The 56,912-nt window shown below is 57.0% G+C and carries 37 protein-coding genes, 1 tRNA gene and 1 pseudogene; 16 read left to right on the forward strand and 23 right to left on the reverse strand.

Going from position 1 to position 56,912, the window contains the following annotated elements; translation table 11 throughout:
• Together GSQ82_RS24700 and GSQ82_RS07240 are read left to right on the forward strand one after the other, a co-directional pair.
• Positions 1 to 243 (forward strand): annotated as a pseudogene (locus GSQ82_RS24700) (hypothetical protein); the annotation flags it as partial.
• 86 nt (positions 244 to 329) lie between these two features.
• Complete coding sequence (locus tag GSQ82_RS07240; protein WP_158791632.1) at positions 330 to 1,952, forward strand: ParB/RepB/Spo0J family partition protein; 1,623 nt, start codon at positions 330 to 332, stop codon at positions 1,950 to 1,952.
• 355 nt (positions 1,953 to 2,307) lie between these two features.
• Here the strand turns inward: GSQ82_RS07240 and GSQ82_RS07245 are convergent, their stop codons facing one another.
• From GSQ82_RS07245 to GSQ82_RS07260, 4 genes are all read right to left on the reverse strand, one after another.
• Positions 2,308 to 3,213 (reverse strand): glycerophosphodiester phosphodiesterase family protein, encoded by a 906-nt coding sequence (locus GSQ82_RS07245; RefSeq protein WP_158791633.1) that lies wholly within the window; start codon positions 3,211 to 3,213, stop codon positions 2,308 to 2,310.
• 112 nt (positions 3,214 to 3,325) lie between these two features.
• Positions 3,326 to 6,805, reverse strand: a complete 3,480-nt coding sequence (locus tag GSQ82_RS07250) for a carboxypeptidase regulatory-like domain-containing protein (protein ID WP_371417178.1) — start codon at positions 6,803 to 6,805, stop codon at positions 3,326 to 3,328.
• A gap of 91 nt (positions 6,806 to 6,896) precedes the next feature.
• Positions 6,897 to 7,796 carry a hypothetical protein gene (locus GSQ82_RS07255; protein WP_158791635.1) on the reverse strand — a complete coding sequence of 300 codons (900 nt, stop codon included), beginning with the start codon at positions 7,794 to 7,796 and terminating at the stop codon, positions 6,897 to 6,899.
• Between the two features lie 854 nt (positions 7,797 to 8,650).
• The gene (locus tag GSQ82_RS07260; protein ID WP_158791636.1) at positions 8,651 to 10,849 is read right to left on the reverse strand and encodes an LpqB family beta-propeller domain-containing protein; all 2,199 of its coding nucleotides are present in this window, start codon (positions 10,847 to 10,849) and stop codon (positions 8,651 to 8,653) included.
• A gap of 851 nt (positions 10,850 to 11,700) precedes the next feature.
• Here GSQ82_RS07260 and GSQ82_RS07265 point away from each other — a divergent pair.
• The 3 genes from GSQ82_RS07265 (at position 11,701) to GSQ82_RS07275 (ending at position 18,330) form a co-directional block, all read left to right on the forward strand.
• Positions 11,701 to 15,072, forward strand: a complete 3,372-nt coding sequence (locus tag GSQ82_RS07265; protein WP_256370072.1) for a TonB-dependent receptor — start codon at positions 11,701 to 11,703, stop codon at positions 15,070 to 15,072.
• 126 nt (positions 15,073 to 15,198) lie between these two features.
• Complete coding sequence (locus GSQ82_RS07270; protein ID WP_158791638.1) at positions 15,199 to 16,443, forward strand: MBL fold metallo-hydrolase; 1,245 nt, start codon at positions 15,199 to 15,201, stop codon at positions 16,441 to 16,443.
• Between the two features lie 171 nt (positions 16,444 to 16,614).
• The gene (locus GSQ82_RS07275) at positions 16,615 to 18,330 is read left to right on the forward strand and encodes a trehalase family glycosidase (RefSeq protein WP_158791639.1); all 1,716 of its coding nucleotides are present in this window, start codon (positions 16,615 to 16,617) and stop codon (positions 18,328 to 18,330) included.
• 270 nt (positions 18,331 to 18,600) lie between these two features.
• Here the strand turns inward: GSQ82_RS07275 and GSQ82_RS07280 are convergent, their stop codons facing one another.
• On the reverse strand, positions 18,601 to 19,539 hold the full coding sequence (locus GSQ82_RS07280) for a LysR family transcriptional regulator (RefSeq protein ID WP_158791640.1): 939 nt from the start codon (positions 19,537 to 19,539) through the stop codon (positions 18,601 to 18,603).
• 280 nt (positions 19,540 to 19,819) lie between these two features.
• Here GSQ82_RS07280 and GSQ82_RS25630 point away from each other — a divergent pair, with 280 nt between their 5' ends.
• Together GSQ82_RS25630 and GSQ82_RS07290 are read left to right on the forward strand one after the other, a co-directional pair.
• Positions 19,820 to 20,077 (forward strand): helix-turn-helix domain-containing protein, encoded by a 258-nt coding sequence (locus GSQ82_RS25630; RefSeq protein ID WP_158791641.1) that lies wholly within the window; start codon positions 19,820 to 19,822, stop codon positions 20,075 to 20,077.
• Positions 20,074 to 21,333, forward strand: coding sequence for a site-specific integrase (locus GSQ82_RS07290; RefSeq protein WP_158791642.1), 1,260 nt, complete (start codon positions 20,074 to 20,076; stop codon positions 21,331 to 21,333). The genes GSQ82_RS25630 and GSQ82_RS07290 overlap by 4 nt, the downstream gene beginning before the upstream one ends.
• 22 nt (positions 21,334 to 21,355) lie before the next feature.
• Here GSQ82_RS07290 and GSQ82_RS07295 read toward each other — a convergent pair.
• Positions 21,356 to 21,432: transfer RNA gene (locus tag GSQ82_RS07295), tRNA-Asp, on the reverse strand.
• Between the two features lie 292 nt (positions 21,433 to 21,724).
• Here GSQ82_RS07295 and GSQ82_RS07300 point away from each other — a divergent pair.
• Positions 21,725 to 23,065: an enolase C-terminal domain-like protein gene (locus GSQ82_RS07300; RefSeq protein WP_158791643.1), complete on the forward strand. Its 1,341-nt coding sequence runs from the start codon at positions 21,725 to 21,727 to the stop codon at positions 23,063 to 23,065.
• A gap of 36 nt (positions 23,066 to 23,101) precedes the next feature.
• On the opposite strand, the gene GSQ82_RS07305 is transcribed toward GSQ82_RS07300, so the two are convergent.
• Positions 23,102 to 24,835 (reverse strand): multicopper oxidase family protein, encoded by a 1,734-nt coding sequence (locus GSQ82_RS07305; protein WP_158791644.1) that lies wholly within the window; start codon positions 24,833 to 24,835, stop codon positions 23,102 to 23,104.
• 303 nt (positions 24,836 to 25,138) lie between these two features.
• On the opposite strand from GSQ82_RS07305, the gene GSQ82_RS07310 reads away from it, so the two are divergent.
• Positions 25,139 to 26,659, forward strand: a complete 1,521-nt coding sequence (locus GSQ82_RS07310; protein WP_158791645.1) for an alkaline phosphatase family protein — start codon at positions 25,139 to 25,141, stop codon at positions 26,657 to 26,659.
• An 87-nt stretch (positions 26,660 to 26,746) separates the two neighbouring features.
• Here the strand turns inward: GSQ82_RS07310 and GSQ82_RS07315 are convergent, their stop codons facing one another.
• The 5 genes from GSQ82_RS07315 to GSQ82_RS07335 form a co-directional block, all read right to left on the reverse strand.
• Positions 26,747 to 28,264, reverse strand: a complete 1,518-nt coding sequence (locus GSQ82_RS07315) for a hybrid sensor histidine kinase/response regulator (RefSeq protein ID WP_158791646.1) — start codon at positions 28,262 to 28,264, stop codon at positions 26,747 to 26,749.
• Entirely contained in the window at positions 28,246 to 28,671 is a 426-nt protein-coding gene (locus GSQ82_RS07320) for a response regulator (protein ID WP_158791647.1), read from the reverse strand. The genes GSQ82_RS07315 and GSQ82_RS07320 overlap by 19 nt, the downstream gene beginning before the upstream one ends.
• A gap of 5 nt (positions 28,672 to 28,676) precedes the next feature.
• Positions 28,677 to 30,107 (reverse strand): CHASE3 domain-containing protein, encoded by a 1,431-nt coding sequence (locus GSQ82_RS07325; protein WP_158791648.1) that lies wholly within the window; start codon positions 30,105 to 30,107, stop codon positions 28,677 to 28,679.
• A gap of 92 nt (positions 30,108 to 30,199) precedes the next feature.
• On the reverse strand, positions 30,200 to 31,315 hold the full coding sequence (locus GSQ82_RS07330; protein ID WP_158791649.1) for a PP2C family protein-serine/threonine phosphatase: 1,116 nt from the start codon (positions 31,313 to 31,315) through the stop codon (positions 30,200 to 30,202).
• 87 nt (positions 31,316 to 31,402) lie between these two features.
• Complete coding sequence (locus tag GSQ82_RS07335) at positions 31,403 to 32,332, reverse strand: VOC family protein (RefSeq protein WP_158791650.1); 930 nt, start codon at positions 32,330 to 32,332, stop codon at positions 31,403 to 31,405.
• A 190-nt stretch (positions 32,333 to 32,522) separates the two neighbouring features.
• Here GSQ82_RS07335 and GSQ82_RS07340 point away from each other — a divergent pair, with 190 nt between their 5' ends.
• Positions 32,523 to 33,773: a nucleoside permease gene (locus tag GSQ82_RS07340; protein WP_158791651.1), complete on the forward strand. Its 1,251-nt coding sequence runs from the start codon at positions 32,523 to 32,525 to the stop codon at positions 33,771 to 33,773.
• 372 nt (positions 33,774 to 34,145) lie between these two features.
• A complete protein-coding gene (locus tag GSQ82_RS07345; protein WP_158791652.1) occupies positions 34,146 to 35,018 on the forward strand; it encodes an NmrA family NAD(P)-binding protein in 873 nt (290 codons plus the stop codon).
• A gap of 111 nt (positions 35,019 to 35,129) precedes the next feature.
• Here the strand turns inward: GSQ82_RS07345 and GSQ82_RS07350 are convergent, their stop codons facing one another.
• The 3 genes from GSQ82_RS07350 to GSQ82_RS07360 form a co-directional block, all read right to left on the reverse strand.
• A complete protein-coding gene (locus GSQ82_RS07350; RefSeq protein ID WP_158791653.1) occupies positions 35,130 to 35,498 on the reverse strand; it encodes a hypothetical protein in 369 nt (122 codons plus the stop codon).
• Between the two features lie 87 nt (positions 35,499 to 35,585).
• Entirely contained in the window at positions 35,586 to 37,313 is a 1,728-nt protein-coding gene (locus tag GSQ82_RS07355) for a carboxypeptidase-like regulatory domain-containing protein (protein ID WP_158791654.1), read from the reverse strand.
• Positions 37,314 to 37,453: 140 nt separating this feature from the next.
• Positions 37,454 to 39,193 carry a GWxTD domain-containing protein gene (locus GSQ82_RS07360; protein WP_158791655.1) on the reverse strand — a complete coding sequence of 580 codons (1,740 nt, stop codon included), beginning with the start codon at positions 39,191 to 39,193 and terminating at the stop codon, positions 37,454 to 37,456.
• A gap of 289 nt (positions 39,194 to 39,482) precedes the next feature.
• On the opposite strand from GSQ82_RS07360, the gene GSQ82_RS07365 reads away from it, so the two are divergent.
• From GSQ82_RS07365 to GSQ82_RS25440, 3 genes are all read left to right on the forward strand, one after another.
• Positions 39,483 to 40,892: an efflux RND transporter periplasmic adaptor subunit gene (locus tag GSQ82_RS07365; RefSeq protein WP_158791656.1), complete on the forward strand. Its 1,410-nt coding sequence runs from the start codon at positions 39,483 to 39,485 to the stop codon at positions 40,890 to 40,892.
• A 124-nt stretch (positions 40,893 to 41,016) separates the two neighbouring features.
• Positions 41,017 to 41,781: an ABC transporter ATP-binding protein gene (locus tag GSQ82_RS07370; RefSeq protein ID WP_158791657.1), complete on the forward strand. Its 765-nt coding sequence runs from the start codon at positions 41,017 to 41,019 to the stop codon at positions 41,779 to 41,781.
• A gap of 70 nt (positions 41,782 to 41,851) precedes the next feature.
• On the forward strand, positions 41,852 to 44,455 hold the full coding sequence (locus GSQ82_RS25440; RefSeq protein ID WP_305794663.1) for a hypothetical protein: 2,604 nt from the start codon (positions 41,852 to 41,854) through the stop codon (positions 44,453 to 44,455).
• Between the two features lie 106 nt (positions 44,456 to 44,561).
• Here GSQ82_RS25440 and GSQ82_RS07380 read toward each other — a convergent pair whose 3' ends face one another.
• The 8 genes from GSQ82_RS07380 to GSQ82_RS07415 all read right to left on the reverse strand — a co-directional run bounded on the left by GSQ82_RS07380 (position 44,562) and on the right by GSQ82_RS07415 (position 52,963).
• Positions 44,562 to 45,347, reverse strand: coding sequence for a uroporphyrinogen-III synthase (locus GSQ82_RS07380; protein ID WP_254061487.1), 786 nt, complete (start codon positions 45,345 to 45,347; stop codon positions 44,562 to 44,564).
• A gap of 40 nt (positions 45,348 to 45,387) precedes the next feature.
• On the reverse strand, positions 45,388 to 46,110 hold the full coding sequence (locus GSQ82_RS07385; protein ID WP_158791659.1) for a Crp/Fnr family transcriptional regulator: 723 nt from the start codon (positions 46,108 to 46,110) through the stop codon (positions 45,388 to 45,390).
• A 1,270-nt stretch (positions 46,111 to 47,380) separates the two neighbouring features.
• A complete protein-coding gene (hemC, locus tag GSQ82_RS07390; protein ID WP_158791660.1) occupies positions 47,381 to 48,376 on the reverse strand; it encodes a hydroxymethylbilane synthase in 996 nt (331 codons plus the stop codon).
• 63 nt (positions 48,377 to 48,439) lie between these two features.
• Positions 48,440 to 49,456, reverse strand: coding sequence for a serine hydrolase (locus tag GSQ82_RS07395; protein WP_158791661.1), 1,017 nt, complete (start codon positions 49,454 to 49,456; stop codon positions 48,440 to 48,442).
• 99 nt (positions 49,457 to 49,555) lie between these two features.
• Positions 49,556 to 50,821: a glutamyl-tRNA reductase gene (gene hemA, locus GSQ82_RS07400; protein ID WP_158791662.1), complete on the reverse strand. Its 1,266-nt coding sequence runs from the start codon at positions 50,819 to 50,821 to the stop codon at positions 49,556 to 49,558.
• Positions 50,822 to 50,829: 8 nt separating this feature from the next.
• Entirely contained in the window at positions 50,830 to 51,639 is an 810-nt protein-coding gene (gene ccsA / locus GSQ82_RS07405; RefSeq protein ID WP_158792175.1) for a cytochrome c biogenesis protein CcsA, read from the reverse strand.
• 170 nt (positions 51,640 to 51,809) lie between these two features.
• A complete protein-coding gene (locus GSQ82_RS07410; protein ID WP_254061488.1) occupies positions 51,810 to 52,709 on the reverse strand; it encodes an SPFH domain-containing protein in 900 nt (299 codons plus the stop codon).
• A gap of 71 nt (positions 52,710 to 52,780) precedes the next feature.
• Positions 52,781 to 52,963 (reverse strand): hypothetical protein, encoded by a 183-nt coding sequence (locus GSQ82_RS07415; protein ID WP_158791664.1) that lies wholly within the window; start codon positions 52,961 to 52,963, stop codon positions 52,781 to 52,783.
• A gap of 281 nt (positions 52,964 to 53,244) precedes the next feature.
• Here GSQ82_RS07415 and mutS point away from each other — a divergent pair, with 281 nt between their 5' ends.
• Positions 53,245 to 55,926: a DNA mismatch repair protein MutS gene (mutS, locus tag GSQ82_RS07420; protein WP_158791665.1), complete on the forward strand. Its 2,682-nt coding sequence runs from the start codon at positions 53,245 to 53,247 to the stop codon at positions 55,924 to 55,926.
• Positions 55,927 to 55,990: 64 nt separating this feature from the next.
• The coding region (locus tag GSQ82_RS07425; protein WP_254061489.1) for an anhydro-N-acetylmuramic acid kinase at positions 55,991 to 56,912 on the forward strand (922 nt) is incomplete at its 3' end.

Genomic DNA, 56,912 nt, shown 5'->3' on the forward strand with positions numbered 1-56,912 from the left:
CGACGATCTCCCGCGCCCCGACTGCATTCCTCCATCTCACTTCACATAATCCGGCGCTTCACACAGTACTGGCGCAACGATTACTTCGGCATCGAGCAGTGGAGCCGCAACGTCATCCGCGACCACTACGTGCATCTGGTTTCGTTTCACAAGGAGCACGAGCGTTTCGCCCAGACGTGGGACAACAACCTCAGATTGCAAGGCTTTGTAGAAGCCTTCACGGACAAGTGCATTTGTGGCTAGTCCGCTCCCCTTGCGGAGCGGAACCGGCCAACGTGTTTCGCTCCGCGTGTCTTCATCCTTCAACCGCTCGAAAGGAGCACATCACCATGAACACCACCATCGTCAATGCCAACGAGTACCGCGACCTTCCGCTGTCCCTGCTTTCGGAATCTACTACCAACCCCCGCCGTCAGTTCGACGAGGCCAGCTTGAAAGAGCTTTCCGAAACTATCCGTACCCAGGGCGTTCTCTCTCCGTTGCTCGTCCGCCCCAAGGATGAAGTCAGCTTCGAGATCGTCTTTGGCGCACGGCGTTATCGTGCCGCGCAGATGGTCGAAGCTGCGACCGTGCCTGTCCGCATCAAGTACATGACCGATGCTGAGGTGCTGGAGGCGCAGTTGATCGAAAACCTCCAGCGCCGCGACGTTCATCCGATGGAAGAGGCCGAAGGGTACAAGCGGCTTCTCACGCTGGACGAGCCGAAGTACAGTATCGAGCAGATCGCCGCGAAGGTAGGTAAAACACCCGTCTACATCGCGCAGCGGTTGAAGCTGACCGAACTATGCGAGGCGGTGGTGGATGCGTTCTACCGCAGTGACATCGGCGTGGGTCACGCGCTCATGCTGGCGAAGCTGCCCGCCGACCTCCAGCAGCAGGGACTCACCGCTTGCTTCAAAGAGGTCTACGCCAACCACGGCGATAAGCCCGCACGGATTCTCCTGCCTGTCCGCAACCTCCGTTTCTGGATTGAGTCGAATGTGCTCTTGCTTCTCAAAGACGCTCCGTTCGACAAGCGCAATGCCCATCTCGTCGCCATCGCCGGAAGCTGCGTGGACTGCCCGAACCGTACCGGGCATAACAAGCTCCTGTTTGCCGACCTTGGCAAGCAGGACGCCTGCACTAATCCAAGCTGCTATCAGGCGAAGGTCGAGGCGCACGTTGCCGCCACCGTCGTCGCCAAACCCAAGCTCGTGCAGATCAGTACCTTGCAGGGGCAGCAGCGCGAGGGCAGCCCCGTTCTCCCGCGTAACAAGTACGTGGTGATTCGGGATGACAAGCCCGAGGACAAGGCGCGGGCGCAGTGGCCGGAGTACAAGACGTGCAAGTTCGTCACCGAGGCCATCGTGACCGAAGGCCACGGACAGGGCACCATCCAGAAGGTATGCACCAACGCCGACTGCCCGGTGCATCACCCCAAACCGAAGAAGCAGACGCCGCAGAACGTCGCGGATAACGCCAAGTGGAAGGCCGAACAGGAGAAGCGGCGCAGGGAGGAGGCGATTTCCAATACAACGGGCATCCGCGTTCTCTCGGCCATCGGTGCAGCCGTCCCGGTACGGCTGATGAAACGCGACCTGCTGTTTGTGGTTGAGCGGTTGGCCGCGATGCTGGACGAGAACCGTCTCGCCATCGTCGCCAAGCAGCACGGCATCAAGAAGGCCAAAGACAGCGACTCCATCGAGAAGCTGTTTGCCGCCTTCCTCCGTCGTGCCGAAGAGAGCGTGTTGGGGCGACTGACGGTCGAACTGACCATCGTGCTGGCCGCAGCCCGCAGCAACGCTCCGTCCGTGCTCAAGGAAGCGGCGACCGTGTACAAGGTAGACACCGACGCCATCACCGCCAAGGTCAGAAAGGAGTTCGTGGACAAGGAGAAGGCTAAGGCCGTCAAGAAGCCGACCATCAAGGCCCCCACCAACAAACTCAAGAAGACCGCAAAGAAAGCAGCCTAGCAAGTTCATTCACAGAAGGGCGGCGCGCCACGCCGCTCTTTCTGTCTATGCCCGAAAATCGCGCAGGGAGAAACCGCTTTGGTTTCTCCCTGCACCCACATCCCGCTCCTCCGGCCCCCGGTCGCCGGCTGCGCGGCAGGAGTCAAGTTCTGAGGCTGTTACGAAACCGAAGTTTGCGTCTTTCAAGGGATGGGACCGCTCAATTTGCAGGATTCGCTCCCAATCCACTTCGTCTGCAATGGTGGTGTGGCGGCTTGCAATATCTCAGAGCTACAGAGGATGATCGCCATTGCGACAGCGGAACGCCGACGTGCATAGAGTGTGTAGGTTTGTAGCGCCGTTACGAATTGCTCTTTCATCGTCGATCCTTCTGTTGAAGGTATTCGAGGAGCTCTCGGGGACGATCTGTTTGGATCACGTTCGCTCCTCGTGAGATGAGCCAACCCCAGGCCTGATCAGGCGGACCAGGGTCAAGAGCGGTATCGTCATCGTGCCCACCGTTTTGATCGGGCCACAAGCCATTAGTCCAGATCGGAGTTGTCTTCCGATACTCGGGCATCTTCTGAACCGACGAGACCGTTGCGTCTTTGAAGTCGCATTGGATGATCGTTCGACGATGGCCCGCGTAACTGTTGATCACACTTTCGGCATCGGGTCGCTCCATATTCACGACCTCCATGATTGTTACGTCGTCCGGAATCTTTCCGACGCGCCTCTCGACCTCGCTGAGTGAAGTGTTATGGAAGACATTGATAATGACTTGATCCGTCTCACGCGTAGCGCGGACTTGGGCTAACACGTCCTTGTAATAGTCCCACCCCGTATCAATGTCGAGGATGACATGGTTCTGACGCGCTGCTTCGAGTTCTTCAGCGAACGTCGGGATGGTGTACTTCGTCGGGTGCCCCGTTCCGGCTCGGAGGTTGAGTTTTTTCAGATCCTCCAGAGTGAGATCAGACACTAGTCCGTGACCGGTTGTGGTGCGATCGACATCGAAGTCGTGCATAACGACAAGTCCGCCATCCTTTGTACGTTTCAAGTCGAACTCAACGATGTCGACGCCGAGCTTTGCAGCCCACTGCAGACTCTGGATAGAATTCTCTGGCGCATCCCGCCAATCGCCACGATGAGCAGCGACGTAGACAGTCTTGGGTTCATTCTGCAAGAGTTTGTTGAGCCGTGCGCTTGGATCTTCCTGAGCACCAAGAGGAAGGACTAGAGACACTAATGCGGCTAATACGATGAATGGATGAGTTCGCACGACGATAACGCTCCAATATTCAATGGTCGAAAGTGAATGGTCGGGAGGCGAGTCTTGCCGCTCTCCCGACCTTGGTTTTGGAATTGTGATCAGATGCTCTCTTCTGGAAAGGCTAGAAGGATAGCTTTCCCGAGAACTGGGTCACACGACTACCAGTTGCGCCCTGCGTTGCCGTGACTTGGCCGAACGTCGCATCACTGATAAGGCCATCCGGGTTTGCGAACTGAGGCGTATTGGTAAGACCAAACGCTTCAGCCCGAAGCTCCAAGCTGAACCGATCACGGATTGCGAACCGTCTGAAAACCGCAGCGTCGAGATTGAAGAAGCCCGGACCAGCAAACATTGTTTGCCTACCCGTTCCAAGGACAGCCGTAGTGGGTTGCGAGAAGGCCGATTTGTTGAACCATTGTGCTCCAGTTCCTATCCCCTTCGGGGTCTGGAAAGGACCAACTACATTCACAAACTGTGTATTGCCAGGAGCATTCAACGAGGTGCTGCTTGCAGTTAGAACGAGTGGCAATCCGCTCATCTCGGTCACGATGCCAGTGATCTGCCAGCCACCGGCAACATGCGCTAATACGCCGTCGCTCAACCACGGCTTCCCATGGCCAAACGGGAGCTCGTATATGGCGCTTTGTACGAGCGTGTGAGCGCGGTCATAGGTCACTCTACCGTAGTTTTGACGCATGTTAATGTATTGCGGCAAAGCGCTAAGCGAGGTCGTATCGCTTTTATATCCGAGGGCCTTGCCCCATGTATATGAACTAGTGATTCCGAGCCCATTGCGAAAATGTCGATCCAGGCGAACCTGCAATGAGTCGTAGTGAGTTGTAGTGTATCCGTCGACAAGGGTGGTTGTGCCAGTACGCTTGAAAGCTGTTGTATATTCGGGCTGACCGGCGACTCCCGTACCTGGGACCGTGGCTGCATTCAGGTTGTAACCAGCTAGTGCGTGTACGCCAATGTTTCCAACATAACCGATGCTCAAGTTGAAATCACCAGGAAGGCGCCTTTCCACGGTCGCATTCCAAAACTCCACATAGGGAATCTTTTGGTTTGTATTGACGACATAGGTGGCTGTGCCGGTTTGCGATTGATTGAGCGTGATGATTCCGTTCGCAGGGACTGGGTTGACCACCAAGGCAGGGAGCCCTGTGCCCATCGAGATCAGACTGCCGTTAGACTGCACGGCGGGCAGCAAGCTTGATGTCCCAACGAAGCTGGTGTCCTGCGTATACGGATAGTTGTAATAGGCATAGCTGTCTCCTATGACTGGATAGTAGCTCTGACCGAATCCTGCACGGACGACTGTCGAATCGTCAGGACGATACGCGATGCCAATTCTTGGGGCAAAGTTCGCGTACTTCGTCGCTACATTGAGATTGTTGCCAAGACCAGCGGCGATACCGCCAACCGACAGTGTGTAATTCGAGGGGTTGTATTGCGAGTAGCCTCCGTTGCGGTGAGGAGTCGGCGGAGGATAAAGGTCGTATCGTACACCGTACGTAGCTGTGAGCTTTGGGCTGATGTTGAAAGTGTCCTGAACAAAGCCGATGTAGTAGCTCTGCCGCCAAGTCGCCTCCGTCACTGCGATGGTGCGCCCCACTTGACTTGGAGCGTCGAGAAGGAAGCTGGCGAAGTCGTTTGCTTGGCTCGTCGCCGCACCGGAGATGGAAGTCTGACCGTCTCGGAAAGAAAAAATTCCTCGTGCGGGATAGCTACCACTTGCAGCGAGGTCGTCGCGAACACGCTGGAATTCGAAACCAAACTTGATGGAATGCTTGCCCAGAATCCAAGTCCAGTCATTCACGATGTCGATGTGTGTTTCGCCGCGGACCGTTGGGAAGTTTTTGTTGTATCCCAATAAATTCGCGTTGTATCCTGTGATGTCGATGGTCGAAAGACCGCTGGTTGCTGGGCTTAGGTTCACGCCGTTGATACCCACTTGACTTGAAAGAGGTGTGCCTCCATCAGACAAGCTCACCGCGTTGCGATAATGCGTGACGCCGGCTCGTGCTTCTGTTAGTAGCTTTCCGGAAAACGGGTGAATATAGTTTGCGGCAGTGGTGTAAAGCGTGGCAATGCCATTGCCCTCAGACCCACTTGATGCGGGTCCTCCAGCGATACCGAATGTTGGCTGAACGTACGTCGCGATATGGGCGTCACTGAACCGGTAAGAGAGCCGGTCTGCGGCGAAGAGGTTTTGATCCAACTTGATGTCGTAGTTGTAATAGTCTTTATTGTTTGCAGTCGTACTTTGGTAGTTGTTCGTCAGGGCGCCTGGAACTCCCGTGTTTGGCGGAGGGAGCAAGTTGAGTATGTTCTTCGCGACTGAGCTGATCCGAGCCGGATCGATAACATTCTTCTGCCCGTTGTAGCTGAACTGAGTCCTCCCGGCCCCGGTCGCAGTGTTGCCCGTGGCCGGATCATAAATTGCCGTAGAAGACGCGCTTAGGTTACCGGCTCGATAAGCGGCGGTGGGAACGGTGTACACACCAAAAAGACCCTCATGGTCGTCTGTCCGGACGAAGTCAGCGAAGAAGTAGGTCTTGTTCTTCCAGACCGGCCCGCTGACCGTGCCGCCATAGTAATTGTAGACAATCGGCGTCTTCGGAGAAGTGGTGTTGAAGTAATTGAGTGCCGTCAAAGGCGTGATTCGGTTGAATTCAAATAGCGAACCGTGGAATTTGTCCGTACCGGACTTGATGATGACGTTCGTCACATATCCGGAGGATGTGCCGAACTCTGGAGCATAGTTGCTCGTGTTCACATCGACTGTCTGAATAGCCTCAGCAGGAGGGATGTACAACTGTAGTTCGCCCGTTCTGGCGTTGTCGGCGATACCTTCGATTTGGAGGTTATTCGCCAGTTTCGTTTGGCCGTTTACGTAGTTGGACAGAGTGCTTTGTGCGTTTGTGAACACTTGATTCAGGAACACGGCACGGGTCACGCCCGGGACGAGGTTTTGTGCTGTTTGGAAGTTCATGTTGCCCGAGAGAGGAAGATCTTCAACCTGACGGGCGTTGAAGTTCGCCGTGATGTCCGCACGATCGGTCTGTAGCGCCGGAGCAGTCGCGCTGACCTCCACCGTCTCCGAAGCCTGTCCAATACCCAACGCGACGTCGCGACGGGTGGTGCTGTTTACCTCAACGAGGAGCCCATTTACTACTTGCGTCTTCATTCCAGAAGATTCAACAGTGAGTGTGTAGGAACCGGGAACCACAAGTGGAATCTGGTATTCACCATCCGATGAAGTAACTACAGAACGGTGTACTCCGGTTGTTTTGTCGTTTAGCGAGACTTTAGCCCCGACGACTGCCCCTTGAGAGGTGTCCGTCACACGGCCTACCACCGTGGCGCTTACAGCCTGTCCATGCGCGAGCAATGAGCTTGAGAGAACAAGCAGAAGCAATACGATGTTGACGAAGATGGGTATTTTTAGTGGAAATCGCAAGAACTGGGATGATCTTTGATGTGACTGCACGCCTAGCCTCCTGCGGACGATTTTTCGCATCCGCATAGCCAAGCTAGTCGCCGTGAGGGAGGAGAAAGAACGTGAATTCTCCGTGGTTTCCCGGAGACAAGTCCTCATACTTTGTGCTATTTACACGCCAGTAACACATCACGCCTATTCCATTCACATTCGCCGCCGCGCTTCCAAAATCCGGAGGGACTAAGCCGCTTTACGGGTGGAATCGAGCCGCCGCAACCCGCGTATTGATAGTTCCGGTTCCGACCACATTTGATTGGAGCAGGATTTCGAAGTTGCCAAGGCTTCCATCACTTCTAAGCGCCTTCTTAAGTAGTGGATTCATCTTCTCTGGGTTGAAAATGAAGTTGCTGCCAGCCTCCGAGCCGAACATATTCGTCCCCGCGATGATGAGCACGGAACCATTACCGCTCAGGTTGTGAACGAGAGCGATATGAGAATAGCTCGTGCGGGTTGAATCATTGCTCCACGTCCATTCCGTCGGTTCGGTTCCTTCAGGATGGTCATTAAGGATGCGCCAACGATTCTCCTCAGGCACCCAATCGAGATGGAAGTTCACCTGGCTTCGGAAAAGCTGCACCCAGGGATTGTTCTGAGCTGCGCCAATAAGGATCGCGTTCGATTGATTCAAATCGCCTGTTTGCATGTCCCGGGCGAAACGTACCGAGGTGCGATCTGGGGAGACCTTCGGTATCCGGCCGAACTCCTCTGCCATCTGTACCGAAGTCACGGCTGTATATCGGCTTGAATAGCGTTGCGCCGGTTCAGCCAGCCCCGAATGATTAAGGTCCGTAGGAAGGAAGAAGTTTCCACCGACGTATTCGTTGAGCGGCACCAACCGGCGAGTCTTTATCTCATACTGAAGCAAGGTTGTGTCAGCTGGCACGATATACGTTGAACGGTCAGCAGTAAAAACTGAGGCCCACAGCTTGTCAGAAGGAGTCCGCAGCCAGGGAAGGTAACGCTTAGGCGCAATGAGCAACATTGCGCTCGCTGCGCCGATCGCAGCGGCAACCAAGAGTAACGCAACGAGTGAAACGATCTTCGCCCAAGGTCTGGGAGTTTCGGAATTCGCGATCTCTGGTGTCGTCACCGCGGGCCCATCTGCTAACGGGCTTGGGTTTGAGACGACTCGCGCGGACTCGACCCCAACCTGGACGAATGTCGGCACATACGTACCTTTCGGGATGTCGATCCGAACACTATCGGCGTAACCCTCAGTCTCGTAGTAGGACTTCAACCGCTGACGGAGTGATCTCGCAGTGGTCCGAACGATAGTGTCGTCGGAGGCGTTATAGTTCTCCCTTCGGTCAAATACGTTGATACCTATATTAACTTCGTTGATCTCGTCTTCGCGGCCTTGCAGAGTGAGCCGGCATACGTATTCCAAAAAGGTCGAGAGTCGATTAGCCTTCGCAAGGGCGGAGCTTGAAAGAACCCGTCGAACTGCAGCCTCTCTCCAATCGACATCCAACTCGGCGCGGTCTGCTTCCGGACGCAGAACATCGTTTCCAGATATTTCTGCGTCGGGTGCGTCAGGCCAGGCTGTCGGTCGAACTCCCATTTGACATTTTCTCGATGGGACAGTGTAACCCGGATCGCGTAAACCGGTTGTTAATGGAATGTCGGCGATCTCACCTGGATTTCACGGACAATTCCCGGTGAAACCTTCGATCCATCAGTCGCTGAACCGGAATTCGGCAATTTTTTGCACCAACAACAGTCTCAATTGTATGGCTTGCACAGATGTCTGTATGACTCTTCGCCTATGTGCCTATCAATGAGTCTTTAGTCGGTGCGTCGTAGGTAACTAGCAGCTGATATCTAAAGCTTGATCACGACAAGTCGGCATCTCGTCAGCAATCCCATGCTGCCGAGATGCCGACTTTCTCGGATGCAAGGCTGACATAGCACGACACAAGCGCCCGATACCCCAGGCTGGTTGTATTAGTGAAGTAGAGCCCCGCGGCGCAGCTTAATCTCGCTCTGTCTGTTGTCGACGGCAGCGTATAGAAGAGTCTTCCCATCTGGACTTACGACAAAGCTAGGCGTTCCAGGGGCCATATCCTGATTGATTTGTCCAAGCTTTCTTAGTTTCCGAGTGTCTAGGTCAAAAACGAAGACATCGGTTTTTCCCGCTGAGATCGAGGACGCAAAGCAAATCCCGTGATTCACGGGAGTCCAAGCTAGGTCTGGTGTCGGGTGTACCTCCGTAAGCCGTTTCGGGCTGCTACCGTCCGTGTCAGATACCCAAACGTAGCGCTGTTCCAAGTCCTGATAGAAGAGCTGTTTCCCATCGAGTGACTCGATACCGATATAGAAGCCAGCAGGGGCTACTACGTGGTCTTCGTTTGTCTGCAGGTCTCGTTTCCAGATCTCCGGTGCTGCACGGCGCGATGAGTCAAAATAAATGTACCGTCCGTCGCGTGACCAGGATGGCCTCCGCAATTCGAAAGGTTGATCTTCAACAAGGATGGGATCACCACCCCCAATCGACAGCCTGTAAATGGCTGAGTGGCCTTTGGGACGTGCATCGAACACGATGAACTTACCGTCGGGTGACCAGCGTATCGTTCCAAGCCAAGGGCCTCCGAAATGAGTCAACTGGCGTAGATGTTGACCACGGCTATCAACCGCCCAAATCTCGGGAGAGCCCGAGCGATCAGAAACAAACGTAATCGTGTGGCCATCTGGTGAAAAGCTCGGAGAGTGATTCTGTCCGGTCGATGCGATGAGCCGTTCAGGCACACCAATCCTGTCTCCATCGAGTCGGACTTGCCACAGGTTCCAATTGTCGTGACTTTCAACAAAGGCAACAAACGCGCCATCAGGCGAGACGGATGGGTCAGCGGCAGACTCAGTAGCCGACGGTAAGAGGGATGATTCTCCCCCGTTGGCCGAGATCATCCTCAGTTGATAGGCACCATTCTCTTTAGAAGCAAAGATCAGGTGTTTTCCATCTGGAGTCCAGTCGACACCACGAAGTTCTCGAACCTCTTGAGTTAATCGTCGCAGATGGTCGCCTGTGATTTCTACAGTGTAAACATACCCCGATGCGTGGCTGAGAAAGCGCACAAAGGCGAATGTTCTGCCATCTGGAGAGGGCCGCGCATAGCAATCCTGATCCGCGCCGGTTGGTTTCGAGACGGCCTTTTGATCGCCGGTTTGAGTCGAGATGGACACAAGGCCATGTCCCGCGTCCGAAGGATCAGTTAAATAGATCTGATCCCCTTGTTTACTCCATGACAGTGTTTGGCAACTCGCTAGTCCGTTACTTATGCCCCACATATCGGGCCGCGAATCCTGCATGCGCCGAATCAATCTTTCGCGATGGGTACTTAGGTCGAGCACCATGAGTTGCGCTTCGTCTCCGGCTTGCCGAAGGAAAGCGATTTGCTTGCCGTCGGGTGACCAAGCCGGATGTATGCTCGGCCAGATATCGTGAGTGAGCCGTTGCGAATCGGGGGAGCCCATCTGTTTGAGATAAATATCGTATTGATTGGTGCCGCCATTCCAGACAAAGGCTATCGCTTTGCTGTCCGGTGAGATCGCCGGGCTGAATTGTAATCCGACTTCTGAGGAGAAGGGCGCAACTTCATATTGATCGTCGCGCGCGCGAGCACCAGATCGATAATGAAGAACGGCGACTAGGACAGCAAGAAGGCTAACCACGGAGACGAGCAACACCCAAGGCCGCTTTGCAAACGCGGGCTTTCTGTGATCGGGCGGGAGATTCAAGGTACTAGCAGGAACTTCGACGACCTCAGTAGTATCCTGCGTGAGTGAATCAGCAGGTCGTTCTGTCGGTGCCGTTGGAACGGATAGCTCTTCAAATTGCACGCCGTAGCCACCCGTGGGCATAGTGATCCGGACCGTCTCATCTGGGTCATCACTCGCGGCATATGCTTCCAACTTGCTGCGCAAACGACGCGCTTCGCTGCGAACGACATTGTCCAATTTCGGGTCCCAGTCGGAAGGGCGCTCGAAAACGGCTACTCCAATTTGTCGTTCTCGTAAGGCGGCGGTGTCACCGTCGAGCGTCTTCTCGACGACATAGCGCAAGAACTGGACCATACGGTCCGCCCGCGCGAATTCAGCGCTGGCAGCAAGCCTTTCGACCTGGGCGCGCAATTTTGTCTGATCCAAGACTGTCACGGAACACCAAAAATAAGGATACTCCGACAGCGTGAATATTTGACGCTTTCAAAGGTCCCTGCCGTTATCGGATATCACAATTTTATCGCCGATAAGCTCCTTTGAACCTTCAACTCCAAGCACTTCATTTTGAATGTCCGTACGGCGAGCGCAACACTACTCACTTCTCCAGCTTTCTGTTCCCGCGTTCGTTCTTCTGGGGTATCCACTCGAGTGAACCCCGTGCTTAGTCCCAAGATCGGTGCTCAAGCGAGGTTGCCAGATCGAGGGGAGGTTTCACACAGATGATGGCTGGGACGGTATGCGGAGACCAAGAATGCGGTTGATTGCGGGTCTTAGAGACCTGAAGGCTGGATTTCCGGCTGCGGGAATCGTCCCCGCAATCGGATGATAGTTGCCATTCACGCACTTTTCATCTGGGTATTTCCGCTGTTGTGTGATCTTGCAAGTATTTGATATCAAACAACAACTGAGAGGTGGGAAGAGTTACCCACCCCCAAGACTTCGGGGCATTCCCACCCAGCTTCCCACTTGGAAGTGGGCCCTACGTTCAGCGATGGTTATCCGGCCCAGACATCTGAAGAAAATTCATGCTGTCATTCTTCATGAGGCCGGGCGCAGATTGCACTACTTAAGGGGTCAGTATGCTCAACCGCTTCAAACGAATAATCAGCCTTGGCCACTCATCGGCAGCGGTTCAGCCGTCCGGATGTGGCGCGTATAGCGATATCTCAAAACTTTTCAACTCGAGGGCGATCCGCGCAAGCGGGTTGGCAGTGCTTTGGACCGCCGCGCTGCTCTTGATTTCACTTGGGACAGAAGTAACAGCTTTCGGGCAGGCGGTGTTCGGCTCGATTTCTGGAACCGTGAGGGATGCATCAGGAGCCGTGATTCCATCCGCCTCCGTGACCGTGACCGACGTACAAAAAGGGATTGCTCAAACGGTAACGGCAGATGCGAGTGGTTTCTACCGTGTGGAGCGTCTCACTCCCGACACCTATAACGTCCGTGGCTCGGCTTCTGGATTTACCCCTTCGGAAACGGATGGCATCACGGTCGCGGCAAACTCGGAGCCGAAGATCGACCTGGCCCTAAAGATCGGTGCCACCCAGCAGACAGTGGAGGTGAATGCGGCACCCGCTTTGCTCCAGACCAACAATGCCCAGGTCTCGGACCGCATACCGAGTCAGACGCTTCAGGATGTTCCAAGCGCCACTCGAAATTTTGCCCAATTCCAGCAATTGACTGCGGGAACCTCCACGTCACCGTCGAGCAACGCTCTTGCTCAAAACCCACAAGGGTCGCCCTACTATTCCATCAACGGCCAGAACTTCGGCACTCAGGGTTGGACGATCGACGGCACCGACGACCGCGATCCAGTTTTGGGCATCATCGTTGTCAACCCAACGCTCGATTCCGTTCAGGATCTGCAGGTTCTCACTCAGAACTATGACGCCGAGTTCGGAGGCGGCGTGGGCGGCATGGTCACCGCTGAGACCAAGTCAGGCGGCAATCGGGTCCATGGCGATGTGTTCTTTTATCGTCACTCCGACGCACAGGAAGCCAAGAATCCATTTACCCAGTTTCAACCAAGCCCTGCAACCGGCAAATACATTCCGTCTACCGTCTTCTCGCAGTTCGGAGGTTCTATCAGCGGCCCGATCATCAAGAATCGGACGTTCTTTTTCACCGACTACCAGGGAACGCGCTCAAAATCCGGTCAGAGCCTCATCCTCTCGGTTCCGACCAATCTGGTCCGAAGCACCTGCCTTACGGCTTCTTCGGGAACTTGCAACCTAAGTGAGTATCTTGCGGGAGGCGTTCGTCAAGTCTACGATCCCACCACGCGCGCAGCGTACACCGGCAACATCATTCCTAAGGCAAATATCGCTTCTCAGGCGGTCAATCTCCTCTCCATCTTGCCAGCTCCAAACGTCGCTGGAGCGGGCATCGCTAACAATTACGTTGCTGCCGGCTTTGGTCCGAATAACGGAGATGCTGCAGATCTTCGCATTGACGACCAGACAACTGCACGTCTCCATAGTTTCGCGCGTTATTCCTATGTCCTTTTCAAACTCTCTGGCCAGAACGTATTTGGAGCGGCGGGCGGTCCCGGTCTCGGGGCGGGTAACTTCGCTGGAACCGACAAAGTCCAAAATCAGAATCTCTCGTCTGGCTTTGACTACGCTCTGAACAACACCTGGGAGACGGATTTCCGCTTCGGCTTGGTCAAATATGCAGTCAACCAAAACCAAAACAGCGCCGGAAAGAATCCTGCTTCAGGCTTCGGCATTCCAGGATTGAATACCGGTTCTTCCTATACTTCCGGGCTGCCTGATTTCCTGTTCACCAACAGCACCTTGACCAATCTCGGTGCGGACATCTCATACAACGGTACGCAAATTTGCAACTGCCCTCTCAAGCAATCGGAGCAGGAGTTCGAGTTTGTAAACAACTGGTCGAAGACCGCTGGTAAACACACCATTCGATTCGGCGGAGATCTTCGGTATGCACTCAATATCCGCAACCCGAGTGATACGAACCCGGCTGGTGTTCTGAACTTCGCTCAAACGACGACTGCTAACGCCGCTGGCAGTGGGGGCCTCGACTTGGCAACGGCGTTGCTTGGCCAGGTAAGCACCTTCTCTCGCTACGTTCTCTTCAACCCTACCGTTGTGACGGCTCAAAAGCGCTTCGCAATCTTCGCGCAAGATTCTTGGAAGATCACACCTAAGCTCAGCCTCAACTACGGTGTTCGATGGGACATGACCTTCCCCGAGACAGTCGCGGGGGCAGGCAATGGAGGTCTCAGCAACATCAACACCGGATTTGAGCAAGTCGCTGGCGTGGGCCCTTTCGGCAGCAATGCTGGTGCGCAGATGGACTACACCAACTTCGCTCCCCGCGTAGGTGCGGCATATCAGGTCAGAGAGAACACTGTCGTTCGTGGCGGCTTTGCCACCGTGTATGACAGCGAAGGTTTCTACGGAACACTTTTCGGAACGAATCTCGTTCGCAATTCACCAACACTGATCCTCCAGAGCCTGTCTCCTGCCAGTTCAACCGGCTCAGTATTCAGTCTTGCCACCGGTCCGGTTGCGCAAGCTCCGCCAGTCGTCTCGTCTGGCGGTGTGTATCCGCTGGCGAACGGCACGAGCTTTACGATTCGACCGACGAAGATTCAACTGCCGAAAGTTGACCAGTGGACGCTTGCCATCCAGCAAGCCTATCGGGACACCACCTTCGAGATTGCTTACGTTGGCAACTATGCCGAACGCGCTTATCCCGGTACTACGGATGGTTTCAATATCAATATTCCGCATTTGCCGACAACTCCGGCCGATCTAGCGAACCAAGCAGCAAGAAGGCCTCTCTTCAATAAGTTCGATAACAATGGCGTACTCTGCTGCAACACGACCGTGTCGAGCGCCGCGCCTGCAGCCACCGAGAATTACAACGGACTTCAAACCAAAGTTGTTCAGAAATTCCACAACAACGCCACCCTACAGGCAAACTACACATGGTCAAAGGCCATGAACTTCGCTGATCCTTATTTCGTCTGGGACCAGTCGGTAAACCACTCCAGAAACGACCTGAATCGCACCAACGTCTTCAACCTGTTCGGTTCCTACGAACTGCCCTTCGGGAAGGGTAAGGCCTTCCTCAATAACGGCGGAGCGCTGAACTACATCGTCGGCGGATGGAGGTTGAGCGGAGATTCGACGTGGATGTCGGGTCTTCCTTTCACTCCAACTTACGCAGAGTGTGCGTCTGATCAGGACGTCGATACCAGTGGCATTGACTGCCGACCGAACGGCTCAGCAAGCGGTTTTGCCGTTGGAGGACGAGGACTGAATTCGACGATCCATTCAGTTTCGTACTTCACACCGGTCGCGCCACTGGCTAGCTCAGGCTCATCATCCGGCCCCTTTCAACGCCCTGCTTTCGGAACCTTCGGAAACATCGGAAGGAACTCTCTCGTCGGGCCGAATGAATTTCTCGCGGATGCTTCTCTGATAAAGCACTTTGCGTTGCCAGAGCATCTCGATGGGCAATTCCAATTTCAGGCATTCAATGTATTCAACCATCCCGCACTCGCGGTGCCCGCGAACAAATGCATTGACTGCACTACCGGTACGCCAGGACAGATCACAAGCCTTGATCCAAATATAGGCATGCGACAACTTCAGTTTGCTTTCCGTATCGAGTTCTAACGACTGAAAGCCAATTGATGGTGGCCGGGGCCTCAAGCCCTAGCCACCTTTTGGCTTATCTGTCCGGCATACCTTTAATTCGCCATCTAGGCCATTTAAATAACGGAAACAAGGAAACCACTCAGTATGAACATCGACGATAAAGAGCAAAGCCGTATCTACACAAAGAGCAACCGCCGTGCCTTCCTGAGTACTCTTGGAGCAGTTGGACTAACGCTTTACGCCTCGAACACAAGAAGCAGCGAACTGCTGGCACAACAAATCACTGCTGGGCAATCTAACCGCTCCCCTGAAGATTCTTGGACCGTCACGCTTAGTGCGCCGGATGGCCCACACCCCCCGTTCGTTTCAAACTCGCGGCGGCTTCTCTCACCGCCCGAGCTTTTAGACGCGCCCGATGAGTGGATAGATCGATCTCTCCAGTGGATCGACTATATTCTCCGGACTTATCCGCCAGGCCTTGTGGAGCTGCCGCCGCGTCGACCGGCTCTGTTCCGGCTGGACGAGGTACTCCACATCGAGTCTGCACCCCGCAAGCCCCTCGTGCAGAACTTTTATCAGCAACGGCTGCAACGAGCGATCGAAGAGATTGAGCAAACCAAAGTCTCTGAGGGGATGCGGATTTGGCGGCTCTACAATCATGGCGTTCTCATTCGTACCCCAAGTACGTCGTACACTATCGATTTCGTCCCCGGCATAGGCACTGAGGGTTTCGCGCTTTCCAACGAATGGCTGAAGCGTCTCGTGGCGCAGTCGGACGCCCACTTCATCAGCCACTGGCATCCCGATCACGCCAATCCCGATGTAGCGCGTTTGTTCATGCAGGAACGCAAGCCTGTAGTCGCGCCTGAGAGATTATTTCCTGAGGATTCAGATCTTTCAAGCTATCTGATTGTGCCGAAGAGAGATCTTCACACAGTACATACGATCCCGATACGGGGCGGCGCGGGGCGATTGGAAGTAGTGACCTATCCGGGGCATCAGGGGCCTCCTGTTTTGTGTAACGTGACTCTGGTGAGAACCGTTGAAGGTTTCGCTGTGCTCCACACCGGAGACCAATCTGGAGATGAGGGAGAGGGCACCGACTTCGACTGGCTTGCGCAGATCGGTCACTATCAGCAGGTGGATGTCTTGCTAACCAACGGTTGGACCAACGATCTTCATCGCATTGTCCGGGGCGTCAATCCTTGTCTCGTCATTCCGGGGCACCAGAATGAAATGACGCATGCGGCCCCTCATCGCGAAGAATACACGCAGGATTACGAGCGAATGTTCGGCCTCCACTATCCCTTCATCGTCATGGCTTGGGGAGAAAACTATCACTATATGAAGCCTGCCGAGCTAAAAGGCGTACTGCCCGATGAAGATTAAAGACGATGAGAGGACTACGGCCTCTTCGCTATTAATAACAGGGACGGAAGGGGAAACCATTCCGTCCCTGTTATTGCTATTTGCGACGCGGGTAAGCACCTAAAAGAAGCAACGTCTTTGCTCGCCTAAGAGGCAGCCATCCGCCGCTGAAACACTTGTTGGAGGTACATCATGCCATATGGCTTGATTCAAAAGCGAGCACTCATAGTGATATCGCTCGCTGTCCTTAGTAGCAGCGCACTTCTCGCACAAGTTGTGCGGGCGAATCACGTAGACATTGACACCTATATTCACGAATCGTGGAAGTCGTTAGAACGTTCAACGAACGATTGTGATTCGGTCGTTGATCCTAAAGTGACCAGCAAACCGGTGATCTACATTCCTGCGGGATCGGCAATCTCCGAAATGTTACTGGGGATGCAGAGCCGGTGCGGTGTCGAAGTACAGCATTTGCCGAAGGTGATCCGACGACTCGGCGATCTTCGACCCGAAGCAAGAATGAGACCTGGCCTGCTCTACCTGCCAAATCCCTATGTCGTGCCTGGCGGGCGTTTCAACGAAATGTATGGCTGGGATAGCTATTTCATCATTCTGGGTCTACTCAGTGATGGACGAACTCCGACGGCGAAAGGCATGGTCGAGAATTTCTTCTTCGAAATCGCCAACTACGGGGCAGTGCTTAATGCGAATCGAACGTACTTCCTGACTCGCTCTCAACCACCGCTCCTCAGTTCGATGATCGCGGAAGTTTACGGGACTACCCATGACCTCAAATGGCTCGCATCGGCCTATCGGTATGCGCAATCGGACTATGCCCTTTGGACTTCGGTCGATCACCAAGCAGGTACTACAGGCTTGTCTCGCTACTTCGACTTGGGAACCGGACCTGTCCCAGAAATGGCCGATGACAGCACCTATTATCCCGACGTCATTCGCTGGATGGTAGCTCATCCTCAACAACACGGCGACTACCTGATCGCAGCTAGCCCACATCCCGGACAAGACGAAGCCTTGCGTCTTCGGTCTGCCAGTTGTGATGTTTCGTCCTCGCGCGTCTGTTCTGAGGCCTACGCGGACGGATTCCGCCTCTCCTTCGCGTTTTACAAGGGAGATCGGGCCATGCGGGAATCGGGTTTCGACACCAGCTTTCGATTCGGTCCATTCAGCGGATCAACAGACCATTTCGCGCCTGTATGTCTTAACAGTCTTCTCTACAAATACGAGCGGGATATGGCGGCGTTTGCTTCGCTCCTTGGAAAACAGGCTGAAGCACGTCTGTGGCTGCGAAGGGCCGCAACGAGGCGGCGGGCGATAGGCCGATACTTGTGGAACCCCGACATTGGTACCTTCAGCGATTACAACTTCGTGGACCACAGAGCATCAACGTACCGATTCGCAACCGAGTTCTATCCATTGTGGGCAGGTCTGGCAACGTCTGAGCAAGCAAAGAGAATAGCGAGTCAACTGCCAACCTTTGAACGTGAGGGAGGGCTCGCTATGAGCAATTCAGACTCCGGCACACAATGGGATTCGCCGTTCGGCTGGGCACCTGCGCAGTGGTTTGCAATCGAGGGATTGAGACGGTATGGCTTCCTTGACGCTTCAACTCGGCTCGCACAGAAGTTTCGTCACACAGTTGATACGAACTACTTGCACGATGGAACGATCCGCGAAAAATACAACGTAGTGGATGGTTCAGCGAACATCGCAGTCTCGGCGGGATATAAGACCAACGTAATCGGCTTCGGATGGACGAATGGCGTCTATGAAAAGTTAGCAAGATTCGTTCTTGAGACCCGGGCCTCAGACTCGCGATCTGAAAACGATACGCTCCAGGAGCAGCCTAGAGCTTCCAAGGAGTCGAAGACAAGCTTCAGTTCGCACTGATCCTGCCACGGCACGGTGTTCGTTCACCACTCGAGCAACCCTCAGAATAGCCAATGCGATTGATAGGGAGTGATATGAACAGTACGCCGACTGATGACCAGAAATTAATTCATGTCCACGTCTGCGTTCATTGCGGGACGATTTTCAGAAGAGAGGCTTTTGAAGGGAGAGCTCTCAGTTCCGGCATATTCACTTGTCCCAAGTGTGGGGAGGAAGGTCCTCTCAATTTGCAAATTAGGACTACTGAAGAGTTGTAGACTTGCCGAAATCTTACGATCCAGTGAGCGGTAGTCGCCCCTGTGGCTTCAGGGCAAGGCTGTCCATTTTTCGTGATGTAGCCCGAACAAACTCTTTCACCAGGCGTGATTTCGTATCGGAACGAACCGCTAGATTTGTTACGAGTCGAAGTTGTGGCTCCGCCAACGGTCTCGTCGTGATGCCGTCTCGCGAGATGCGCCAAGCCGCCGCTCGTGGCAGAAACGCCAATGCCTGGTGTTCCTGAATTAGTTCAGAAACCTCCTCAGGACTCATAACATGAAAAATATCTCTTGGACGTATATCCTTGCCTGATCCAACCAGCAAGATCATGTCGTACAAGTACGAGTTGGCATGCCGACTGAGAAGTACCCAGTTTCTGTCTCGCATATGCTCCAGAAGTATTTCTCGATGCCGGGCAAGCGGGTCATCCATTGCCAAAGCAATGTAGAAGGGGTTATCAACTAGCCGGAGCAGGCTTAACTTTGGTGTTTCCGGAATCCCAGTTGTCACCGCTACATCGAGATCGCCCGAAATGACCTGGCGCGCCAGTTCATTGGAGAAGTTGCTCCACTGTTTGATTCGCATGCCGGGAAACAGCGGCAATCGGATTGATAGCAAAGTGGACACGAGAAAAGGGTCCGTGTATGACGACTTCCCCAGATTCAAAATCTCATCAGCTCCATTGAAGACGGCTGTGGCTGCTGCCACCGCCCGTTCAGCGTGCGAAACGGCTTCGCTAGCCTCTTCCACAAAGGCCCGACCCGCGTCTGTTATTGCAACGGTTTGGTGATTTCGATCAAACAGTCGGAAACCCAGTTGGCTCTCCAACTCATAAATCTGCTTGCTCAAGGTGGACTGACCGATGTGGAGTCGGTCGGCTGCCCGTGAAAAATTTAGATCCCTCGCGACAGCGATGGCGGCTTGCAACAGACGAATTTCCGGAAGGGCCATAACCATCCTCCGAACTCAGCGATGGGAGAAGGCAAGCAGACGTGCAGCCAGCAAATCGTGAGTAAATACAAGACTATTTTAGCCCGTTTTGCTTCGCATATCAGTATTCGTCAGCGCTAATTTAGGTGCTCGCTATTCCAGATCGGAATAACGCTCTCCCTACATTTCATTGGACGTGCCGGGATACTTCTCGTGATCATTGGCTCAATTTCGGACCTCGCCACGCATAGCTATGAGCCGTGGTGATGACAAACTTTGAAGCTTGATTTGGAGTGGGCCAATGGCACAGACGCATTACCTTCTGGATGCACACGAAGCTGCACAAATCCTTCGCATGGATAAGCGAACTTTGGTTCGATGGGCACGGCTAGGCCAGATCCCGGCTCATCCCATGGGAGAGGGCAAACGGAAGCTCTGGCGCTTTGTGGAACATGAGCTCTTGCAGTGGGTAGAAGCCCGTGGAATTAGCTCGGAACGGCGACCGCCCGCTAGTACGATGGAGACAGCCATCAGCGCTCATGCAAGGAGAACAGCATGAGCCGCTTTCAACAAGGAAGTCTCTTGAAACAGAAGCGCAAAAGCGGTCCGGACGTATGGGTGTTTCGCTGGTATGACGAGACCAGCGGAAAACGCACATACAAAAAACGCAACCTTGGCACCTTGAAGGATCTTCCTTCACGCCGGGATGCAGAGCAAGCCGTGGCCGACTTTCGCGCCAACATCAACGTTGAGGTCAGAGTTCCTATCACGGTCTCTGAACTCATAGCCCACTATCGCAAACACGAGTTGACTGAGGATCGTAAGGCGTTTGCCACGATTGCATCAACCTCGATCTATCTGACCAACCATATCGCTCCGAAGTGGGGCGACAAGTGGTTATCCGATGTTCGAACCGTGGAAGTCGAAGAGTGGCTGCACCCTCTGCCATATGCTCCAGCAACGAAAAGCAAGATTCGGAACATCATGTCCGCAGTCTTCAATCATGCCATTCGGTATGAATGGACGCATCGCAACCCCATCACCAAGGTTCGGGCTTCGTCGAAACGGCTGCGGGAGCCAGATGTCCTGACGCCCGCAGAATTCTCCGCCTTGGTAGACGAGCTGCCACTTCGCGTAAAGGCGATGGTGATCTTGGCGGGTAGTACGGGACTGCGGCGTTCGGAACTGGTTGCGCTCACCTGGCGAGATGTCGATCCGCTTTTGATGCAGGTCAACGTCCTTCGCTCGTGTGTTCGGGGACGCTTCGGGGATACCAAAACCGAGGCGAGCCGTAAACCTGTTCCGCTGCACACGTCGGTCATCGAGTGCCTCGATGTTTGGAGGAAAGAGTCTCCGTACAACGGCGAAGACGACTTTCTCTTTCCCTCGATCCGAAACGAGGGAAGAACGCCGGTGACTCCTGACATGATTCTGAAGAAGATCATTCGCCCCGCACTCGTCCGGGCAAAGATCACCAACAAGAAAATCGGATGGCACAGCTTCCGTCACTCTCTGGCGACAAACCTGAGAGCCGCTGGAGCTGACCTGAAGACCGCCCAGGAACTCCTGCGTCACGCGAATTCGCGGATCACTCTCGATGTCTATACGCGAGCGATCTCTGCGACTAAACGTGAGGCCAACAACAAAGTCATGGAGATGGTGATTGAAGCCGGGAAGAACAGGGTTTCAGCACCCTCGCCAGCACCCTCGCGACAGGAGCCTCGCTTACTTGAAGGCAGCAAAAAAGGTGCCGGAAACTCTCAGCACCCTTCAGCACCCTCGCGGGTCACAACTGATCTTGTCACTGTGCCATAAACCATTTATTTTCTTAGGTTTATGGCGGGGACGACGGGGCTCGAACCCGCGACCTCTGCCGTGACAGGGCAGCGCTCTAACCAACTGAGCTACGTCCCCAAACTGTCTTTCGACAACTGAATTATGCCGTGCAGAATGAGGTGTTTCACGCTTCCGCACTCTATTCTACCGTATCGCTGTCTCGACCAGTCTTGCGTCAAGGAGTAAACACAACCCAACGCCAAACCATCAATGCAACGACAAGATCGAGTCTATCAGATAGGGATAGATTTTGACATTCCTACCCACCACGGAAGGAACAAAATCTTGCTCGCTCAAGCCTCACAACCCGGTCGCTTAAGCGGATATTCTTTGCAGGCGTTCAAAGTTCATCCGGAGAGGTCCTGAAACTATGCCGATGTATCGCCGTGACCTGCTGAAGTCCATCGCAAAAGCTAGCCTGCTAAGGCTTACACCATCCATCGTCCGAGCGCAGGAACAGGCAGCACGGAACACGCGAGCCATGCCCTCTCCGCATATCAAAGACATCAGCGTGATCGAGTGCGCGCCAGCCGGATCTCGATTGACCGTGGTAAAGATCACAACCGATCAGGATGGGCTGTACGGCTACGGCTGCGCGACGTTCACTCAGCGAGCCGATCTGGTAAAACCTGCGGTCGAACGATATCTGAAGCCCTTTCTCCTCGGCAAGACGACGGACCGCATCGAGGACATCTGGCAGAGCTGCTATGACAGTTCCTATTGGAAGAATGGGCCAGTGCTCAACAACGCGTTGAGCGGCATCGATCAAGCACTCTGGGACATCAAGGGACGGCAGGCCGGGATGCCGGTCTATCAGTTGGCTGGAGGTAAGTGTCGCGAGGCCGTTGACTGCTACGCCCACGCAGACGGTCCAGAGTTTGCAGACGTCGTAGCAGCAGCGAAGAGATTCATGGCGCAAGGCTTCCGAAATATCCGCGTTCAGGTAGGACTTCCAGGCATGGCAGGCTACGGTTCAGCACACGGCGATGCCCCACCATTGAAATCCTTACACGACAAACCACTGTTCGAACCGGCCTATCAGATGCGGCGCGCCCTCAAACTGCTCGAAGTCTGCAGGACCGAGTTAGGAGAAGAAGTAGAGCTCCTACACGATATGCACGAGCGGCTCACTCCCAATCAAGCCGTACAGTTCTGCAAGGAGGCAGAGAAGTTCCGAATGTTCTTCCTCGAAGATCCTCTCTCGCCAGAGGATCTCGGATACTTCAAACAAATTCGCGAGAACTGCGCAACTCCGATCGCGATGGGAGAGCTCTTCAACAGCCCGCATGAGTGGCAGCCTCTGATCACCGAGCAACTGATCGACTACATCCGCTGCCACGTCTCGCAGGTCGGAGGATTTTCGCCCGCGCGTAAGATCGCAATCCAGGCCGAACAGTTCGGCGTCAAAACGGCATGGCACGGCCCGGGCGACGTTTCACCGGTAGGACACATGGCGAACATAACGCTCGATATCGTCAGCCCCAACTTCGGCATCCAGGAGTACACGCCGTTCAACGACGAGACAAAAGCGATCTTCAAAGGATGTCCGGAGATGAAGGATGGATACTTCTGGGTGAACGAGAAGCCAGGCTGGGGTATCGAGATCGACGAGAAGCTGGCGGCGAAATCTCCCTTCACAGACAGCCCGAACCACTTGAACGGCGGTTGGGGAGAGATCAGGAAGCGTGATGGAACAGTCATCAAACAATAGGCTCCGCTTGAAAACATGAAGCCTTCCGGCTGAATGCTACTCGGTCGAACTCGGCTCAAGATGAACGGGAAGAAGGACCCGAATGGTGCCCATCATTCCGCCATCTTCGTGTTCGAGCAGATGGCAGTGATAGGGAAATACGCCAATCGTATCGGGATCGCGGAAGTCCATGCGCAGCCTCACACTCGGGTAGGCCGTACTCTTTCCATCCCAGTAAGGAACATTCACCGTATCGCGCAGAAATGGCTCATCCACGGAAACGCCATTCCAGGCAAGCATCAAAAAGTGAATCTGGTGGATGTGAAAGGCGTGCAACTCCCTCGTCCGGTTTTCGATAATCCAGTCCTCCACATCGCCCTGATGCGCGACGATATTCGGTAAAGGATCCGCAGGATCGTAGGGCTTCGCAAGCTGGCCATCGACGGTAATCATAAAGACGGTTGGACTGTTTGGATCAGCCGGATTGCTCGGGTGCTCCGAGAAGTAGAGAGTGCGCACATGGGCCGGTTTTACATTGGCAAGCCACGCTCGCGGCGACGAACTCGACCGCACTGAAGCCACGGCAAGATGATGCGAAGGCTCTGCCGCATCATCCAAAGCCATAATCATTGCAAGCTGACGAATCGGATCATTTTCACCAGCCGGACCCGTATCCACGCTCCGTGTAATGAAGCTCGCCCGCGCGCCCGCTGGAATACCCTTGAACAAGAACTCCATTCGCCCCGCAGGAGGCAGCAGCACATGATCTTCCCAGAGAATGCGGCCTGCAGTCATTCCATTCTCATTGATAGGAACCCCATCGAGCGAGACCACGCCAAACAACTGCGGCACATTGCCCACCAGTATCTGCAAATCGACATACGTAATTGCAGAAGCATTCATCACCCGCCAAAGCTGACGCTGCATCGGCTTCACCGCAATAATCGCTGGCCTGTACTCAGGATACGAGACAGGAACGAAGTTGATCGAAAGGTCTCGCGATGGCTTCCCTGTCCCCGTGCCCGTATTGAGAATATCGCCTTCGTTATCACGCTGAACGATAGGCGTAGGTATGTTGCCGGAAGAGACAGGCTCGGCATCTGGATGAACCAGAGGCTGATCGCGAATGATGAAGACTCGTTCCGGCAGACCCGCGAGCTGAGCATAAGCCTGTTCAATTCCCTCCACCACCACCGCGCCAGACGCACCGCCCTGCACCTGCGCATTGCTGTACCCATGAATATGAGGGTGATACCAATAAAGACCCGGCGCCTCATCCGATGGAATGCGAAAGCGATAGTCGAAGGCGGTGTCGCCCGGTTCCACGCTAGTGTGAAGCACGTCGTCCTGATGACACACAGACGGAATCGTCAGTCCATGAAAGTGAAGATTCGTAGACAGCGGCGTCATCCCGCCTGCAGTACACGCATCCGCATCCGTGTGGCCGTGCATATCCGCCGACATCGCCGGCTGAGGAGCAAGCAGATGCGCTGGCGCACTCAACTGATTGCGAAGATGCAGAACAAGCTGGTCCCCAGGCCTCAGACGCAGCGTCGGAGCCTCTTCGCCCTTATCCCCCACATAGCAGAAACGCTGCTGCCCGCCATCAACATCAACGTTGCGAAACGCCAGCGTAGTCTCAAGCACCCCATTACGACTCTCCAGCGAAGGAGGTTCAGTGACCACACTACCCTCAGCCGGACGCGAGCAAGAAGGAGACGAAGCCAGCCCCGAAGCAGATGCGATAAAGAGTGCAACTACACCGCAGATGCTGGACATGAACCGCAACAAATTTGACTCTCTCCCCAAAATCTTCCGTACGATCTCAGCCCTTCAGACCGAGACCGCACCAAATGCTGCCGAATCACTCTTGATACACCCACGATGTTAGAGCCAGATGAAAACAAATCCCGGCCGATCCAATGACAAATGAGCAAACCGCACAGGAAACGGTCACCACCCACCAGGAAAGATTTCTAAGGTTATTCATCTCATCGCAATGTGCATCTCCTAAAGTCGCACAGACACGCCTTCATGCTTTAACTTCAATGGCTGCTCACGCGGTCGAAAAACCTTCTGTTAGGAGAGATGTGCATGCGCAAACACCAAACCCTCGCAGCCTCAGCGCTCATTGGGCTTCTTCTCAACGCACAATTTGGAGTATCCCAACTGGGTCTGTCGCAACAGCGCGGAGACAGCGGCCCAGTCGATGCATCCCGTTACGCCACGACCACGCCCATCAAACATCTCATCGTCATCATCGACGAGAACATCTCCTTCGATCACTACTTCGGCACCTACCCCGACGCCGTGAACCCTCCCGGCGAGCCCTCCTTCATCGCACAGCCGAACACCCCTGCGATCAACGGCCTTACAAGCACCCTCCTGACCAGCAACCCCGACGCCGCCGCTCCCTTCCGCCTCGACCGCTCCGAAGCCACCACCTGCGATAACGACAACCACTACACCGACGAGCAGAAAGCCTACAACGGCGGTCTGCTCAACCAGTTCTCCGGCCTCCTCAGCGGCGTCGGCGCGGACTGCACACCGAACCTGTCCATGGGCTACTACGACGGCAACACCGTCACGGCGCTCTGGAACTACGCGCAGAACTTCGCCATGAGCGACAACTTCTTCGCAAGCAACTTCGGCACCACGGTCATGGGCCACCTCAATCTCATCGCCGGCCAGACCCACGGCGCCGTCCCCGCAAACGTCGCCGGCAAAGTAGTCAATGGCTCAGTCATCGTAAATATCGACCCGGTCACCGACGACTGCAACACAGGCTCCGCCATCGAGATGACCGGCAAGAACATCGGCGATCTCTTAAACTCGAAGGGCATCACCTGGGGCTGGTTCTACGGCGACTGGACACCCACAGGCTCAAGCAACGGCAAGGTCCAGTGCGGCACCGAATACGACAGCCACTACGCCCCCTTCCAGTACTATCAGTCCACGGCAAACCCACATCACCTGAAGCCATCCTCCGTAGAAAAGATCGGACAGACCGACCAGGCCAACCACCAATACGCGATCACCGACTTCTGGAACGCCCTGCAGAGCGGCAACCTTCCCGCAGTCACATTCCTGAAGCCACCTCATCTCCAGAACGGTCACCCCTCGGACTCCACCCCGCTTGCGGAACAGGAGTTCCTCGTACAAACCCTCAACCGTCTACAGGAGTCGCCGGACTGGAAGAGCACCGCCGTCCTCATCACCTACGACGACTCCGACGGATGGTATGACCATGTCATGCCGCCCATCGTCAGCACCTCCAGCGACTCGGCAAACGATGCTCTTCTCGGCCCAAGCGGCCTCTGCGGCACCTCCAAACCGGGCGCCTATCAGGATCGCTGCGGCTACGGTCCGCGCCTGCCGTTTCTTGCGATCTCTCCATTTGCCCGCAAGAACTACGTCGATCACTCACTCGCCGATCAAAGCTCGATCATCCGCTTCGTCGAAGACAACTGGCAGCTTGGCCGCATCGGCGACCAGTCGTTCGATGCCATCGCGGGACCGATCACCGGCCTCTTCGACTTCACCGGCCGCGGCGTGATCTTCGAACAGCCGCTGATTCTCGATCCAACCACCGGCAAGCCACAAGGCCGCTGGTAGTTTCCCTAATCCCAAACTGAAATCAAATAAACAGAGAAGAGCCTCCGCCAACAGTGGAGGCTCTTCTCTGTTCGAGCTTCAAAAATACTAAACAGACGCATCCTGTTCGACGGGAAGAAAGATCTTAAAGACCGTCCCGCCGTCGCTGTCGCCCTCATCCTTGCGAGAGCGCACCCGTATTCGTCCATGATGCTTCCCAACAATCTCGGAACATATCCAAAGTCCCAGCCCCGTCCCGGTCATCCCCTTCGTCGTGAAAAACGGCTCGAAGATTCGCTTCCGTGTAGCCAGATCCATGCCATACCCATTGTCCGCTACGGTGATAGCGATGCCTCTGCGCTCTTGTCTCCAGTCATAACTGGATGAAGTTCGGATCACGATGCGTCCACCTTCAGCAACCGCATCGATGGCGTTGCCCACGAGGTTCGCCAGCACCTGACGGATTTCGCCATCGTGAGCGAACACATTGGGATCAGCCCGAAGTTCTTGCATAACCTCAATCCCGCGCAGACGAAGCCGCCCTTCCACAAGCGTCAGAACCGTACTGATAATCTCATTCACATCGATCTGCGACGGACGAGTGGAGGCACGATAAAAGCGAAGCGTCTGCACCGTGATATGTGCCACACGATCAAGCTCTCTCTGCGCCTGTTCGATATACGTGCGCGCCTCGGCAGGCAGATCGGTCCCCACCGCTAGATAGAGACAGTTAGTAATCGCCTCAAGCGGATTATTAATCTCATGCGAGATGGACGCCGCAAGACGCCCTGCAACCGCAAGCTTCTCCGTCCGCCGCAACATCTCTTCACTCTTCTTCTGCAGCGAAAGGTCAGCGATAAAAGCCGCGAGCTGGCGCTGCCTCCCAGCCGCGTGTTCATTCAGGAACGCGATGCCGATGAGAACCTCCAGCGTCTCGCCATCGCGGGTCGTGCACACCGCCTCAAACGGCTCAGAAGGTATGGAGAGACTCGACATCGCAAGCGCCTGAGCCTCACCTAAAGCGGGACAGATCGAAGCCAGAGTAAACGAATCCGAGAGCGCACCCGCGCCCTCATAGCCAAGCAGACGCTGAGCCGCTCGATTCGCATAGTTCACCCGCCCCGAGCCATCGCTGATGAGCAACCCCAGAGGCATCGCCTCAACGAGCGAGTGAAACCGCGCCTCACTGGCCCGTAGAGCAAGCTCGGCAGCCAGCCGGTCACGCCGTGTCGAAGCCTCTTTAAGCTCTCGTTCGATCGCAGGAACAAGACGCGTCAGGTTTTGCTTCGAGACATAGTCGTGCGCCCCGGCACGCATGGAAGAGACCGCAGTCTCCTCCGAAACCGCGCCGGAGAGCATGATAAAAGGTATGTCCAGACTGGAAGACTTCAGAAGCTGAAGCGCCTCCGGCCCGCTGAAATTCGGCAGATTATAGTCAGCCAGAATCACATCAGGAAGCGCCGAAGCCTCGAGTACGCCGAGCATCTCTGCAGACGTCTCGACGCGTACAACCTCCGGCAAAAATCCGCTACGGCGCAGATGTCGCTCGATCAGGAAAGCGTCGTCTGGGTTATCCTCCACCAGGACCACAGACAGCTTTGTCGATATCAGATCTTCGGCGGGCATTCGTTGAGAACCAACCAATACATTCCGAGCTGACGCGTGGCCTCGGCAAAGTCATTGAAATTTACAGGCTTGCGAATGTAGCTATTGACGCCAAGCTGATAACTGCGCACAACATCGCGCTCCTCGTCGGACGAGGTCAAAACAACCACCGGAAGCATCCTCGTGCTATCGCTCTCGCGGATGCGGCGAAGAACCTCCAGGCCATCCACCTTAGGCAGTTTTAAATCGAGAAGAATGACCTGAGGCTGCAGAGCTTCGTCGCCAAAGAGAAGATGGATAGCCTCTTCCCCATCTCGCGCCACTCGAATATCGTTCGCTATGTTCGATTTTTTGAGTGCACGGATCGTCAGAACCTCGTGGTCTGGATCGTCCTCAACAAGAAGAATCAATTTTCCGCTATCGGTCATTCAAATTATCCTAACGTAAACCAGAAAGTCGCGCCATGATTCACCACGCTGTCCGCCGTGATCTCTCCGTGATGCCGGTGGATAACACGAGCCACCGTGGCAAGGCCGATTCCAGAGCCTTTAAAGTCCTTGTCCCCATGCAGCCGATTGAACGCATTGAAGAGCTTTCCCGCATAAAACATATCGAAGCCCGCACCATAGTCACGAACAAACCAGGCCTCCTTCTCCTTATCCCAACCAAACTCCACGACAATATCCGGTTTCTTCGAACTAAACTTCACCGCATTGCCCATCAAGTTTTCCAACGCCACGCGCAGAAGTTTCGAGTCACCATTAGCCTGCAACCCACGCTCCAGATGGAAGGTTATCTCGCGGCCAGGATTCTCCTCAGCCAGCCCCGCGGCCACGGACTCAGCCAGTTCACTCATATCAAAAGTTTCGCGCGTTATTTCCGCCCGCGTAATCCGGGATAGTTGCAGCAAAGCATCAATCAGATGCCCCATGCGCTGCACCCCCGTGCGCACTCGATGAATATAATCCCGCCCCTCATCGTCCACCACCGCGGCGTAGTCCTCTTCCAGCGCCAGACTAAACCCATCGATCGTCCGCAGCGGCGCGCGCAGATCGTGCGAAACCGAGTAGCTGAACGCCTCAAGCTCACGGTTGATGCTCTCCAGTTCAGCAGTCCGAAGCTTCACCCGTTGCTCCAGCGTCGAGTTCAGCACACGAATCTCGTCCGAACGTTCCTCCGTCTCAGCCCGCGCCACCGCCAACCGTTCCGCATCCAGCTCCGACGCAATCCGCATCCGCCTCTCCCGCGCCAGAAACCGAAACATGAAGACGATCAGCATAAAATCCAGCGCGCTTGCAATCCCGATCGTATAGCGGGCCCGTGTGCTGTTGGCCCGCGCATCCTTCGTTCGAATATCAAGCAGCCGACGCTCCTCGGCCTCCATATCGTCCGCAATTCGGCGCAGATGATCCATCTCAGCCTTGCCTGTACCACTTAGAGCGAGAGCGCGAACAGTATCGGTACTCCCGCTTCCACGCAGATCGATACTCTCCTTCAGACTCGCGAGCCTCTGACCTACAACGGCCCTCATCTCCGCGATGCGCACTCCCTGGTTCGGATTATCGGAGGTCAGCGATTGAAACCGATCCAGCTCCTGCGGCAGCTCGCGCAGCGCTACGTTGTACGGTTCAAGATACCTTTCATCGCGGGTAATGAGGTACCCACGATTCCCTGTCTCCGCATCCTTTGCGGATCCCATAATCCGCTCAACCTGGTTGATCACCTGCCACGTATGCTCGACCCAGTGCTCACTCAATAGAAGAGAGCTGACAGCACCAAATGCAAACCACGCATTCAGCGCCACGATAATGGTTGCTGCTAACAGCAGGGACGGAACAACAAGACGGCTCGCATTCGGCTTCATGACGGACTTCTATTCTACGTTGTATCCACCGCATCACCGCCACCGAAGATCATCAGCAACCCTGGAAGCTCTCAGCCATCCATAATGCCGATCTACAGAATCTTCACCACGACCAGCGTAAGATCATCCATCTGCGCCTTCGTTCCTGCAAACGCAGCGACAGCCTCAGCGATGCGCGCGACCAGTGCAGCCGCACTCTCCGTCTCATTGCCGAGAATAATCTCCTGCAACCTCTCCATCGAAAACTCGTCGCCGCTCTCATTCTCCTGCTCCGTCACCCCGTCCGTGAAGAGCGTCAGAATGTCACCCTCCTCAAGCGTGATCACCGTATTGGAGAACTGCGCGTCTGGAAGAATTCCCACAATCGGACCCGCCTCCTCCAACAGCAACGTCTCACCTGTCTTCGTTCGCACCAGCAGCGGCGGATTATGCCCTCCACTGGCATACTCCAACGTCCGGCGTATCGGATCGAAGCGCGCATAAAACATCGTCACAAACGTAGCCGGACGCATAATCTGTTTCATGATCTCGTCCAGATCCTTGATAATCGCCGCCGGCCCACTCAACTCCCGCGCTCTCAGCCGCAGCGCCACCGCAAGCGAAGGCATCAGCAGAGACGCCGCCGCACCCTTGCCTGAAACATCCGCGATCACAACATCGACATCATGCTCCGATATCTCAAAAAAATCGTAGTAGTCCCCACCCAGCAGCCGTGCCGTCTCCATGGTCGCAGCTATATCAAGCCCTGGCACCACTGGCGGCTTCGGCAGCACCTGCCGCTGGACCTGCGACGCCAGCACCAGATCACTCTCGTACTCGTCACGCTGTCTCCGCACCTCCACCGCCAGTCGAGAGCGTTGCTTTGCAATCAGCGTAACCAGAAACCCCACGATCAGATAACCCGCCAGGCTAACCACGGCGCGAATGACCTTCTCCTGCGTCGGCTCCGCTGACGGTCCAAAGATCTCCTGCAGAATCGTACAAAATATCGCCAGTCCAACCGTCAGAGGAAAAAGATTAACGAACGCACTCAATGCGATCGGCAGCACATAAAGATAGCCAAGAGAAATATCCGAGATGACGATCCAGTCCGTGTAGGCAACCGCCGCGATAGCCAGAACGACGACGACGTTCAACAAGCCGGAAGCCATACCCTCTTCCGCCTCAACCTGCCTCTTGCTCTCTTCGCCGTTTCTGTTACGCGTCATATCGTCATCCGCTCACACCCTTCCCAAGCATCAACACGCCAACGCCCGTAATGTATCCACCATCGTTACAAATCGAAATCGCGAGGACTACTTCACAGGACTCTCAGCCGTAAATCCGGAGCAGCACGGCTTCGCGACCGGTTGAAACTCCATAATCTCCGCCCGCGTCGCATCCGGGTCGTAGAGGTTCTCCTGCCACTTCCCATCCCTGCCAAGCTGCGGTCCACTCCGCTTCGGGCTCAGCCGATCCTCCGCCGTCAGTGTCGTCACCGTCTTCTCCATATTCACCACCCCCAGCGAGAAGTGGTTCAACACCCCAAGATGATCCTGATTCAGGCTCTCCACCGTCGTCCCCGAACCATCCCCCACCAGCATGTACTCGATCCAGTCATGTCCGTCCGGCACCTGCTGCGACACCCAGTCCACATGATCGTCCTTCATCGCCCCATACCAGTAAGGCCGAAACCCAAGCACATCCTTATAGAAACGATCCTCCGCCGCCTTGCTGTGCACAGCGTACCCAACGTGGATGATCCGCGTAGAGATCGGCTTCGCATCCGCCGGAAGCTTCGGAAGACGTCCCACCTGGAAGAACTCAACCTCGTTCCCCTCCGGATCCTTCGTCTCAAACCAATGGCTTCCATCGCTTCCCGTCTGCACCTCGCCCGCGCTGCTCACACCATGGGCGACAAGATACCCACGCAAACCCGCCGCATCCACCGTGCTGTACGACACCCGCGCCATGCGGCTAATCCCATGCTCCGCAGGCAAAGGCAGCACCTCCACAAACTGCGTCGGACTGAAGTAGTAACGAACCCCATGCGCATCCTGAGGGTCAACGCCCTTGCTCGCCCCCAGAATCACGCTGTAGAAGTGATCACTCGCCGCAGCATCGCTCACATACACCGACATGTGCGAAACCCCCGTAATCGCCGGACGCGTCCCTTGCCCCCACGCACACGCCACACCCAAAGTCACGCACCACGCCACTCCCAGAACCCGTCTGCCAAGCATCATTCGTCTCACTCCCAAAAAGTATCTTTTGCCACCGAACCACAATTAGCCATCGCAGTCATCCGCGATGACGCCATAACTCACGAGACCATTCTCCCTTACTTCCTTGGAAGCAACATCTTACCCCAGACCGAAACGCCGTATCATAACCGAAGCACCCGTTCGCTCCCGAACGGCAAAGAAAGAGGTAGGCGTGAAGATTGGAATCAGGGCTCGACTCAGCACCATGATGTTCCTCGAATACCTCATCTGGGGCTCATGGTACGTCACCGTAGGCACATGGCTCTCGCAGACCCAGCACTTTTCCGGCCAGCAGGTGGGCCTCGCAGCCGGAGCCACCGCCATCGGAGCCATCATCTCGCCCTTCTTCGTCGGCCTGGTCGCGGACAAGCTCTTCGCCACGCAAAAAGTTCTCGCTGTCCTCCACGGCGTCGGAGCCATCCTTCTCTTCGCCACCTCCCGCCAGACGGTCTTCCTTCCCTTCTACGCCCTCGTCCTGCTCTATTGTTTCTGCTTCATGCCCACCCTCGCGCTCACCAACTCCCTCGCCTTCCGCCAGATGCAGGACCCCAAGACCGAGTTCGGCCCCATCCGCGTCCTCGGCACCGGCGGATGGATCGTAGCCGGACTCCTCATCGGCTACCTCAAGCTCGAAGCCACAGCCTTCCCCATGCGTCTCGCCGCAGCCGCATCGCTCGTCATGGCGTTCTACTGCCTCACCCTCCCCGACACCCCTCCCCTCGCAGCGGATACCCGCATCAGCACCGCCTCCATCTTCCCCAAAGAAGCCCTCCAGCTCCTCCGCGAACGCTCCATGGCCGTCTTCGCCATCGCGTCCTTCCTCATCTGCATCCCGCTGCAGTTCTACTACGCCTTCACCAACCTCTTTCTCAACCAGACCGGCGTTCAAAACGCAGCCGGCAAGATGACCGGCGGACAGATGTCCGAACTCTTCGGCATGCTCCTCATCCCCTGGTTCTTCCGCCGCCTCGGAGTCAAGTACATGCTCGTCGCCGGCATGCTCGCCTGGGCCATCCGCTACCTGCTCTTTGCCTACGGAGATCCCGGCGCCAGAATGTGGATGCTCTGGGGCGGCATCCTCCTCCACGGCATCTGCTACGACTTCTTCTTCGTCACCGGCCAGATCTACATCGACCGCAAAGCCCCGCCCGCCCTGCGCGCCGCCGCACAAGGCCTCATCACCTTCATCACCTACGGCGTCGGCATGTTCGTCGGCTCCTGGCTATCCGGAGCCGTCGTCGAGCACTACGCCATCACCACCCCAACCGGCCCCGGCTACGACTGGCACTCCATCTGGATCTTCGGCGCATGTGCCTCTGCCTTGGTCCTCGTCTTCTTCCTCCTCACCTTCAAAGAGAAAGAGACCGCCACCTCCCTCCGCACATCCGAAGCCGCCACCATGATCACCGAGGCCCCTCTCTAAAAGGAACGTCACCTCTACATCAAATGAGAGATCTAATAAAGGCACGTCCAGGGAATGCGGACGTGCCTTTTTCTAAAATCACATCTCGTCCTGAGATCAAACTAGGATCAAACTAGGATCAATAAATAAAACCTGAAAAACTGGCGTACTTTCAGAAGCGAAGATAGCGACCGCGAACACACCACATCCACCACACATCCCACCGTAAACTCACCACCGAACTACCACGCCGAACACCCAAAAATCGCCAAACCCCCCTGTAAAACAGCACCCCTGCCACAATCAAATAAAGCCACACCCACGAACAAGAACATGACTCCCACGCCCGCCGAAAATCATCTACTATTCCAGCGAAGATCAAAGGAGAAAATCATGTTCGCAGTCATGGGAATCACAGGACAGGTCGGAGGAGCCATCGCCAACAGCCTCCTCCAGCAGAAGAAGCAGGTACGCGCAATCGTTCGCAATCCCGAAAAGGCCAGCCAATGGCGCGAACGCGGCGCAGAGATCGCCATCGCGGACTACGACGACGCCGATGCCCTCCAGAAAGCCTTCACCGGAGCAGAGGGAGTCTTCGCCATGATCCCTCCCAACTTCGCCCCCACGCCCGGCTTCGTCGAACAGCGCAGAACCATCACAGCCCTGCACAAAGCCCTCTCCGCCGCCCGCCCTGGCAAAGTAGCCTACCTCTCCTCCATCGGCTCCGAGCAGACCAGCGGCCTTGGACTCATCACCAGCACACACCTCCTCGAAGAGCAGCTCGCCACCCTGCCCATCCCCTCCGCCTTCCTGCGTGCAGGCTGGTTCATGGAAAACACCGCGTGGGACATACCAACCGCGCGCGACCAGGGAAAGTTCTTCTCCTACCTGCATCCCCTCGACCGTAAATTCCCCATGGTCGCTACAGCCGACATCGGCCAAGCCGGAGCCAACGTCCTGCTACAACAGTGGAGCGGCAACCGCTACATCGAGGTCGCAGGCCCGCAGCAGTACTCCCCCCTCGACATCGCAAGAGAGCTCGGTGCCGTTGTCAAACGCAACGTTGAAACCGTCCTCGTCCCCCGCACCACCTGGGTTCAAACCTTCGTCGAACAGGGCACACCCGAAGACCGCACCGCTCCCCGAGTCGAGATGGTCGACGGCTTCAACTCCGGATGGATCCACTTCAACGTCCCCGGCACAGAACACTACACCGGCACAACGGAACTCAAGACAGTTCTCGAATCTCTCGCCAACAATCGCTGAACGCAAAGCCCATCCAAGCCGCCGTCTTCTCAAAAAAAAATCGTTTGAATCTATTAGGCGTAAGAGAAGACGGCCCACCGGCCAGGTCCACCTCAATGAATCAAGCAGCCGTCAGTTCAACTGCCTCTGAAGCACCAGCCGCTCCATGGCCACAGCAATCAGTACTCCGCACAGGATGCCCACGCTATCCGTCAGCACATCGCTCTGTTCAAACCCGATCTGAAACGCCAGATGCTGCGCCAGTTCAATCGAAAATCCGAAGACCAACGCGAAGATCAGCAGTAGCAGACGATTCCGCAGTGAAGACGTGATGTTCATCAACAGGAATCCCGTAACGAAGAACACCAACCCGTGCCCCAGGAAATGAAACCTTCCGCGCGTATGGAGCTCCTCCTTGTATGCAACAGGAAGAAACGACAGGAACACAACCAACGCGATCCAGAGACACGTCAGAATACTTATGGCCGATGGATGTTTCATATCTTCAGGTTGGAGTCCCACGTCCTGCAAATCCGCCTATGCGGCGAGATACTCAAACTATACTTCATTACCTTTCAGCAGCCGCCTTCAAAAGGTGAACGCAAGCCCCGCCTGCAGAGTTCTCGGCGTCTGTGCCAGAAACAAGGTATGCCCGTCCGCCGACAGAAACGGCCGATACCCCTGCGCCATCAGGTTCGTCACGTCAACCGTAGCATCCAGGCCATGCGGCAGCAGCTTACCCAGCCGCAGCGCCTGCCTTAGATAGCAGCTGAAGTACGCGTCGTCACTGAACGGAGCATACGGATCGACCGCCGTCACAATCCGCGTCGGCTGCCATCGATACGCAACCCGCACCTTCGTTCCCGAGCGGATCACCCTCCCCCGCAGCGCAACCGTCGCCGTCTGACCATCCTCGGGTGCAAGATCACTCGCCATCCCCGGAAGCATGATCGTCACGCCATCCTTCGCCGCAAGCCCTGCCCCAATCCCGTACTCCACAGCCATCCATATGCTGGGATTCAGAGGCTCCGACAACGTCACATGCAGACCCTGCGTCTTGTATCCCGCACCAAGAAGACGGAAGGTCCCATTCGTCGAATCCGTCATCATCCCATTCGCCGCCGGTACTCCGTCCTGCGTCATATCCGCCGCAACCGGCGCTCCGCCACCCGACACCGCCACCCGGTCCAGACGATCCCGATAGTACCCAACCTGGATCATCCCCTGCCCAACCTTCCGGCCAACAGACAGCTCCTGGTGAAGCCCACCCTCCGTCTGCATCCGTCCTTGGTACATCACCGCGACCGGCAGCTCCTGCTGCATCGCATCCAGCCCGCCAAACGACTGCAGGTTCTGCGAGGTGGCCATCCTGTACCCAACCATCCACGTTCCCGTCGGATGCGCCGTCACCTTCAGAAACGGTCGCGAAGCCGAAGAATAACCTGCGGTCCGCACCACATACACGGTTCCTCCAGCCTCCACCTCGGCCATGTCGCCGATCTTCATCTGCTGGGCGCTGGCCATCTGAACCGCCTCCAGCCCCACCGTCCCATCCGAGGCCGTCAGCTCCGGATGCCACTGATAGTTCACCAGCGTGCGCGCCGAACCCGCAAACCCAAGGTTCGTCTGATATCGAGCAGCAACATCCGTCGATGGCTGACCCGAGAACGACCCAATCTGGCTGCCAATATCCGTTCTGAAACTGACCGTGCCACCATCCGCGGTCGCTTCGTCGACGGCAACCACGTTATGCACGCCATTGCTGCCAAAGCCGCCGTCGCCATTGGTAATCTCAGCCTGACCCTTGGCCGCGCGTCGCGGCAGCTCCGTCACACTCGACGACACCATCAACACATCGCCATCATCGTCAACCATCCTTAAAATCGGACGATTCGCCGCAGAACGCAGCGTCCACTTCCAGTCATCGTTCGGCTCATCCGCCTTCCGACGCTCCGCCGGCAACCATGTAGTCGATTCGAACAGCGTATTCAGCGTCAGATTCACCACCGCCTGCGCGCCCGAGCTCAGCTGCAGGTCCCCCCGCATCGCCGGCACAAACAACGCCGCGCTTGCCCTTACCTCGTATCGTCCGGGAGTCAGGTGCGGAATAAAGTAGCGCCCGTGCAGATCCGTGAAGCCGGTCGAGATCAACGCCGTGTCAGCCGCAATCACCTGTACCAGTGCTCCAAGCTGCGCCACACCCTGCGCATCCCGGACCACACCCGTCACCGCAGCGTTCTGAGCCGCACAAAGGCCGACACCTGCAGTCATCAGCAGGATCGACAAGATCGCGATCTTCACCTGGGGTCGTTGCACAGTAATGCCGTCCTGCGCGTCGATAGCTTCTCCGAATGTCCCGCGCCCAAAAAAAGAAGGGAGCGTTTTACAGAGTGCGTCATAGACCGGCGGTTGCATAACGATCAGCATGCCGTGTCACGTTCTAAATCCGCACCTGCCTAATCTACATTGAACGGCGCAGATTCTGCGATCTGCTGCTTTGAAACTCCATCATTGACCTTGATATTTACCTGATACTTGCCAGGCTGCAGACTTGCCAGCGGCAAACTCTTTTCAATCGTAACCTGATCCGCATTCGGATTCGTCTTCAGCGTCGACTCTTCGGTCTGCAGAATCGCCTTGTTCGTCGCCATATCCATAATCGAATACTCGATCGTAGCGCCGTTCTGTTTGCTCTTTTCGTCGATACCAAGGTTATACACCTGCATCCAGAAGTTCAGATTCTGCGCCCTGTGGAAGGTTACCGGAACCGCCACCCCAGTCGGCACACGAGGACGAATGCGAGTATTTCCGATCACGAAATTCCCCGCGCCGATGTCCTTCGACGGAACCCGTTCCATCTGATCCGCCAGGATCAGCGAAGACGAAGCCAGTCGGTCGTCATCGTACCGGGGAACATTCAGACTGCGCTCCCACCTTCCGATATGGTCCGGATTATTGACGTCCTTGATCACAATCTCGATCTTGTACAGCCCCGGACGCAGCGGCAGCGACTTCCAATACACCGAAAGATCGTTCCTCTTGCGCGCCAGCAGCTCGCTCGGCACCTGCACATTCACCGTATCTTCGAAGGTCTCAATCGGCTTATGGTTCAGGTTCGAGACCCGCCCCAGAATATTCACGGTACCCATCGCTACGCCGTCTTTATTGGTGAACGTAATATCGCCGTTGCGAATCTGCAGCGTCAACGGCACGATCACCGTGTCGTTGGTCACCTTCACATAATCGGTACGCACATCGAAGAGAAACGGCGGTCCGGTCAGAATCTTCGAGGTGGCCATAAACGCCTCCAGATCCTTGAACTTGATCTCCGGAGGAGCCATCAGCTTCGCGAAACGATCCAAACGGTCAAACTGTTTGCTCTGGTTCGAGGACGACATCGGCCCCGCTCCAAGCTGCTCCAGCCCGCCGCCCGAGAAACGGTCAGCCTTGGTCGACTGCCCCATCTGCTCATACATCGTCTGCCCGGCGCCCGGAACGTTCTTCAACGCGTCCTTCTCCGAACGGTCGATCGTCATGTGGTAGTCGCCGCACATGCAGGTGTCCACAAACTCGATGTCGATGTTGTCGCCGATTCCCTCAAGGTAACGGTAGTGCCACGTCTCAAAGGGGTACGTCGACGTATTGCCTCCACCCTCTTCCATCGGCCGCTCGTAGCTTCCGCCGCTCGGATGAGAGTCGATGCTGTCTGCCTTTCCATAGGCAATATAGATATGTCCGCGATCTGTCCGCCATCCCGGCTTACCCGCGGCAAAGTGCTCGTTCGCGTAAGCGATGCGTGCGTAGTGCTCCTCGCGATACTCGTTCTCAGGAGAGTCCGGATTCGGATTCCGCCGCAGCCAGAACTGCTCGATAAACTGGTCGCGCTCCTCGTCGTTGCTCAGGCTCTTGAACGCCTGCAACTCCTGGTCCGTGATGATCCAGCGCACATCCTCATCGACCCACTTCTTGTACGACCCCTTCAACTCTTCCTTCAAAGCCTTCTTCTGCGCGAGCTTCTCCTTATCCGTCAGCGGACGCTTCAACGGATCGGGCTTCTCGACGATCGCTGGGCTCTTATTCACGCCATCGGCCTGCGGCGCAGCGCCGGTCGTCTCCTGTGCTGCCAGCACACGTGCTCCTGTGATTACACAGAAGAGTAAAACTGTGCCTGTAAGAAAACGCCTCGAGGTGGTCATAGTGGGGGTGGTACTCCTGTTACCAACAAGTATTGTAGAGCGGTTATAGCCTTGTTACAAGAGGAAGATACAGACCTGCCCTGCTATCATCGTCCATGCTCGGCGCGAAGCCTCGCAACGCCCGCCGTCCGGTCGGTTGCGCGTCTCGTTCCAGGCATGTTCGTAAGACGAATCTGCCCGGGAAAAAGTAACGGAACGTAAGGCCTTTTATCTTCGTATTATCTGACGTGATAGACCGCAATCTTCCCGTACCGCCGGCCATAAGCGGCTCGCGAAAGAGAAAGCAGCAATGAATCTAAAGAAAATTATCTTGATCGCTGTTGTCATCCTGGTCCTCGCCGGTATCGTCGCTGGTTCCATCCTGCACAATCAGGCCAGCGTCACCAAAGTCGCCACCGGAAAAGCCGTTCGTCAGGACCTGATCTCCATCGTCAACGGCACCGGCCAGATCAAGCCCAAGACCTACGTCAACATCGGCGCCACCGCCTTCGGACGCATCACCCACCTCTACGTCAAAGAGGGCGACCATGTGAAGTCCGGAACCATCCTCGCCACCGTCGAAAGCGTCCAGCCCCAAGCCACCGTCGAGGCCCAGCAGGCCACCATCGCCGCCTCGCGCACCGACATCACCAGCTACGTCGCCGCCGAAAAGACCGCCCAGGCCAACATCGCGCAGGGCGAGGCCGACCTCGAGCAGAAGAAGCTCGACTACAACCGCTCCCAGTCCCTCTATAACGAAAAACTGATCGCCAAGCAGGACTTCGACGCCAAAAAAGCCGCCTACGACATGGCCGTCGCCACCCTCGATCAGCGTCAGGCCGCACTCGCCCAGGCCAACGCCCAGACCGACTCGCAGCGCGGCCACATGAATCAGGCCGTAGCCAGCCAGCGCGCCAACTACGACGCACTCGACAAGACCATCAGCCGCGCCCCCTTCGACGCCCTCGTCACCAACGTCCCCGTTCGCGAGGGTGAAACCGTCGTCCTCGGCATTCAGAACGCCGAAGGATCCACCCTCATGACCCTCGCCGACATGTCCGTCATCACCGCCGAGGTCAAGGTCGATGAGACCGACATCGTCAACGTCTCCATGAACCAGACCGCCGACGTCACCGTCGATGCCCTGCCCGGCCGCATCTTCAAAGGCCATGTCACCGAGGTCGGCGATCAGGCCCTCCTCCGCACCACCGGCATCGCCACCAGCCAGAGCACCACAGGCACCGAAGAGGCCAAGGACTTCAAGGTCGTCGTCACCTTGGATAGAATCCCCGGCCAGAACAACGACGATCTCCGCCCCGGTCTCTCGGCCACCGCCAAGATCACCACCGCGAACAAGCCGAACGCCCTCATCATCCCCATCCAGGCGCTCATCCAGCGCGACCCCGCCACCGAAAAAGAACTCGCCGCAAACGCCGGCAAGCCCCACGTCGTCAACACCTCAGCTCCCGCAGCACCAACCAGCAAGCAGCAGCTTGTCCAGGGCGTCTACCTCCTCCAGGCAGACCACAAAAAACTGCGCGCCGTCTTCGTCCCCGTCACCACCGGCATCACCGGCGCAACCGACATCGAAGTCCTCGGCGGCCTCAAAGAAGGTGACGAGATCGTTACCGGACGCTACAGAATCTTGCGTGGCCTTAAGAGCGGAACCATCGTCAAACGAGACAACAGTGTCGAGACCACCGACACCGACAAATCTTGATGCCAGATCGTAACGCCTAGCTCTAACGCTCAGCCACCGGCCACGGGTGTTTCAAGGAGCATCCCGGAACCATTGCCTCCACCAAAACGTACTATCCTGAAACAGGCACGAACCGGAGAACCGGATGGCTATCGAAACCGCAGTCGAATCTCCCATCACCACCAGCAACGCCTCCGGTCCAAACGCCGGAGACGTCATCGTCACCGACAATCTCTGGAAGACCTATGAGATGGGCGACCAGCAGGTGCACGCTCTGCGCGGCGTCAACCTCCGCATCCGCCATAACGAGTACGTCGCCATCATGGGCCCCTCCGGCTCAGGAAAATCCACGCTGATGAACCTCATCGGCTGCCTCGACTCACCCTCCCAGGGCCGCTACTGGCTCAACGGCCACGACGTCTCCGAGCTCAACGACGACGAGCTCGCCCGCATCCGCAACAAGGAGATCGGCTTCGTCTTCCAGACCTTCAACCTCCTCGCCCGCGCCACCTCGCTCCACAACGTCGAGCTTCCCCTCATCTACAACGGCACGCCCGCCGCCGAGCGCACGGCCCGCGCCAAAGCCGTTCTCGAGTCCGTCAACCTCGGCTCCCGCATGATGCACAAGCCCAACGAGCTCTCCGGCGGTCAGCGCCAGCGCGTCGCCATCGCCCGCGCCCTCGTCAACAAACCCTCCATCATCCTCGCCGACGAACCCACCGGAAACCTCGACTCCAAGACTGGCGTCGAGATCATGGCCCTCTTCGACGACCTCCACGCCCAGGGCAACACCATCGTCGTCGTCACCCACGAGCCCGACATCGCCGAGTACGCCCACCGCATCATCACCATCCGCGACGGCGTCGTCGCTGGAGACCACGCCTCCTCCCGTTTTCAGCCGCAACCGTAACAAACCAATCACTCGCAACCTCTTTCCGCCCAAAGCCATCCGAAGCTGCCTCGCAGCCGTCTAAAATGGAATGATGGCAATAAGACTTCGCCGTATCCGCGCCACGGTATCTCTGGCTGCCGTTCTGTTCTCCTGCCTCTATCTCCACGCCGACGGCGCACGCTTCGACCTCACCGGCCCCAAAGTGGAAGTCCACGTCACCCGCGCAGGCAAGACCCTGCCCATCGCTGAGGTCCCCAACCTCCAGCCCGGCGACAAGCTCTGGCTCCATCCCGACCTCCCCACCACCCAGTCCGTCCACTACCTGCTCGTCGCCGCCTTCCTCCGCGGCACCACCAACCCGCCCCCGGACAACTGGTTCTTCCGCATCGAAACCTGGAACAAAAAAGTCCAGGAAGAAGGCGTCGAGGTCATCGTCCCCAAAGAGGCCCAGCAGGTCATCCTCTTCCTCGCCCCTGAAACCGGCGGCGACTACAGCACCCTCCGCTCCGCCGTCAAAGGCCGCCCCGGCATCTTCGTCCGCGCCTCCCAGGACCTCGCCGCCGCCGGCTTTGAGCAGTCCCGCATCGAGACCTATCTCGCCGCCATCCGCCAGGTCCCGCCCTTCGACCCCAAGGCCCTCGCCGACCACTCCGACCTCCTCGCCCGCACCCTCAGTCTCAAGCCCAACGTTGACTGCTTCAAGCAGCCCGCAGACGTCCAGGCCACCTGCCTCACCCAGGCCGGCAATCAGACCCTCCTCGACGACGGCCACGGCCAGTCCGTCGCCGACGCACTCAACAGCGGACCCAACTCCGACCTCATCGCCCAGGCCAGCTACACCCAGATGGCCGGCGCCGGTGCCTACAGCGCCTACGTCGGAGCCATCGTGGACCTCGTCCGCATCACCAGCGGCCTCCACACCGCCAAATACCAGTACATCCCCGCCATCGCCTTCCCCCAGGGCGAAGCCCTCAACCTCCGTCTCAACACCCCTCCCTCCTTTCACGATCCAAAATCCGTCATCGTGATCGGCCTTCCCGCCATCCAGGCCGCCGTTCCTCCACCCCTGCACCCAACTGACCCCACCCTCGTAAGCTGCCTCATCAAGCCCTCCGTCGTCCTTCCCCTCGACGGCGCTCCCCTCGTCTACTCCACCTCCCTCGCCCACGACCTCGTCCTCCACCTCGACGGCCCCGGCCAGGGCACGGACATTCCCCTCACCGCCGACGCCTTCGAAGGCGGCCTCGTCCTCGCCCACACCCCCGCCCGCCACGCCCTACCCGCCTCCTCCGATCCCGACAGCTCCACCCCGCCCGATCCAAAATCCGCAGCTCCGACCCCGCCGCCCGCCACCGCGCACGGCAGCACCATCACCGGAACCATCCTCGGCTACTGGGGCTTCGATCCCTTCAAAGGCCCCACCCTCGTCCTCCAGAACACCCCAGGCAAAGACTGGAAGCTCGCCGACGACGACCCCATGATCGCCGGACGCGAAAACCACCTCTCCCTCACCGCCAACGGCACCGCCTGCGTCGAAAAGATCACCCTCGACAACTCCGCCGATAAACACATCGACACCCAGTGGAAGGCCGCCGTCGGCAAACCCGACGTCATCGCCGTCACCGTCTCCCTCAAATCCTTCGACCCCGGCTCCCTCCACCTCACCATCCACCAGTACGGCACCTCCAAGCCCGACACCGTCGCCGCCGAGACCTACTCCGAACCCGCCCGCCTCGTCTCCCTCGAGCTCCACGCCGGCGACACCACCGTCGACCTCACCGGCAACAGCCTCGACCAGGTCCAAAAGCTCACCATCAACGACCTCACCTTCACCCCCGCACCACCCAGCACGCCCTCCAACCAGGACACCGCCTCCCCCACCCCCGCGCCACTCAACCCAGACACCAACCTCCGCCTCACCCTCCCGCCCAACAGTCAGGCACCCAAGTTCCGCGTAGGCGACGCCCTCACCGCCCGCTTCACCCTCAAAGACGGCCGCACCCTCTTCCTCCCCGTCACCGTCGCTCCCCCGCGCCCCTCCGTCACCCTCCTCAGCAAGAGCATCGGCCAAGCCCCCAGCTCCTCCATCCACCTCACCGACCAGAACGATCTCCCCATCAATCAGCAGCTCGCCTTCTCCCTCCGCTCCATCATGCCCTTCCCGCGCACCGGCCAGATCGAGATCGCCAGCTCCGACGACTCACTCCACACCATGCTCAACGTCGCCGCCGGCAACCTCGTCCTCCAAAACCCCCACACCCTCCTCGCCACCCTCGACCCGCTCAAAGCCTTCGGCACCTCCGCCTTCGGCCCCCTCCGCGTCCGCCCCGTCTCCCCCGACGGCACCACCGGCGACTGGCTTCCCCTCGTCACCCTCGTCCGCCTCCCCGTCTTCACCGACATCCACTGCCCACCCGACGCCACCCAACCCTGCATCGTCGAAGGCTCCAGCCTCTACCTCGTCGACTCCATCTCCACCGACGCCGCCTTCACCACCCCCATCACCGTCCCCGAAGGATTCGTCGGCACAACCCTGACCCTCCCCCGCCCCGCTAAAACCGGCTTCTTCGTCCGCCTCCGCGACGACCCCGCCGCCGCCAACACCGTCACCCTCCCCATCCAGACCCAGGCCGGCGCAGCCTCCCCCTCCACCAACACCGCCTCCGCACCCAAAAGCCCACCCAAAAGCTAACCGCTTGCTTTTGCTCTTGAGATAGCCCAAGGCTTTAGCCTTGGGTCTCTCATCATCGCAAAAAAGGGGGCTTTAGCCCCTGGGATATGCCTTCCTATCAAACCACTCAACCCCCGAGGCAGCCCAGCAAAGCCTCAATCAACCCCGGAATACTCGGCACCCCCGACTCAACAGTAGCCTCATACCCCAGCTCACGCAGCGCCTGACTCGTAATCGGCCCAATCGACGCCAGCACAATCCCCGAAGGCAGCCTCAACCCCGCAACCTCCAACAGTGCCACCAGATTCCTCGCCGTCGAAGCACTCGTAAAAGTAATCGCATCCGGATAGCTCTCCGGCACCCGAAACATCTCCCGCAGCGCAGGCACCGACTCCGGAGGAATCTGGTTTCGATAAGCCTCCGCGATCGTCACCGTCGCCCCTCCAGCAGTCAGCGCCTCAGGAAGATGATCACGAGCATCCGCCGCCCGAACCAGCAGCATTCGCGCCCCACGCGCGTGAGGCACGAGAGCCTCAGCCAGCGACTCCGCAACATACTGCGGCGGCACCAGATCAACCCCAAGCCCAACCGCCTCCACCGCCCGCGCCGTAGCCGGACCAATCACTGCAATCTTTTTAGGCGTAACGAACGGCGTAGCTAACTCAGCACCAGCCAAAAGCCCACGCCGCCGATCGAACACCTCAACAGCGTTGGCACTGGTAAAGATCACCCAATCAAAGCTCGCCATCTCCGCCAGCGCCGCATCCAGCCCGGCATAGCTCACCGGAGCGACGATCTCTATCGTAGGAATCAGAACCGGACACGCACCCAACCCCTCGAGCTGTGTCGCAAGCTCGGACGCCTGGTGTCGTGTTCGTGTAATCAGAATGCGTTTATTGCTAAGCAGGCGCACTCTCGCGATTGTAATGCGCCCAACCTGCAAACGCCCGTCGCTACAGCTGCTGCAACTCGCCAACAGGCTGTTTGTAAAGATTGACGAATAGCTGCTTCATCACCTTGTAGCAGTCGCACGCCGCGCCCTCAAGGCTCTCGCGATCCAGAATCTTGACCCGTCCACGCTTGTACTCGATCAACCCGCTGCGCTGCAATGAACCAGCCACCATCGTCACCGTGGTTCGCCGCGCGCCAAGCATCATCGCCAGAAACTCCTGCGTAAAGTAGAGATCGTCGGACTGAACGCGGTCCTGCGCCATCAGCAGCCAGCGCGCCAGCCTCTCCTCAGCCTCATGCAGACGATGGCACCCCGCAAGCTGCCCCAGGCTTAGCGCCTGCGTCTGGACGAACTCCAGAATCCGATCCCGTATCTCCTCCGACGACTGGTAGGCTCGCTGCAGTTTGGCAAACGGAATACGCTGCGCCTTCGCCTCCAACTGCACAAAACAGCTGGTCGAGACAGGCGCTGGCCCCAGGAGATGCAGGCTGCCTGTCAGCCCCTCATGCCCGATCAGCCCCACCTCGGCGGTCGCGCCGTCCGGCATCGCGGTCACAACAGACGCAATGCCCGACGTCATAAAGTACGCATACGCAGGCACCCGCTCCGCCTCATAGAGGTCCGCTCTAAGGGGTAGATCGACGGGTGTACAGGAAGAGACAAGAAGATCGCGAGCAGCCGGAGATAAAGACCGCAAAAATAAGTTATTCGATTCAGAAGGCATGACGGGTCCTTTACTTCAGTTCGCAAAGGACTGCCACTTGTAAAGACGACAGCGAATCACGTCTCTGATCAGAGGTAGGTTTTCCAGCGACTCAGGTGAGCATACGCTTGAAAACAAAAAGGTTCTGTCCGATATAAGACATAAAGCACTCACTCGGAAGGTTCCCTTGACTGACAAACCCTGACTTCATCAACGAGGAGCAAGCTAGAGTCTACGCTTCTGCGCGCAACCTAATCTTTATAGGATGCTGATTCGCTCGTAGAGGTGTACGACAATCGCTCGCAATCACCGCGAACAGCCACGATCTCACCACCAACTTACCGCGACTCACCACCCATTCGCCTCTTCTCCCGCAGCAAATAACCCTGGCAACGCTCCGCCGCTTCTGCCACCGAGACAGCCCATGCCACCCTCAAGCCTCTAGGCAGTATCGATATATAGCCTGAGCGTCAGTGAGGGCTATAGAAAGTGTCATCCTGAGCGAAAGTGACGGATGGATAGAAAGCGTCATCTTGAGCGGAAGTGATGGATGGATAGAAAGCGTCATCTTGAGCGGAAGTGATGGATGGATTGATAGCGTCATCTTGAGCGGAAGTGATGGATGGATTGATAGCGTCATCCTGAGCGGAAGTGATGGATGGATTGATAGCGTCATCCTGAGCGGAGCCTCTCGCAGTTTCATCGCGAGAGGCGCAGTCGAAGGACCTGCCATACCCTCAACATGCCAATACTCTCTCCTTACCTCGCACCGCAGCCGAACAGTTCCGCACCCCTCTGTGTCAATTTCACCTAAGGCTCTTGCTTCTGAGGTAACCCAAGGCTTTAGCCTTGTCCCAAAACCCGCCACGAAAGGGGGGCTTCATCCACTGGGGTATGCCTTCCTGTACGCAGCAATCGAATCCAGCAGGAGAACAAGTAAAGCCTGTCAACCCCCAAAACCGCAAATCCCCAATAAACACGGGCACAATCGCATTGCGTAGTAGTTCCCTCCAAAGCGATACACTTGAAATAGACACAAAAAGAGAAGACCCCGGCACCCCGGGGGCTTTCTCTCTTTGCAAGGTACTCCGCTTAACCCATTTAGATGCAAATATTTACCCGTAAACCCTTTAGATAGAAAATTTTACAGACACCGATTTTCATATACCACTGAATCGAAACGGTTTAGCAAGGGGTACCCCCCAGGGGTGGGGGTACCCCACCCGGCAGCGAAAGTGAACAGCCAGCACCTTGCATGGAAGTCGCAAATCGATCTCAAACGGTTGGTCTGCTAATCCGCTATCACGGCTTGATCCGGTTGCATGATGGAGAGCAGATCTAGCGCCCCCTTCAACTTGAGTTCGTCTGCGACGCATCGCCCCAGACTGAAGGGATCGGCGTCGGAGGAGGCTTCGGTTTCAACCTGGACCATCGATTCGCCATCCGGAGAGACGACCTGCGCAATCATCTTCCACCTGCCCTCCTCGTGGAAGCAGTGGGCGCCGATCGGAAGCGAGCAGCCGCCGCCAAGCGCGTCGAGCGTCGTCCGCTCAGCATCGACGGCAAAGCGAGTGTAGGGATGCTCGAGGAAGGCAATGGCGTTGCGGATGTAGGCGTCGCGCACCTCGTCGATTGCATGCTCCGGGCTGCGTGTCTCGAGTGCGAGCGCTCCCTGACCCGGAGCAGGACAGAGCTCGCAGGGAGAGAAGCGCTGGTGAACCGACTCCGTGCGCTTCAACCGATCAAGACCGGCGGCTGCCAGGACAAGCGCATCGCACTTACCATCGGCCAGCTTTTTGAGGCGAGTGTCGATATTGCCGCGAACTTCAACGAAGGTCACATCAGGCCGTAGCGCGAGAATCTGCGCACGCCGGCGAGGGCTGGTCGTGCCGATGCGGCCTCCAGCAGGCAGCGTGTGCAGCGCCCAGTAAGGCTCACACACCCAGACATCGCGGGCGTCCGCACGTTTTGGAATAGCCGCAAGGATGAACTGCGGCGCGAGCTTCGTAGGAAGATCTTTGAGGCTGTGAACGGCGAGGTCGATGCGGCCCTCTTCAAGCGCCTCTTCAATCTCTTTGATGAAGATGCCTTTGCCGTCGAGATTCGGAGGAGGAACGAAGCCCGGCTGCTGCATACGGTCTCCCGTCGTGCGAATCACTTCGAGTTCGACGTGATAACCGGCATCGCGGAGGGCGTAAAGAATGTGATTGGCCTGCCAGAGGGCGAGTTGTGAGCCTCGGCTGCCGATGCGGATTGGGTTTCGGGGATTATTGTGCTCGCTGCTCATAGTCTTAACTAGGATACGGGATCGGCGTCAGCAAATCTCGGAGGTGACCGGTCGAAGGTCCTGTTAGACAGAGAGAGCTTCTTTGACGAGAGTAAGCGCGCGGCTTCCGGCTGCGGCAAAGGCCTTGACGGTGTCCGGATCGGCTTCGACCTTCGCAGACCAGTTGATGGTGAGGCAGAAGTAGACCCATCGGCCATCGAAGAGCATAGCCCCTGGTGCGCATATCGCATGAAAGCCGGCGACGTCGATGCTTCCGCCTTTGACGAACGCGCTAACGCCGAGGGGAAGCGGCAGCAGCCAGATGGCGTCGCCCATCGAGAGAATTCGCCTGAACTCGTTGAGGGTTTCTTTGTTCTTGAAGAAATCGCCTTGGAGGGCGCGGGAGTAGTAGGAGACAAAATCATCTGCCGAAGACGCCAGGGTTTCAACCGTGTTCATGGGAGAGTTGACGATTGGCAAATTGGCGGCGGCTCCTATCTCTTCCCATGTAAAGGTTTTGTACGATTTTGCACCGAGGAGATAGCCAAAAAATACTCGCGTGCTTTCGGGGATCTGGGTGTTGCTAAGACCTGTGGAGGCAATGAATGCGCGAACCTTCTCGGGACCAACCTGTTTGATCGACATGTCGGTGCCGGTGTTATCGCTGTGGAGGATCATGGCCTCGAGAGCAGTGCGCTGGGAGACCTTGCCGATGAGATTAGGCGGGTTGAAGGTTGCGCTATCTAAGGACCAGACGCTGGCATCGAGGGATAGTTGCTTCTCCCGAAGAGTTTGAACGACATTAGGAGAGTCGGCCTGGCGCAACGCCTCGCAGAGGATGAACGTCTTGATCGCACTGCCTACGAACATCCTCTTCGCGGAGTTGGACTCGACGAGAAACTCGGGCTTGCCGTTGGCTGCGGGCGCGTGGATCTTGATCGACACCTCTCCCGGTAAGGATTTGAAGAGCGAGAGAATCGCTTCGGGAGATGTTGCTTGTATTGCCGCGGTCGTTTGCGGGGCTTCTGCATGGAGGCTTACTGGTAGAGTTCCGATGGCTGCTGCGGCTGCTGTCATGAATCCGCGCCTTGAATGAAGCATCTCTTTCTCCTCAAACTGACCCGGAATTCGCTACGCCTTTATGTGTGGATGGAGTGTAACACTTGAGGAGCGATGGCAGAGGTTCCCGATGCGGGAGGCTTATTCGGTGTCTTTGGGGCGGGTGGATTCGCGAAGGGCGGTGAGTTGGGGGTGCAGAAGTTTGGCGGTGAGGGAGCGGGTAAGAGCTTCGACGGCTTCGCGCTGCTCAGGGGTGAGAGCGGCGAGGCGTTTGGCGGAACGTGCCAGCTCGGCCTCACGAATGGCTTCGGCTTGTTGCTGCAGAGCTTTGATGGCGGGGACAGCATCGCGGGACTGCAGGCGTTGCTCGTACTTGTCCACTTCCCTGCTGACGATGGTCTCGGCGGCTTCGGCTTCGCGGCTGCGGTCGGCAAGGTTCGCAGAGGCTACCTGCTGGAGATCGTCGATGTCGTAGACGAAGCAACCATCCACCTCGTTCATCCGGGGATCGACGTCGCGTGGAACAGCGATATCGATGAAGAACATGGGCCGGTTACGCCGGCGTTGCAGAAAGTTCTGTCCATGGGAACGGTTAAAGATCTTCTGCGGCGCTCCGGTACTGGTGATGACGATGTCCGCGCGGGCTGCCTGATCGTAGAGGTCATCAAACGGGATGACAGCAGTAAGGACGGAGGCACTGGCGAACTCGGCCGCGATCTTCTCCGCGCGGGACTGGGTGCGGTTAGCAACCAGGATGGAAGATGCGCCTTGCTGGATGAGATGACGTGCTGCCAACTCAGACATCTTGCCTGCACCTACGAGGAGCACAGTCTTTCCCTGCAGGGAGCCGAAGATCTTTCTGGCAAGGTCTACCGCGACAGAAGCAATGGACACGCTGCTCGAACCGATCTGTGTCTCGGTACGAACCTTCTTGGCCACCGTGAAGGTCCGCTGAAGCAGTGATTCCAACGTGGACTGCACCGCGCCTACTTCGCGTGCGATGGTGTAGGACTCTTTGACCTGGCCGAGGATCTGCGGTTCGCCAACGACCATGCTGTCGAGGGAGCTGGCGACACGGAAGAGGTGGCGAACGGCCTCGCGCTCGCGGAACTCGTAGAGGTGCGGCTGAATATCGTGCTGCGGGACAGCGAAGTACTCATGGAGGAAGCGGAGGAGATCGGTCTTACTTTGAGGTGAGGTGACCTCCGGGTCATCCTGCAAAGTGAGAAGCTCGACGCGATTGCAGGTGGAGAGGATCAGCCCTTCTCGAATACCGGGATGATGAACGAGGGTGCGAGTAGCGTCAGCAAGGCGTTCTACGGGTATGGCGAGCCGTTCCCGCACCTCGATGGGTGCAGTGTTGTGGTTCACTCCGATGAGGACAAGACTCCCGGACGTATTTTGCATGGGCGCGCTCATGGAGCAGTGAACCTGTGAACGGCGGAGAGCTGATTCGCTGCCCAGACAGCAAGCACGACCAGAAAGACGAAGCTGGAGAGATAGACCGCGCGACGCCCGCGAAAGCCGGAGTGGCGGCGAATGTAGATCATCGCGATGTAAGCCAGCCACATGGCGAAGGCAAGGAGGATCTTGGGATCGCGAAAGTAAGTGGCTCCTACAGTAGCCTGAGCGATCAGTGAGCCGATGAGCAGACCAGCGGTCATGCAGGGGAGACCGAAGAGGAGAGACTTAAGTGCGATCTGGTCGGTGGTCTCCAGCGGCGGAAGCCAGAGCAAAGTGGGCGACTTCTGCTTGAGACGACGCTCCTGCACGAGATAGAGAAGAGACGCCATCAGGGAGACGAAGAGCGCAGCGTAGGCGGCGAGGAGAAGCGCTATGTGCAGAAGAATCCAGCGGCTGTGGAGCAGCGGTAAGATCGTGGACTCCTGACCGGGATGGAAAGCAGGAATAAGGCCAAGGAGAAAACAGATCGGCAGGATGAAGATGCCGAGCGAGACTGTCCTGTAGCGCCAGTAGACCAGCAGGAAGGCCAGCCCCAGAAGGAGGCTGAGGAGGGTCTGTGCCTCGTGGGTATCGACCGGCAGAGCGTGATGCGCAGCGTTGAGCATCTCAGCCAGCGAGACGAAGTGGAATAGAACTGCGGTGATGGTGGCGGGAATGGCGACGTGACGCCAGCGGGGACGGTCGTAGAGAGCGGCGGGCAAAACCGCGAGCGCGGCGATGCCGTAGAGAAAGACCGCGACTCTGAGCCAGAGGAGAGACATACGATAGATTCGCCCGCCCGAGGCTACGCGAAGCTTCAGTATATCGGTTTTGGGCAGGCACCGTGCCGTAGCGCCTGCAGGTTGCGAGCGGCTCGTCACCGAATTGCCCTGCAAACGACGTGCTGGGGATGACTGATGAGGCAGCCATCGCCCAGCAATGTCGCGGAGACTTACTGCATCTTGGGCAGCTCCATCAGCAGGCCTCCGTTGCCGGTCTGAACAGTCGGAAGCTGACCGTTCCAGCGCTCGATGAGAGCCTTCTGGTTCTCGATCTTCCGCAGCTCGAGAAGTTGAGGCGTAAGCGAGGTCTGCCTGATTCGGTTAGCCTCAGCCTCACCGTTGGCTCGTGTGACCGCGGCCTTGGCTTCACCATCTGCCTCTGCAACCGTCTTGGCGGCTTCAGCTTGGGTCTTTGCCAGCTCATTCCGGGCGCGCTCTGCATCCTGAATCGCCTGAGCCTTAGAGGTGATAGCGTTAGCGATCACCTCGGGAACCCGCGGCGCTCCAATGAAACCGAACTGCTGGATGCCTACCCCAACCGGCTCCATCTTCTGCTGAATCAATGCCTCAACTTTATTGAGGAACTCTGCCTTCTGTTCACCGTAGATCTGTTCCACGCTGTAGGTCGAGGCAACTTCGTTTAGTGAGTTGCGAACGACGTCGCGAAGGATTCCGTGGGTGAAGAGATCGAGATCGCTTAGCCGATACTTGACGTAGAAGTCAGGGACACGGTGCGGGTCGATAGCGTAGCTCAGGGAGACATCGGAGTAGATCTCCATGCCTTCCTTGGTGTTGAAGCTCATCTCCTCGTTCGAGGCGTGTCCCTCGTTCAGATCACGGGTCCACTTTACAGTCTGGACGAAGGTGGGAAACTCGATGATCTGACTGCGAAGCGGACTATAGAAGACCCAGCCTGTGCGGATGGGAATCTCAGATGGACCTCGCTGCGAACCGCTCAGAACAACCTCTACTCCAACGTACCCCGCACCGATGCGCGTGATGGCTGCGACGTAGTTGAAAAAGATAAAGCAGAGAACAAGAAAGCCGATGGCCGCGGCGGCCAGTTTCACTACTCCAGTCAGAGCGGGCATCTCTGAATTGTTTCGACCATTACCGGAATGGATTACTTCACCAAAGAGAGTCATGACAGCCTCCAAATCTTACGAAACACAAAGAATCCGCCAACTGCGATCGACAGCAGCAGACACAAGCCCTCCAGAACAGCTCGATCACTCGGAAGATTGAGTAGGTGGAACGCGGTCACCATGCACTCGTAGAGAGCCAGCGCGACCAGCAGAGAGAACAACACTTTCCAAAACAGCATTGCATTTCCTGGCCAAATCCTACGTGGCCCAACAACCATTCACTATTTGCTTAGGCTATGCCGTTCGTCATAAAGATTCTGTAAAGTTCATGTAAATGAGGTAATGCTTCTACTTGCCAAAAGCTGCATTGACTGTGCGGAGGCATCGAGCTAGGCGGGGACGTGTACGTCCCCAATCAGTGATTGGGCGATTAATCTACTGGTGTTACGAGGAGTTTTTAACAGACTGAGACAGGTGGCAGGCGAACGCAGGTGCTGGTACGGTATTCTGCGGTTCTGTGATGACTAACGAAGCGATTGGAAGTTTGGCGAGTGAAGCGGCTGGATTGACACCGGTTATGCGGCAATATTTTGCGGCGAAGGAGCAGTTTCCCGACTGCTTGATGTTCTGCAGGATTGGGGACTTTTATGAGCTGTTTTATGAAGATGCCATCCTGGTCTCTCGTCTCCTGCAACTTACGCTGACAGCGAGGGATAGAGAGAAGAAACAACCGATGTGCGGGGTCCCCTACCACGCTGCTGAGGCCTATCTGCAACGGCTGCTGCGGATGGGTTACAAGATCGCCCTGTGCGAGCAAATGGAGGATCCGAAGCAGACCAAAACAATCGTTCGGCGGGAAGTGACCCGGGTGCTGACGCCTGGAACGTCGCTTGACCCGGCGCTGGGAGCAGAGCAAAGCAACTACCTTGCCAGCGTGGCGATGATAGGTGGCGAGACATCTCATGGTAGTCACGTTTGGGGCCTGGCGCTGCTGGATCTTTCTACGGGGGAGTTTCGAGTCACGGAGTTTTCAGGAGCGGTTGGATGGGCTCAGCTGGGAGATGAGTTGGGGAGGGTCCGGCCGGTGGAGTTGCTGTACGGGCAAGGTCTTCTAGGGGGAGTGAACCTGGCGGGGGAACCTGCGTCGGACACTTCGGCCGGGCTGGATGGAATTCGCACGAAGACTGCGCTGGAGGATTGGGTATTTACGTCGGAATATGCGCTCCCGCTGGTGAGAAGCCACTTCAAGGTGCACTCGTTGGATGGCATGGGATTGGGTGGCCATGAAGCTGCAGCGGTGGCCGCGGGTGCACTGCTGCATTACATGCGGCAGACCAAGCAGGGTGGTCTGGAGCATGTGGATGGGCTGCGCTTCTATGAGCGATCGACGTGCTTGGAGCTAGATGCGGTGAGTGTGCGAAATCTGGAGCTGGTGGATCCGCTGTTCTCCGGAGAGTCGGCACAGACAACGTTGTTTTACACGATGGATGCCTGCTGCACGCCGATGGGCAAACGACTGCTGCGTGCTTCGCTGCTGCGTCCATTCAACGGTGTGGCGGAGATTGAGGCTCGGCTGGAGGCTGTGGGCGAGGCTGCTGGGGATCTGCGTCGTCGTGAGGGACTGCGGCGATCGATGGATGGTGTGCTCGACCTGGAGCGGCTGCTGGGGCGCGTGGCTACGGATTCGGCTGGACCGCGAGAGGTGATGGCTCTGGCGAAGACACTGGGGTGCCTGCCGGGGCTGGTGGCGGCAGTGAAGGTCTTTGATGCTGTGCTGTGGCGTCAGCTCGGAGAGAGCACCGATCCGCTGGAAGATCTGTACGAGATGATTGTGCGGACGATTGCAGAGGAGCCGCCGGTGTCGCTGGGGGACGGCGGGGCTATTCGTGAGGGCGTGGATGCGGAGTTGGACGAGCTGCGTGAGTTGAGCCGCAGTGGGCGGCAGGCGCTGGCTTCGATTGAGGAGCGGGAGAGAGTCAAGACTGGGATCGGGTCGCTGAAGGTGCGATTCAATAATGTATTCGGGTACTACCTTGAGGTGACGAAGGCAAATGCCAAGGCGGTTCCAGCTGACTATGAGCGTAAGCAGACGCTGGTGAACGCAGAGCGATTTACGACGCCCGAATTGAAGGAATACGAGACGAAGATTTTGACCGCGCAGGAGCGAAGCGGAGAGATCGAGCGGAGAATCTTCGAAGAGTTGAGGCGGCAGTTGCTGGAGGCCGCAGGCAGGATGCGAGAGACCGCACGGAAGGTGGCAGAGATAGATCTTCTGGGGTGCTTTGCGCATCTTTCGGCTCTGCGCGGCTGGACGAGACCACGGGTGGAGTCGAGTGGCGTGCTGGAGTTTGTGCAGGCACGGCATCCGGTGGTGGAGAGGCGCATGGAGGAGTCCGGCGGGGGAAGGTTTGTGCCGAACTCGGCGCATCTGGATGCGGACGCAGGCCCCGCTGTGCTGCTGATTACCGGGCCGAACATGGGTGGTAAGAGTACTTATCTGCGGATGGCCGCGCTGCTTGTGGTGATGGCGCAGATGGGCTGCTTCGTACCCGCGGAGAGCATGCGGCTGGGGCTGGTGGACCGAATCTATACGAGGATCGGGGCCAGCGACAATGTGGCGCGCGGACGCTCGACGTTCATGGTGGAGATGACGGAGACGGCTGCGATCTTGAATACGGCCACGAATCGGTCATTGGTGCTGCTGGATGAGATGGGCAGGGGCACGGCTACCTACGATGGATTGAGTCTGGCGTGGGCGACGGTGGAACATCTGCATGATCGAATTGGTGCGCGGACACTGTTTGCTACGCACTATCACGAGCTGACTCTGCTGGCAGAGAGGCTGGCGCGATTAACGAATCTACGGGTGACGGTGAAGGAGACTTCGGGGGGGATCGTGTTTCTACATACAGTCGAGGCTGGGCCGGCTAGTAAGAGCTATGGGATTGAAGTCGCAAGGCTGGCGGGGCTGCCCGCGGGGGTGATTGCGCGGGCGCGTGAGGTGCTGAAGGTGCATGAGCGGGCTGAGACGCAGCAGGTACGGGAGGCATCGTCTGCAGGTGCGGCGCAGATGCAGATGACGATGTTTACGCCGCTATCGCAGCGGATCGTAGACAGGCTGGCTGAGGCGGATGTGGATGGATTGACTCCGAGAGAGGCTCTGAATCTGCTAGCTGAATTGCAGAGGGAGCTGAAGGCATAGATTCCAAGGCCGAAGCTGGTCAGTTCATCGTAGTGCAATTTATCTCAGTGAGAATATGGAGCTTATGGTGAAGAGCTTAGTGGTGGCGGGGATAATGAGCGGTACCTCGGCCGATGGCGTGGACGTGGCGGTGTGCAGGATAGTGCCTTCACACGTCGCCGGGGAGATGCCGGAGGTGAAGCTGCTTGGGCATGTGGGAGTGCCTTATACCAAGGTGGTAAGAGCGGCTGTGCTGGGCGCGATGGATGCGCAGGCGATCTCGGTAGCGGAGCTGGCGCGGCTGAACTGGCGGTTGGGCGAGGTGTATGCGGATGCGGTGGAGAAAGCGCAGGAGTGTATTGCCGCAAAGGTGGAGTTGGTAGGGTGTCATGGGCAGACGGTGTATCACCAGGGCGCCGATGAAGATTATCTAGGCAGGAACACGCGGGCTACGTGGCAGATCGGAGAGGCTTCGGTGATTGTGGAGCGGCTGCATGTGCCTGTGGTGAGTGACTTTAGGCCAGCGGATCTGGCGGCGGGCGGTCAGGCGGCTCCGCTGGTGCCGATGCTGGACTACTGCATGTTTCGATCGGCGAAGGTGAGCCGTATATTGCAGAATCTGGGGGGGATAGGGAATCTTACGGCGATTCCTGCGGGTGCTGGGGTGGATCGGGTGATGGCGTTCGATACGGGGCCAGGGAATATGGTGATCGACGCTTGTATGCGGCGGTTGTATGAGCGGGAGTTTGATGTGAGTGGGGATGTGGCGCGGACGGGACGGGTGTTGCAGGGGGTGGTGGAGGAGATTTTGCGCGAGGAATTTTTCTCGGCTTTGCCGCCTAAGTCGTTCGGAAGAGAGCAGTTCGGGGAGGCTTTTGTCTCGAGGTTTATTGCGATGTGCCGGCGTACGGGGGGACGCGAGGATCGGGATGAAGATGTGATCGCTACGGCGACGGCGTTGACGGCGGCTTCGGTGGTCGATGCGTATAAGAGGTTTGTGGCGGGGG

This window comes from Granulicella sp. L60 (assembly GCF_009765825.1).
GTDB lineage: Bacteria > Acidobacteriota > Terriglobia > Terriglobales > Acidobacteriaceae > Edaphobacter.

Bases quoted from the DNA above. Each gene is read 5' to 3' on its own strand.
- GSQ82_RS07240 (WP_158791632.1), top strand. From the start codon at position 330: ATGAACACCACCATCGTCAATGCCAACGAGTACCGCGACCTTCCGCTG.
- GSQ82_RS07250 (WP_371417178.1), bottom strand. From the start codon at position 6,805: ATGAGGACTTGTCTCCGGGAAACCACGGAGAATTCACGTTCTTTCTCC.
- GSQ82_RS07270 (WP_158791638.1), top strand. From the start codon at position 15,199: ATGAACATCGACGATAAAGAGCAAAGCCGTATCTACACAAAGAGCAAC.
- GSQ82_RS07275 (WP_158791639.1), top strand. From the start codon at position 16,615: ATGCCATATGGCTTGATTCAAAAGCGAGCACTCATAGTGATATCGCTC.
- GSQ82_RS07280 (WP_158791640.1), bottom strand. From the start codon at position 19,539: ATGGCCCTTCCGGAAATTCGTCTGTTGCAAGCCGCCATCGCTGTCGCG.
- GSQ82_RS25630 (WP_158791641.1), top strand. From the start codon at position 19,820: ATGGCACAGACGCATTACCTTCTGGATGCACACGAAGCTGCACAAATC.
- GSQ82_RS07290 (WP_158791642.1), top strand. From the start codon at position 20,074: ATGAGCCGCTTTCAACAAGGAAGTCTCTTGAAACAGAAGCGCAAAAGC.
- GSQ82_RS07300 (WP_158791643.1), top strand. From the start codon at position 21,725: ATGCCGATGTATCGCCGTGACCTGCTGAAGTCCATCGCAAAAGCTAGC.
- GSQ82_RS07310 (WP_158791645.1), top strand. From the start codon at position 25,139: ATGCGCAAACACCAAACCCTCGCAGCCTCAGCGCTCATTGGGCTTCTT.
- GSQ82_RS07315 (WP_158791646.1), bottom strand. From the start codon at position 28,264: ATGCCCGCCGAAGATCTGATATCGACAAAGCTGTCTGTGGTCCTGGTG.
- GSQ82_RS07320 (WP_158791647.1), bottom strand. From the start codon at position 28,671: ATGACCGATAGCGGAAAATTGATTCTTCTTGTTGAGGACGATCCAGAC.
- GSQ82_RS07325 (WP_158791648.1), bottom strand. From the start codon at position 30,107: ATGAAGCCGAATGCGAGCCGTCTTGTTGTTCCGTCCCTGCTGTTAGCA.
- GSQ82_RS07330 (WP_158791649.1), bottom strand. From the start codon at position 31,315: ATGACGCGTAACAGAAACGGCGAAGAGAGCAAGAGGCAGGTTGAGGCG.
- GSQ82_RS07335 (WP_158791650.1), bottom strand. From the start codon at position 32,332: ATGATGCTTGGCAGACGGGTTCTGGGAGTGGCGTGGTGCGTGACTTTG.
- GSQ82_RS07345 (WP_158791652.1), top strand. From the start codon at position 34,146: ATGTTCGCAGTCATGGGAATCACAGGACAGGTCGGAGGAGCCATCGCC.
- GSQ82_RS07350 (WP_158791653.1), bottom strand. From the start codon at position 35,498: ATGAAACATCCATCGGCCATAAGTATTCTGACGTGTCTCTGGATCGCG.
- GSQ82_RS07360 (WP_158791655.1), bottom strand. From the start codon at position 39,193: ATGACCACCTCGAGGCGTTTTCTTACAGGCACAGTTTTACTCTTCTGT.
- GSQ82_RS07365 (WP_158791656.1), top strand. From the start codon at position 39,483: ATGAATCTAAAGAAAATTATCTTGATCGCTGTTGTCATCCTGGTCCTC.
- GSQ82_RS07370 (WP_158791657.1), top strand. From the start codon at position 41,017: ATGGCTATCGAAACCGCAGTCGAATCTCCCATCACCACCAGCAACGCC.
- GSQ82_RS25440 (WP_305794663.1), top strand. From the start codon at position 41,852: ATGATGGCAATAAGACTTCGCCGTATCCGCGCCACGGTATCTCTGGCT.
- GSQ82_RS07385 (WP_158791659.1), bottom strand. From the start codon at position 46,110: ATGCCTTCTGAATCGAATAACTTATTTTTGCGGTCTTTATCTCCGGCT.
- hemC (WP_158791660.1), bottom strand. From the start codon at position 48,376: ATGAGCAGCGAGCACAATAATCCCCGAAACCCAATCCGCATCGGCAGC.
- GSQ82_RS07395 (WP_158791661.1), bottom strand. From the start codon at position 49,456: ATGCTTCATTCAAGGCGCGGATTCATGACAGCAGCCGCAGCAGCCATC.
- hemA (WP_158791662.1), bottom strand. From the start codon at position 50,821: ATGCAAAATACGTCCGGGAGTCTTGTCCTCATCGGAGTGAACCACAAC.
- ccsA (WP_158792175.1), bottom strand. From the start codon at position 51,639: ATGTCTCTCCTCTGGCTCAGAGTCGCGGTCTTTCTCTACGGCATCGCC.
- GSQ82_RS07415 (WP_158791664.1), bottom strand. From the start codon at position 52,963: ATGCTGTTTTGGAAAGTGTTGTTCTCTCTGCTGGTCGCGCTGGCTCTC.
- mutS (WP_158791665.1), top strand. From the start codon at position 53,245: ATGACTAACGAAGCGATTGGAAGTTTGGCGAGTGAAGCGGCTGGATTG.